The organism is Pseudonocardia sp. DxW, assembly GCF_058448985.1.
In genome coordinates this window covers 57,672-114,153 of the sequence record NZ_JBZFLK010000014.1, presented here as the reverse complement: position 1 = coordinate 114,153, position 56,482 = coordinate 57,672, and the positions used below count along the sequence as shown (strand labels likewise).

General features: G+C 75.2%; 54 protein-coding genes, 1 pseudogene and 1 riboswitch (2 of these 56 only partly in view). Of the genes and pseudogenes, 28 read left to right on the top strand and 27 right to left on the bottom strand.

All coding sequences use genetic code 11. From position 1 onward, the window contains the following. Positions 1-676, bottom strand: the 5' portion of a protein-coding gene (locus ACVJO7_RS21845; RefSeq protein WP_491674416.1) for an isocitrate lyase/PEP mutase family protein. 215 nt of this gene lie to the left of the window's left edge; 676 of the gene's 891 nt are visible here — the first part of the coding sequence; it begins with the start codon at positions 674-676; its stop codon lies off the left edge, out of view. A 125-nt stretch (positions 677-801) separates the two neighbouring features. Here ACVJO7_RS21845 and ACVJO7_RS21840 point away from each other — a divergent pair, with 125 nt between their 5' ends. Together ACVJO7_RS21840 and ACVJO7_RS21835 are read left to right on the top strand one after the other, a co-directional pair. Beyond that, positions 802-1,506 carry a GntR family transcriptional regulator gene (locus ACVJO7_RS21840; protein ID WP_344017712.1) on the top strand — a complete coding sequence of 235 codons (705 nt, stop codon included), beginning with the start codon at positions 802-804 and terminating at the stop codon, positions 1,504-1,506. Continuing rightward, positions 1,503-2,453 carry an acyl-CoA desaturase gene (locus tag ACVJO7_RS21835; RefSeq protein ID WP_491674415.1) on the top strand — a complete coding sequence of 317 codons (951 nt, stop codon included), beginning with the start codon at positions 1,503-1,505 and terminating at the stop codon, positions 2,451-2,453. Before ACVJO7_RS21840 ends, ACVJO7_RS21835 begins: the two co-directional genes overlap by 4 nt. A gap of 64 nt (positions 2,454-2,517) precedes the next feature. Here ACVJO7_RS21835 and ACVJO7_RS21830 read toward each other — a convergent pair whose 3' ends face one another. From ACVJO7_RS21830 to ACVJO7_RS21820, 3 genes are all read right to left on the bottom strand, one after another. Then, entirely contained in the window at positions 2,518-3,576 is a 1,059-nt protein-coding gene (locus tag ACVJO7_RS21830) for an ABC transporter ATP-binding protein (protein ID WP_491674414.1), read from the bottom strand. Beyond that, positions 3,573-5,225, bottom strand: a complete 1,653-nt coding sequence (locus ACVJO7_RS21825) for an ABC transporter permease (RefSeq protein ID WP_491674413.1) — start codon at positions 5,223-5,225, stop codon at positions 3,573-3,575. Before ACVJO7_RS21825 ends, ACVJO7_RS21830 begins: the two co-directional genes overlap by 4 nt. An 89-nt stretch (positions 5,226-5,314) precedes the next feature. Next, the gene (locus tag ACVJO7_RS21820; protein ID WP_491674412.1) at positions 5,315-6,349 is read right to left on the bottom strand and encodes an iron ABC transporter substrate-binding protein; all 1,035 of its coding nucleotides are present in this window, start codon (positions 6,347-6,349) and stop codon (positions 5,315-5,317) included. 134 nt (positions 6,350-6,483) lie between these two features. On the opposite strand from ACVJO7_RS21820, the gene ACVJO7_RS21815 reads away from it, so the two are divergent. From ACVJO7_RS21815 to ACVJO7_RS21800, 4 genes are all read left to right on the top strand, one after another. Then, the gene (locus tag ACVJO7_RS21815) at positions 6,484-7,116 is read left to right on the top strand and encodes a response regulator transcription factor (protein ID WP_491674411.1); all 633 of its coding nucleotides are present in this window, start codon (positions 6,484-6,486) and stop codon (positions 7,114-7,116) included. Next, on the top strand, positions 7,113-8,372 hold the full coding sequence (locus tag ACVJO7_RS21810; protein ID WP_491674410.1) for a sensor histidine kinase: 1,260 nt from the start codon (positions 7,113-7,115) through the stop codon (positions 8,370-8,372). The genes ACVJO7_RS21815 and ACVJO7_RS21810 overlap by 4 nt, the downstream gene beginning before the upstream one ends. A gap of 77 nt (positions 8,373-8,449) precedes the next feature. After that, on the top strand, positions 8,450-10,336 hold the full coding sequence (locus tag ACVJO7_RS21805) for an MFS transporter (RefSeq protein ID WP_491674409.1): 1,887 nt from the start codon (positions 8,450-8,452) through the stop codon (positions 10,334-10,336). Continuing rightward, positions 10,329-10,952 (top strand): TetR/AcrR family transcriptional regulator, encoded by a 624-nt coding sequence (locus ACVJO7_RS21800; protein ID WP_491674408.1) that lies wholly within the window; start codon positions 10,329-10,331, stop codon positions 10,950-10,952. Before ACVJO7_RS21805 ends, ACVJO7_RS21800 begins: the two co-directional genes overlap by 8 nt. A 65-nt stretch (positions 10,953-11,017) precedes the next feature. Here the strand turns inward: ACVJO7_RS21800 and ACVJO7_RS21795 are convergent, their stop codons facing one another. Together ACVJO7_RS21795 and ACVJO7_RS21790 are read right to left on the bottom strand one after the other, a co-directional pair. After that, complete coding sequence (locus ACVJO7_RS21795) at positions 11,018-13,045, bottom strand: serine/threonine-protein kinase (RefSeq protein WP_491674407.1); 2,028 nt, start codon at positions 13,043-13,045, stop codon at positions 11,018-11,020. Between the two features lie 138 nt (positions 13,046-13,183). Continuing rightward, a complete protein-coding gene (locus ACVJO7_RS21790) occupies positions 13,184-13,690 on the bottom strand; it encodes a MarR family winged helix-turn-helix transcriptional regulator (protein WP_344017722.1) in 507 nt (168 codons plus the stop codon). Positions 13,691-13,909: 219 nt separating this feature from the next. On the opposite strand from ACVJO7_RS21790, the gene ACVJO7_RS21785 reads away from it, so the two are divergent. Further along, the gene (locus ACVJO7_RS21785) at positions 13,910-14,740 is read left to right on the top strand and encodes a DUF427 domain-containing protein (RefSeq protein WP_491674406.1); all 831 of its coding nucleotides are present in this window, start codon (positions 13,910-13,912) and stop codon (positions 14,738-14,740) included. A 31-nt stretch (positions 14,741-14,771) separates the two neighbouring features. Here the strand turns inward: ACVJO7_RS21785 and ACVJO7_RS21780 are convergent, their stop codons facing one another. Further along, a complete protein-coding gene (locus tag ACVJO7_RS21780; RefSeq protein WP_491674405.1) occupies positions 14,772-15,242 on the bottom strand; it encodes a MarR family winged helix-turn-helix transcriptional regulator in 471 nt (156 codons plus the stop codon). A gap of 85 nt (positions 15,243-15,327) precedes the next feature. Between ACVJO7_RS21780 and ACVJO7_RS21775 the strand changes: the two genes are divergently transcribed. Continuing rightward, positions 15,328-16,413 carry a M20/M25/M40 family metallo-hydrolase gene (locus ACVJO7_RS21775; RefSeq protein WP_491674404.1) on the top strand — a complete coding sequence of 362 codons (1,086 nt, stop codon included), beginning with the start codon at positions 15,328-15,330 and terminating at the stop codon, positions 16,411-16,413. Here ACVJO7_RS21775 and coaA read toward each other — a convergent pair. Both coaA and ACVJO7_RS21765 read right to left on the bottom strand, forming a co-directional pair. Continuing rightward, the gene (gene coaA, locus ACVJO7_RS21770) at positions 16,385-17,314 is read right to left on the bottom strand and encodes a type I pantothenate kinase (RefSeq protein ID WP_344018001.1); all 930 of its coding nucleotides are present in this window, start codon (positions 17,312-17,314) and stop codon (positions 16,385-16,387) included. The two genes, ACVJO7_RS21775 and coaA, sit on opposite strands and share 29 nt — an antisense overlap. 53 nt (positions 17,315-17,367) lie before the next feature. Next, entirely contained in the window at positions 17,368-18,162 is a 795-nt protein-coding gene (locus ACVJO7_RS21765) for an SDR family oxidoreductase (RefSeq protein WP_344017726.1), read from the bottom strand. 134 nt (positions 18,163-18,296) lie between these two features. Here ACVJO7_RS21765 and ACVJO7_RS21760 point away from each other — a divergent pair, with 134 nt between their 5' ends. Genes ACVJO7_RS21760 through ACVJO7_RS21750 form a run of 3 tightly spaced genes read left to right on the top strand, consistent with a single transcriptional unit; the run spans position 18,297 to position 21,611 of the window. Beyond that, positions 18,297-19,613, top strand: a complete 1,317-nt coding sequence (locus ACVJO7_RS21760) for a hemolysin family protein (RefSeq protein WP_491674403.1) — start codon at positions 18,297-18,299, stop codon at positions 19,611-19,613. Further along, the gene (locus ACVJO7_RS21755; protein ID WP_491674402.1) at positions 19,610-20,674 is read left to right on the top strand and encodes a hemolysin family protein; all 1,065 of its coding nucleotides are present in this window, start codon (positions 19,610-19,612) and stop codon (positions 20,672-20,674) included. The genes ACVJO7_RS21760 and ACVJO7_RS21755 overlap by 4 nt, the downstream gene beginning before the upstream one ends. Before the next feature lie 55 nt (positions 20,675-20,729). After that, entirely contained in the window at positions 20,730-21,611 is an 882-nt protein-coding gene (locus ACVJO7_RS21750) for a 3-methyladenine DNA glycosylase (RefSeq protein ID WP_491674401.1), read from the top strand. Positions 21,612-21,632: 21 nt separating this feature from the next. Here the strand turns inward: ACVJO7_RS21750 and ACVJO7_RS21745 are convergent, their stop codons facing one another. After that, positions 21,633-21,821 carry a hypothetical protein gene (locus tag ACVJO7_RS21745; RefSeq protein WP_491674400.1) on the bottom strand — a complete coding sequence of 63 codons (189 nt, stop codon included), beginning with the start codon at positions 21,819-21,821 and terminating at the stop codon, positions 21,633-21,635. Positions 21,822-21,865: 44 nt separating this feature from the next. Between ACVJO7_RS21745 and ACVJO7_RS21740 the strand changes: the two genes are divergently transcribed. The 3 genes and pseudogenes from ACVJO7_RS21740 (at position 21,866) to ACVJO7_RS21730 (ending at position 22,578) form a co-directional block, all read left to right on the top strand. After that, positions 21,866-22,066, top strand: coding sequence for a hypothetical protein (locus ACVJO7_RS21740; protein WP_491674399.1), 201 nt, complete (start codon positions 21,866-21,868; stop codon positions 22,064-22,066). A 48-nt stretch (positions 22,067-22,114) separates the two neighbouring features. Then, positions 22,115-22,354 (top strand): annotated as a pseudogene (locus tag ACVJO7_RS21735) (MGH1-like glycoside hydrolase domain-containing protein); the annotation flags it as partial. Positions 22,355-22,362: 8 nt separating this feature from the next. Then, positions 22,363-22,578, top strand: a complete 216-nt coding sequence (locus ACVJO7_RS21730; RefSeq protein ID WP_491674398.1) for a hypothetical protein — start codon at positions 22,363-22,365, stop codon at positions 22,576-22,578. A 66-nt stretch (positions 22,579-22,644) separates the two neighbouring features. On the opposite strand, the gene ACVJO7_RS21725 is transcribed toward ACVJO7_RS21730, so the two are convergent. Together ACVJO7_RS21725 and ACVJO7_RS21720 are read right to left on the bottom strand one after the other, a co-directional pair. Beyond that, positions 22,645-22,842, bottom strand: coding sequence for a hypothetical protein (locus ACVJO7_RS21725; RefSeq protein WP_344017739.1), 198 nt, complete (start codon positions 22,840-22,842; stop codon positions 22,645-22,647). A 118-nt stretch (positions 22,843-22,960) separates the two neighbouring features. Then, positions 22,961-24,697 (bottom strand): P-loop domain-containing protein, encoded by a 1,737-nt coding sequence (locus tag ACVJO7_RS21720; RefSeq protein ID WP_491674397.1) that lies wholly within the window; start codon positions 24,695-24,697, stop codon positions 22,961-22,963. 228 nt (positions 24,698-24,925) lie between these two features. Here ACVJO7_RS21720 and ACVJO7_RS21715 point away from each other — a divergent pair, with 228 nt between their 5' ends. Both ACVJO7_RS21715 and ACVJO7_RS21710 read left to right on the top strand, forming a co-directional pair. After that, entirely contained in the window at positions 24,926-26,017 is a 1,092-nt protein-coding gene (locus ACVJO7_RS21715; protein ID WP_491674396.1) for a DUF368 domain-containing protein, read from the top strand. A 34-nt stretch (positions 26,018-26,051) separates the two neighbouring features. Further along, positions 26,052-26,492, top strand: a complete 441-nt coding sequence (locus tag ACVJO7_RS21710; protein ID WP_491674395.1) for a PPOX class F420-dependent oxidoreductase — start codon at positions 26,052-26,054, stop codon at positions 26,490-26,492. Positions 26,493-26,606: 114 nt separating this feature from the next. Here ACVJO7_RS21710 and ACVJO7_RS21705 read toward each other — a convergent pair whose 3' ends face one another. From ACVJO7_RS21705 to ACVJO7_RS21695, 3 genes are read right to left on the bottom strand one after another with little or no spacing between them, the layout of a single operon-like run. After that, positions 26,607-28,139, bottom strand: coding sequence for a CoA transferase (locus ACVJO7_RS21705; protein WP_491674394.1), 1,533 nt, complete (start codon positions 28,137-28,139; stop codon positions 26,607-26,609). Continuing rightward, the gene (locus ACVJO7_RS21700) at positions 28,136-28,852 is read right to left on the bottom strand and encodes an AtuA-related protein (protein WP_491674393.1); all 717 of its coding nucleotides are present in this window, start codon (positions 28,850-28,852) and stop codon (positions 28,136-28,138) included. Before ACVJO7_RS21700 ends, ACVJO7_RS21705 begins: the two co-directional genes overlap by 4 nt. Beyond that, positions 28,741-29,412 carry an acyclic terpene utilization AtuA family protein gene (locus tag ACVJO7_RS21695; RefSeq protein WP_491674392.1) on the bottom strand — a complete coding sequence of 224 codons (672 nt, stop codon included), beginning with the start codon at positions 29,410-29,412 and terminating at the stop codon, positions 28,741-28,743. The genes ACVJO7_RS21700 and ACVJO7_RS21695 overlap by 112 nt, the downstream gene beginning before the upstream one ends. A gap of 80 nt (positions 29,413-29,492) precedes the next feature. Between ACVJO7_RS21695 and ACVJO7_RS21690 the strand changes: the two genes are divergently transcribed. Then, positions 29,493-30,374, top strand: a complete 882-nt coding sequence (locus ACVJO7_RS21690) for a LysR family transcriptional regulator (RefSeq protein WP_491674391.1) — start codon at positions 29,493-29,495, stop codon at positions 30,372-30,374. A gap of 3 nt (positions 30,375-30,377) precedes the next feature. Here ACVJO7_RS21690 and ACVJO7_RS21685 read toward each other — a convergent pair whose 3' ends face one another. Both ACVJO7_RS21685 and ACVJO7_RS21680 read right to left on the bottom strand, forming a co-directional pair. Continuing rightward, the gene (locus ACVJO7_RS21685) at positions 30,378-31,817 is read right to left on the bottom strand and encodes an MFS transporter (protein ID WP_491674390.1); all 1,440 of its coding nucleotides are present in this window, start codon (positions 31,815-31,817) and stop codon (positions 30,378-30,380) included. Positions 31,818-31,955: 138 nt separating this feature from the next. Next, positions 31,956-32,612: a TetR/AcrR family transcriptional regulator gene (locus tag ACVJO7_RS21680; protein ID WP_491674389.1), complete on the bottom strand. Its 657-nt coding sequence runs from the start codon at positions 32,610-32,612 to the stop codon at positions 31,956-31,958. Positions 32,613-32,735: 123 nt separating this feature from the next. On the opposite strand from ACVJO7_RS21680, the gene ACVJO7_RS21675 reads away from it, so the two are divergent. Together ACVJO7_RS21675 and ACVJO7_RS21670 are read left to right on the top strand one after the other, a co-directional pair. Beyond that, on the top strand, positions 32,736-33,653 hold the full coding sequence (locus ACVJO7_RS21675; RefSeq protein ID WP_491674388.1) for a shikimate dehydrogenase: 918 nt from the start codon (positions 32,736-32,738) through the stop codon (positions 33,651-33,653). After that, the gene (locus ACVJO7_RS21670; protein ID WP_491674387.1) at positions 33,643-35,538 is read left to right on the top strand and encodes a sugar phosphate isomerase/epimerase and 4-hydroxyphenylpyruvate domain-containing protein; all 1,896 of its coding nucleotides are present in this window, start codon (positions 33,643-33,645) and stop codon (positions 35,536-35,538) included. The genes ACVJO7_RS21675 and ACVJO7_RS21670 overlap by 11 nt, the downstream gene beginning before the upstream one ends. Positions 35,539-35,628: 90 nt before the next feature. Here ACVJO7_RS21670 and gcvP read toward each other — a convergent pair whose 3' ends face one another. Then, a complete protein-coding gene (gene gcvP / locus ACVJO7_RS21665; protein ID WP_491674386.1) occupies positions 35,629-38,508 on the bottom strand; it encodes an aminomethyl-transferring glycine dehydrogenase in 2,880 nt (959 codons plus the stop codon). Positions 38,509-38,669: 161 nt separating this feature from the next. Next, positions 38,670-38,766, bottom strand: a riboswitch (glycine riboswitch). A gap of 82 nt (positions 38,767-38,848) precedes the next feature. Between gcvP and ACVJO7_RS21660 the strand changes: the two genes are divergently transcribed. Then, entirely contained in the window at positions 38,849-39,148 is a 300-nt protein-coding gene (locus ACVJO7_RS21660; protein ID WP_491674385.1) for a YiaA/YiaB family inner membrane protein, read from the top strand. A 9-nt stretch (positions 39,149-39,157) separates the two neighbouring features. On the opposite strand, the gene ACVJO7_RS21655 is transcribed toward ACVJO7_RS21660, so the two are convergent. From ACVJO7_RS21655 to clsA, 5 genes are all read right to left on the bottom strand, one after another. After that, positions 39,158-39,763, bottom strand: coding sequence for a MerR family transcriptional regulator (locus tag ACVJO7_RS21655; RefSeq protein ID WP_491674384.1), 606 nt, complete (start codon positions 39,761-39,763; stop codon positions 39,158-39,160). A gap of 211 nt (positions 39,764-39,974) precedes the next feature. Further along, a complete protein-coding gene (locus tag ACVJO7_RS21650) occupies positions 39,975-40,451 on the bottom strand; it encodes a bifunctional nuclease family protein (protein ID WP_010224693.1) in 477 nt (158 codons plus the stop codon). Between the two features lie 257 nt (positions 40,452-40,708). Continuing rightward, complete coding sequence (gene garA / locus ACVJO7_RS21645) at positions 40,709-41,161, bottom strand: glycogen accumulation regulator GarA (protein ID WP_085911046.1); 453 nt, start codon at positions 41,159-41,161, stop codon at positions 40,709-40,711. 220 nt (positions 41,162-41,381) lie between these two features. Next, on the bottom strand, positions 41,382-41,774 hold the full coding sequence (gcvH, locus tag ACVJO7_RS21640) for a glycine cleavage system protein GcvH (RefSeq protein ID WP_344017756.1): 393 nt from the start codon (positions 41,772-41,774) through the stop codon (positions 41,382-41,384). 9 nt (positions 41,775-41,783) lie between these two features. Next, positions 41,784-42,506, bottom strand: coding sequence for a cardiolipin synthase ClsA (gene clsA, locus ACVJO7_RS21635; RefSeq protein ID WP_425563564.1), 723 nt, complete (start codon positions 42,504-42,506; stop codon positions 41,784-41,786). A gap of 130 nt (positions 42,507-42,636) precedes the next feature. Here clsA and ACVJO7_RS21630 point away from each other — a divergent pair, with 130 nt between their 5' ends. From ACVJO7_RS21630 to ACVJO7_RS21615, 4 genes are all read left to right on the top strand, one after another. Further along, on the top strand, positions 42,637-43,149 hold the full coding sequence (locus ACVJO7_RS21630; RefSeq protein WP_344018003.1) for an OsmC family protein: 513 nt from the start codon (positions 42,637-42,639) through the stop codon (positions 43,147-43,149). Between the two features lie 252 nt (positions 43,150-43,401). Then, the gene (locus tag ACVJO7_RS21625) at positions 43,402-44,313 is read left to right on the top strand and encodes an MEDS domain-containing protein (RefSeq protein WP_491674383.1); all 912 of its coding nucleotides are present in this window, start codon (positions 43,402-43,404) and stop codon (positions 44,311-44,313) included. 21 nt (positions 44,314-44,334) lie between these two features. Continuing rightward, entirely contained in the window at positions 44,335-45,288 is a 954-nt protein-coding gene (locus ACVJO7_RS21620) for an ATP-binding protein (RefSeq protein ID WP_344017758.1), read from the top strand. A gap of 279 nt (positions 45,289-45,567) precedes the next feature. Then, a complete protein-coding gene (locus ACVJO7_RS21615) occupies positions 45,568-46,452 on the top strand; it encodes an AfsR/SARP family transcriptional regulator (protein ID WP_344017759.1) in 885 nt (294 codons plus the stop codon). 65 nt (positions 46,453-46,517) lie between these two features. Here the strand turns inward: ACVJO7_RS21615 and ACVJO7_RS21610 are convergent, their stop codons facing one another. Together ACVJO7_RS21610 and fgd are read right to left on the bottom strand one after the other, a co-directional pair. After that, positions 46,518-47,297: an enoyl-CoA hydratase/isomerase family protein gene (locus ACVJO7_RS21610; RefSeq protein ID WP_491674382.1), complete on the bottom strand. Its 780-nt coding sequence runs from the start codon at positions 47,295-47,297 to the stop codon at positions 46,518-46,520. Next, complete coding sequence (fgd, locus tag ACVJO7_RS21605) at positions 47,294-48,298, bottom strand: glucose-6-phosphate dehydrogenase (coenzyme-F420) (protein WP_491674381.1); 1,005 nt, start codon at positions 48,296-48,298, stop codon at positions 47,294-47,296. Before fgd ends, ACVJO7_RS21610 begins: the two co-directional genes overlap by 4 nt. A gap of 318 nt (positions 48,299-48,616) precedes the next feature. Here fgd and recQ point away from each other — a divergent pair, with 318 nt between their 5' ends. The 4 genes from recQ to ACVJO7_RS21585 all read left to right on the top strand — a co-directional run bounded on the left by recQ (position 48,617) and on the right by ACVJO7_RS21585 (position 53,605). Next, a complete protein-coding gene (gene recQ, locus ACVJO7_RS21600) occupies positions 48,617-50,452 on the top strand; it encodes a DNA helicase RecQ (protein ID WP_491674487.1) in 1,836 nt (611 codons plus the stop codon). Then, complete coding sequence (locus ACVJO7_RS21595; RefSeq protein ID WP_491674380.1) at positions 50,449-51,198, top strand: gamma-glutamyl-gamma-aminobutyrate hydrolase family protein; 750 nt, start codon at positions 50,449-50,451, stop codon at positions 51,196-51,198. Before recQ ends, ACVJO7_RS21595 begins: the two co-directional genes overlap by 4 nt. 10 nt (positions 51,199-51,208) lie before the next feature. After that, positions 51,209-51,784, top strand: coding sequence for a DinB family protein (locus ACVJO7_RS21590; protein ID WP_491674379.1), 576 nt, complete (start codon positions 51,209-51,211; stop codon positions 51,782-51,784). Between the two features lie 588 nt (positions 51,785-52,372). Continuing rightward, positions 52,373-53,605 (top strand): GGDEF domain-containing protein, encoded by a 1,233-nt coding sequence (locus tag ACVJO7_RS21585; protein ID WP_491674378.1) that lies wholly within the window; start codon positions 52,373-52,375, stop codon positions 53,603-53,605. Between the two features lie 13 nt (positions 53,606-53,618). Here the strand turns inward: ACVJO7_RS21585 and ACVJO7_RS21580 are convergent, their stop codons facing one another. Continuing rightward, positions 53,619-55,880, bottom strand: a complete 2,262-nt coding sequence (locus ACVJO7_RS21580) for a HelD family protein (RefSeq protein WP_491674486.1) — start codon at positions 55,878-55,880, stop codon at positions 53,619-53,621. A 261-nt stretch (positions 55,881-56,141) separates the two neighbouring features. Continuing rightward, a protein-coding gene (locus ACVJO7_RS21575) for a glycoside hydrolase family 65 protein (protein WP_491674377.1) crosses the window boundary here: on the bottom strand, positions 56,142-56,482 show its 3' end. It continues 2,035 nt past the right edge of the window; the window shows 341 of its 2,376 coding nt (coding positions 2,036-2,376); its start codon lies off the right edge, out of view; it ends in the stop codon at positions 56,142-56,144.

The window sequence follows — 56,482 nt, the reverse complement described above, 5'->3', positions numbered from 1 at the left end:
ACAGCGGCGGGGTGCGTCCGCCCTCCGCCCAGTTGAACACCAGCTTGTGCCCCTGCAGCGCGGTGGCGACCTGCTCGATGTGCGCCTCCGAGGTGGGCGCCTCGACGAAGAGGAGATCGGCGCCGGCGTCGGCGAAGCGCCTCGCCCGGTCGATCGCGGCGTCCAGGCCGTCCACCGCCGCGGCGTCGGTGCGGGCGATGACCAGCAGGTCCGGGTCGCTGCGGGCGTCGACCGCGGCCCTGATCTTCGCCGCCATCTCGCCGGCCGGGACGACCTGCTTGCCCGCCATGTGCCCGCACCGCTTGGGCATCACCTGGTCCTCCAGGTGCAGCGCGGCGACCCCGGCCCGCTCGTAGTCGCGCACGGTGCGGATCACGTTGACCGGGTTGCCGTAGCCGGTGTCGGCGTCCGCGATCAACGGCAGGTCGACGGCGTCGGCCAGCCGGGCGGCGTGCGCGGCCATCTCGGCCCCGCCGAGCAGGCCGACGTCGGGGCGGCCGAGCAGGCCGGCGGTCGAGCCGAAGCCGGTCATGTACGCCGCGTCGAACCCGGCCTGCTCGACCAGCCGGCCGGACAGCGCGTCGTAGGCACCGGGGGCGAGCACCGGCTCGCCGGAGTCGAGCAGGGCGCGCAGGCGGGCCCGCCGGTCGCCGGGCTTGCTGAGCAGATCCCCCACGGCAATCCTTCCCTCGTTGTGTACAACCGCCCCCAGCCTGCCTGGGGAAGGCGGGCGTGAACACCCCTTGGTCCCGCGTCGGTGACCTGACACACTCCGCGGTTGCATACAACGGGAGGTGCACGATGACCGAGGGCGCACCCCGCCGGGCGTCCGAGCGGGCCCAGGCGACGCTGCGCGAGGCGATCCTGTCCGGCGACCTGCCGGGTGGGGCGCATCTCGGCGAGGTCGAGCTCGCCGAGCGGCTCGGGCTGTCCCGCACCCCGGTGCGCGAGGCGCTGTCCCGGCTGGCCGCCGAGGGCCTGGTCGAGCTGCACGCACACCGCGGCGCCCGGGTCACCCGGTTCACCGAGGCCGACCTGGAGGACGTGTTCGACGTCCGCCGCGCCCTGGAGCCGCGCGCCACCGAGCGGGCCGCGGCCCGGGCGAGCGCCGCCGATCTCGACGAGCTCGACGCGCTCGCCCGGGACATGCTCGCGATCGGGTCCCCCGGCCCGGGCCGGGACCTCGACCGGCTGGTGGAGCGCAACCGGCTCTTCCACGCCCGGCTGCTGGAGATCGCCGGCGCACCCACGCTCACCGCCGCGCTGGCCGGCGTCGTGCACGCACCGGTCGTGCTGCGGACCTTCCACAGCTACGACGACGCGTCGCTGGCCCGCAGCCTCGCCCACCACGTGGAGATCGTCGCCGCGCTGCGGGCCGGTGACGGCGGCTGGGCGGCCGCGGTGATGGTGTGCCATCTCGCGAACGCCCGCGCCGTGATGACCGCGGCTCGGGGGGTTCTCCCCACTGCCCCGAGTGGTGTGAACCGGAACGATGACCGTTCGTGACCGAAACCCGGCCAGCGGCTCCCCGAGATCTCTCCGACCGGCTCCGCCATCCCGTCCCGCACCTGTTCGTCTACGCCTTCGCGATCGTCCCGGCGATCGCGCTCGTCGCCGCCGTACCGCTGTCCTGGGGCTGGGGCCTCACCTGGCTGGACGCCGGTCTCGCGATCGGGATGTACGTGGTGTCGATGCTCGGCGTGACCGTCGGGTTCCACCGGTACTTCACGCACGGCTCGTTCAAGGCGAACCGGGCGCTGCGGATCGCGCTGGCGGTGGCCGGCAGCCTGGCCGTGCAGGGCCCGGTGCGGCACTGGGTCGCCGACCACCGCAGGCACCACGCGCACGCCGACGCCGAGGGCGACCCGCACTCGCCGTGGCGTTACGGCACCTCACCGGCGGCGCTCGTCCGCGGGTTCTGGCACGCCCACATGGGCTGGATCTTCGATCGCTCGCTCACCGATCAGCGCCGGTTCACTCCAGATCTGCTCGACGACCCCGACATCGACCGGGTGCACCGCGCCTTCTCCGCGCTGACCGTCGCGTCGCTGCTGGTACCCGCGCTGATCGGCGGGATCGTGACGGCAAGCTGGTGGGGCGCGCTCACCGCGTTCTTCTGGGCCGGGCTGGTCCGGATCGCCGTGTCGCACCACGTGGCGTGGTCGACGAACTCGATCTGCCACCTGGTCGGCGAGCGGCCGTGGCGGGCCCGGGACCGGTCCACCAACGTCTGGTTCCTGGCGATCCCGAGCATGGGCGAGTCCTGGCACAACCTGCACCACGCCGACCCGACCTCGGCCCGGCACGGCGTCGGCCGGTGGGAGATCGACATCTCGGCGGGCGTCATCCGGCTCTTCGAGCTGCTCGGCTGGGCGCACGACGTGCGCTGGCCGACCGAGAAGCGACTGGCGAGGCTGGCCGCCGACCGCCCGGAGCAGGCGCCCGCGGCATGAACCGGACCGGTGCACCGGCCACCGGGGCACCGGATCGGCGCGCCCGAGGTCAGCGCGCCGGAGATCAGCGGACCGGCACCACGTGCACCGGCCCGTCGGTGTGCACCCGGCAGACGTCCCCGGCCCGCCAGCCCTCCCCCGCCGCGGCCCGCACCCGGACCGCCGGACCGCCCTCCGGACGCGCCGTCACCAGCAGCGCCTCGCCGAGGAACTCGACCTGCTCCACCGCGGCGAGCGCACCCGCCTTGCCGGGGCCGGTCTGGGCGGTGAGCCGCAGCTGCTCCGGCCGCAGCACGGCGAGCACCTCGCCGGCCGGGCAGCCGGGCCGCAGCGGCGCCGATCCGAGCGCGGTGCTGACCCGGTCGCCGGTGGCGGTCCCGGGCAGCAGCGCCGCGTCGCCGACGAAGCCCGCGACCCGGGCGGTCGCCGGGGTCGCGTAGAGCTCGCGCGGCGCGGCGGTCTGCTCGAGCCGCCCGTCGTGCAGGACGGCGACCCGGTCACTCACCGACAGCGCCTCCCGCCGGTCGTGGGTGATCAGGACGGCGGTGGAGCCGGCGATCCGCAGCGCGGCGACGGCGTCCCCGCGCACCTGCTCGCGCAGGCCGGCGTCCAGCGCCGAGAACGGCTCGTCGAGCAGCACCACCTCCGGCCGCGGCGCCAGCGCGCGGGCCAGCGCGACCCGGCGGCGCTCGCCGCCGGAGAGCTGGTGCGGCATCCGGTCCGCCTTGCCGGCGAGCCCCACCAGGTCCAGCAGCTCGGCGACCCGGTCCCGGGCGGCGGCGCGGGCGGCCCGGTCCGGACGCAGCCGGGCCAGCCCGGTGGGCACCAGCCCGAACCCGACGTTGCCCCGCACGTCGAGGTGCGCGAACAGCGCGCCCTCCTGCGGCACCAGCCCGACCCGGCGGCGCTCCGGCGACACGTCGGTGACGTCCGCGCCGCCGACCAGCACCCGTCCGGCGTCCGGCCGGTGCAGACCGGCGGCCACCCGTAGCAGGGTCGTCTTCCCGCTGCCGCTGGCCCCCAGCACCGACACCAGCTCGCCGGCCCGCACGTCGAGGTCGACGCCGTGCAGCACGGGATCACCCCCGTAGCCCGCGACGATCCCGCGCACCGTCAGAGTCATCGGTCCCCCGTCGTCCCCGGTCCCCGGTCGGCGCCGGCGTCGCCGTCCGCCGGGCGCCGGCGCCCGGGCCCGCCGGGCCGGTCCGGCCGCTCCGTGCCCGCCCGCACCAGCAGCGCCGCCGGCACGCAGGCCAGCAGCAACAGGGCCAGCGCGGCCGGGGCCGCGGCGCCGTAGGCGCCCAGCGACGTCTGCGCCCACAGCTGGGTGGCGAGCGTGTCCGTCCCGGTCGGGCGCAGCATCAGCGTCGCCGGGAGCTCCTTCATGGCGGTCACCATCACCAGCAGACCGCCGGCCGCCACCCCGGGCCAGGCCTGCCGGGCCGTCACCGCCCACCAGGTCGCCGGCCCGGACCGGCCGAGCGTCCTGGCCACCTCCTCGGCCTCCACCGGGACCCGTTCGACGGACGCCCGGGTCGCCCCCACCGCCTTCGGCAGGTAGAGCACCGCGTAGCCGAACACCAGCACCGCGGCGGTCTGGTAGAGCCCGGGCACCACGGCCAGCGAGAAGAACACCAGCGACAGCCCGACCACCACGCCGGGCAGCCCCTGGCCGAGATAGGCGGTCGACTCGACGCCGGCCACCAGCCGGCCCCGGTACCGGGCGGCCAGCATGCCGACCGGCAGCGCCATCAGCACCGCGAGCAACGCCGCCGCGCCGGCCAGCAGCAGCGTCGACCAGGCCGCCGACGCCAGCCGGGCCCAGTCCACCGACACCCCGCCCGCGGCGACGATCCGGCCGACGAGCACCACCGGTGGCCCGAGCAGGGTGACCGCCGCGACCGTGCCGAGCCCGGTGACGGCCAGTGCGGTGCCGCCCCGGCCGAGCCGGGCGGGCGGGATCCGGTGCACCGCGGTCGTCGCACCGGCCCGGGTCCAGCGGCGCCGGGCGGTCCGCTCGGCCACCACCAGCAGCAGGGTCAGCGCGGCCAGCACCAGCGCCGTCACCGCGGCCCCGGTGCGGTCGATCGTGCCCTCGTAGGCGGCCTGCACCGCCCAGGTGAACGACTCGTAGCGCAGCAGCGCGGGCGCGCCGAAGTCGGACAGCGTGTACAGCGCCGCGAGCAGGGTCCCGGCGAGTGCGGCGGGCAGCGCCTGCGGCAGCGTCACCCGGCAGAACGCGGCGACCGGGCCGCGGCCCAGGGTGCGGGCGGCGTCCTCCGGGCCGGTGTCGGCGGCGCGCAGCGCGGCCGCCGCGGGCAGCGTCACGTACGGCGTGCAGGCCAGCACCAGTACCGCGACCAGCGGGACCAGGCCCCGCGACTCCGGCCGGACGGCGAGCACCGCGAACGCGAGCAGGTAGGACGGCACCGCCAGCGGCAGCGCGGCCAGCACCCACCACAGGCCCGGCCGGGGCAGCCGGACCCGGGCCAGCAGCGTCGCCGTCACCAGCCCCAGTACCAGGCAGCCGGCGGACACCAGCGCCACCAGCAGCGCCGAGTTGACCGCGAGGGTGACGGTCCGGGACCGGGCGAGCAGCGCCAGCACCCGGTCCGGGTCGGCCTCCGCGACCCGGACCAGCAGCCAGACCAGCGGTAACGCCGCCAGTCCCGCCACCACCAGTGCCGCGGCGACCAGCAGCCGGGGCGGCCGGGAACGCGCGGACGGGCCCGCCGGAACGGAGGGTTCCGGCGGGCCCGCGGGCCGGGGCACCGGCCGTCCCGGAGTCCCGGAACGGCCGGCGCCCGCGGTGCCGGCACTGCCTGCAGTGCCGTGAATGCCTTCAGTGCGGTGGAGCACGGTCAGAGCAGACCGACCTCGGTGAGCAGCTGGGTGGTCGCGTCGAGGTCCTTCAGGTCGGCCAGGTCGACGTCCGGCGCACCCAGCTCGGCGAGCGCGGGCATGTCCGCCGGTCCGGCGACACCCTCGATCAGCGGGTACTCACCGGTCTCGGTCGCGAAGTACTCCTGGGCCGGCTGCGAGACCAGGAACGCCACGAGCTCCTGGGCCTCGGTCGACTCGGCCGCACCGGCGAGGATCGCGGCGCCGGTCACGTTGACCAGTGCGCTCGCGGTACCCGGCGCACCGAACTTCAGCGCCGTGTTCGCCGGCGGGGTCTCGGCCGCCGCCACGTAGTAGTGGTTGATCAGGCCCACGTCCACCGCTCCGCTGTCCACGGCCTCCAGGATGGCAGTGTTCCGCGGGAAGATCTGCGGGTCGTTGTCCCGGATGTCGGTCAGCCACTGACGGGTGGCGTCCTCGCCGTCGATCAGCCGCATGGCGGTGACGAATGCCTGGAACGACGCGTTGGTCGGCGCGATCCCGACCCGGCCGCTCCACTCCGGCCCGGTGAGCTCCTTGACGTCGGCCGGGACCTCGGCCTCGGGGACCCGGGTGTTGTACGCGATCACCCGCGCCCGGCCGGTCAGGCCGACCCAGGAACCGTCGGTCGAGGTGTACTCGGCCGGGACGGCACCGGTCACGTCGTCGGGCAGCGGGGCGAACGCGCCGCCCTCGGCGAGCGCACCGAGCGCGCCGGACTCCTGGGAGAGGAAGACCTGCGCCGGGGTGTTCGCGCCCTCCTCGCCGAGCTGCGCGGCCATCTCGGTGGTCGAGCCGTACCGGGTGTCGACGGTGATGCCGGACTGCTCCTGGAACTGCTGGATCAGCGGTCCGATGAGCTCCTCGTCGCGCCCGGAGTAGAGCGTCAGGCTGCGCGGACCGTCCTCCTCCGGTGCCGGCTCGGCGGGGGTGGTGCCGCCGCCACAGGCGGCGACCAGCAGGGAGACGGTGAGGAACGCGCCGGCAAGCACGCCGCGTCTCGTCGATCGGGTCACGTGAGGGTCCTCCGAAGTTCGGTCGTACCAGCCCGGAAAGCCGGGAGTGTCCGATCACTCCCGTTCAGGGCGAGGGCAGGCTAACCTCTGGCCAGGTTCCCCGGGTCTCCCGAGAATTGAGGGGGTGCTCAGGCATGGTGCGGGTACTCCTGGTGGACGACCACCGTTCGTTCACCGATCTGCTGGCGCTGGGCCTGTCCGCCGAGCCCGACCTGTCCGTCGCCGGTGTGGCGCACTCGGTCGCCGACGCCCGCCCGCTGCTCGCGGGCGGCGCGGTCGACGTCGTGCTGCTCGACGTCCGGCTGCCCGGTGGCGGCCTCACCCTGCTCCCCGACGTGCACGAGGCGGGTGCCAGGGCACTGGTGCTGACCGCGCATCCGCGGGCCGCGCCCGCCCGGGAGGCGGAGGTCGCCGGGGCCGCCGGGTTCCTCGGCAAGGACACCCCGCTCGCCGGGATCCTCGCCGCGGTGCGCACGGTCGCGGCCGGCGGCGCCGCACCGGCCGCGCCCGCCGCGGACGCGCCGCACCTCACCCCGCGCGAGGCGGACGTGCTGGCCGGGCTCGCGCACGGCCGGGACGTCACCCGGATCGCCGGCCAGCTCGGGCTCTCGCTGCACACGGTGCGCGACCACGTCCGCGCCCTGCTCGGCAAGCTCGGCGCCCGGTCCCAGCTGGAGGCCGTGGTGGAGGCCGAGCGGGTGGGCCTGGTCGCGTTCGACCCGGAGGGCGAACCGGCGGCCCCGGCCCGGCCGCCCGGGCTGCCGTGACCGTCGTCCGCCGGACCCTGCTCCGGCACGCGCTCGCCACGCTGGCCGCGATCCTGCTGGTCTGCGCGCTGGTCGTGGCCGGCGTGTGGTGGCTCGCGCACGACGAGGCGGAACGGCGGGCCGAGCAGGTCTCGCACCGGGTCGCGGCGGCCGTCGTCGTGCCGCTGGCGGACCGCGACCTGGCCGCCGCCGGGCCGGAGGCGCGCAAGCGGCTGCTGGAGGACGTCGCCCCGTTCCGCACCGTCGGGATGGTAAGCCGGGTCAAGGTGTGGCTGGTCGAGGGGCCGTCGGCGCGGGTGGTGTTCTCCGACGAGCCGAAGGTCGAGGGCCTGACCCGGCGGTTCGATCCCGATCTCGCCGCCCGGCTGGACGGCGGCGCGGCCGTCGTGCTCGCCGTCCCGGCCGACGACGAGCACCGCTACGAGCAGGGCCCGAGCCAGCGCGAGGTGTTCCTCGGCTTCACCGACGCGGCCGGCCGGCCGGCCCGGCTGGAGGTCTACGTCCCGGTCGACGTCACCGGGGCCACCATCCGGGCGCTCGGCCTGCTGGTGCCGCCGGTGATCGCCGGCCTGCTGGCGGTGGCGCTGGCGGTGCTGCCGATGTCGGTCGCGCTGGCCCGCCGCCGGGACCGGGAGCGGGCCGAGCGCCGGGACGCGGCGCTCTACGGGCTGGCCGCGGGCGAGCTGGCCCGCCGCGACCTGGCCCGCCGGCTGCACGACGACGTCCTGCCCGGTCTCGCCTCGGCCGGGATGATGCTGGATCTCGCCCCGGCCCGCCCGGAGCTGCTGTCCCGGGCGCGGGAGAGCGTCGGCGACGGGATGACCCGGATCCGCTCGGTGCTCGACGAGCTGCTGCCCGACGAGATCGACGCGGCCGGGCTGCCCGCCGCGCTGCGGGCGCTCGCGGCGGCCGGTGAGCCGGTCGCCGCGGTCGAGACCGGCGCCACCGACGGGCTGGGCGACCGGACCGCGGTGCTGCTGCACCGGATGGCGGGCGAGCTGCTGCGCAACGCGCGGACGCACGCCGCGGCGGACCGGATCACCGTGCAGCTGGCCGTGTCGGGCGGGCCGGGCGGGCGGGCCCGGCTCACCGTGTCCGACGACGGCACCGGATTCGATCCCGACGCGCATCCCGCACCGGGCCACGTCGGCCTCCCGCTGGTCCGCCGGGCGGCCGAGGACGCGGGCGGCCGGGTCACCGTGCGCAGCTCGCCCGGGGCGGGCAGCACGGTCGTGGTGGAGCTGCCCGCGCCCTGAGCACCGGTGCCCGGTGTGCGCGGAAGCACGGTCGGCAAACTTGCACTCACTGCACGATTCTCGCGTAGAATCGTTGTGTGACGTCAACTACCCGCTCCCCGGAGGAGGCGGCCACCCACCGCCGGACCGTGGTGCTCCCGCTGACCGGCCTGCTCATGGCCCTGTTCGTCGGCGTGCTGTCCAGCACGATCGTCTCGAACGCGCTCCCCCGGATCCTCGGCGATCTCGGTGGCACCCAGGCCGAGTACACCTGGGTGGTCTCGGCGGCCCTGCTGGCAATGACGGCGTCCACCCCGATCTGGGGCAAGCTGGCCGACCTCTACTCCAAGAAGCTGCTGGTCCAGGCGGCGATCGGGATCTTCCTGATCGGCTCGCTGCTGTGCGGGCTGGCGGTCTCGACGTCCCAGCTGATCGGCTTCCGGGTGCTGCAGGGGCTCGGGATGGGCGGCCTGCAGGCGCTGACCCAGGTGGTCATCGCGGCGATCATCACCCCGCGCGAGCGCGGCCGGTACATGGGCTACCTCTCGGCCATCATGTCGCTGGCGGTCGTCGGCGGCCCGCTGCTGGGCGGGGTCATCGTCGACTCGCCGCTGGGCTGGCGCTGGTGCTTCTTCGTCGGCGTCCCGCTCGCCGCGATCGCGATGGTCGTGCTGCAGCGCACGCTGAACGTCCCCACCGAGAAGCGCGACGACGTCTCCATCGACTACCTCGGCGCGCTGCTCATCGCCGCAGGCGTCTCCGCGCTGCTGCTGTGGATGTCGCTGGCCGGCAAGCAGTTCGCCTGGACCTCGCCGATCTCGATCGGGCTGATCGCGGGCGGGATCGTGCTGCTGGCGCTGACCGTCGTCGTCGAGCGGCGGGCGAAGGAGCCGGTGGTGCCGCCGTTCCTGTTCCGGGAGCGCACCGTGGTCCTGGCGACCGTCGCGAGCCTGTTCGTCGGCGTCGCGATGTTCGGCTCCACGATCTTCCTGTCCCAGTACTTCCAGCTGGCGCGCGGCGCGACCGCCACCGAGGCCGGGTTCCTGACCCTGCCGATGATCGGCGGCATGTTCCTCGCCTCGACCGTCGCCGGGCAGCTGATCACCCGCTACGGCGCCTGGAAGCGCTACCTGGTCGGCGGCGGCGTGCTGCTGACGGCGGGCCTGGCGCTCGGCGGCGCGGTGATCTCCTCGACGGTGCCGTACTGGCAGGTGGCGCTCACGATGGCGCTGGTCGGCCTCGGCGTCGGCGCCACCCAGCAGAACCTCGTCCTCGCGGTGCAGAACACGGTGGCGCTGCGGCACATGGGCTCGGCCAGCTCCACGGTGACCTTCTTCCGGTCGCTCGGCGGCTCGGCAGGCGTCGCCGGGCTGGGCGCGCTGCTGGCGTCGGTGGTCGGCAGCCGGACCGCCGCCGGCCTGGCCGACGCCGGTCTCGCCGACGGGGCCGGGCCGGTGAGCGGCGGGCAGGTCCCGAACCTGGCCGAGCTGCCGGAGCCGGTGCGCGCGATCGTGATGGAGTCCTACGGCCACGCCACCGCGATGATCTTCCTGGTGGCCGCGCCGCTGGCCTTCCTGGCGCTGCTGGCGATCCTCGCCCTGCGCGAGGTCCCGCTGCGCGACACCCTCGACCTGCCCGCCGAGCCGACCCACGGCGACGCGCCGGGCCCGGTGCTGCACGGCGTGGTCCGCGCCGACGGCGCCCCGGCCGGCGGCGCCGTGCTGACCGTGCTCGACCGGAACGGCGCCGAGCTCGGCAGCACCCGCGCCGACGCCGACGGCCGCTACCGGCTCTGCGTGGCCACCGGCACGGTGTCCACCGTCTACCGGTGGGAGGGCAGGCCGGCCGCGCACCGGGTGACGGTGCCGCAGGAGGGACTGCGCCTCGACGTCGACATCGAGCCCGGCGACGGCCGGGAACGGCCGGAGATCGTGTCCGTGATCGATCCGCCGGCCCGGGAGAACGTGGGGGCCGACCGTGGCTGACGCCGTCCCCGGCCGCCGGGAGCGCAAGAAGGCCGCCACCCGGACGGCGATCGCGTCGGCGGCGCTGCGCCTGTGCAGCGAACGCGGCCTGGAGCACGTCACGGTCGAGCAGATCGCCGACGCCGCCGACGTCGCCCCGCGCACCTTCTTCAACTACTTCACCTCGAAGGAGGAGGCGGTCGTCGCGGGCAACGCCGCCTCGACCGACGTGCTGGTCGAGGCGTTCACCGCCCGCCCGGCCGACGAGCCGGTCCCCGAGTCGCTGCGGCACGCCCTGCGCGCCGTCGTCGCCGATCCGGAGCACCGGCAGCGGGTGCTGCGGATGCGGGTGCTGCGCGGGCACCCCACGCTGCTGGCCCACCAGCTCGCCGCGTACGTGGCCCAGGAGCAGGCGCTGGCCGAGGCCGTCGTCGCCCGCACCGGGGCCGATCCGGCCCGTGACCTGTACCCGGTGCTGGTCGCCGCGGCGGCGGTGACCGGGCTGCGGGTGGCCGTGCAGCACTGGCTCGGCGACCACGGCGCCGACCCGCGGGACCCGGACCTCCCCGAGCTCGTCGACGAGGTCATGTCGCACTTCGACGCCGGGCTGCGCGCCGTGACCGGGGCACCGGCCTGATCCGGCCGGCCACGGCGGTCCTGCCGGCCCGGGCGCGGGCCGGCACCGGCTGAGCGGGACCGCCCTCAGCGCCGGTCGAACACCGCGGTGACCGGCCCGTCCGAGCGGTACCCCTGCCGCTGCAGCCACCCGTCCAGCTTCGACCGGACCGTGCTCAGCTCCGGCCGCCGGTGCGGCTCGGTCCGCAGCGCCTGCTTGAGCAGCGACAGGTGGGCGGTGCGGCTGGGCAGGTGGGTCAGCTTGGCGCCGGCGGCGGCCGCCCGGAGTCCGGCGACGGCGTCGCCGGACTCGCCGCGCGGCGGCTGCCCGCTCAGCGCGAACGACACCGCGGCCGCCAGCTGCCAGCCGTCCGACGACGGCGACGCCGGCTTCCCGGCGGCCGTCTCCGGGGCGAGGTAGTCGGGCGTGCCGAGCACGTACCCGGTCTGGGTCAGCGTCGAGTCGCCCTGCTTGCGGGCGATCCCGAAGTCGATCAGGTGCGGGTGCCCCTGCGGGTCGACGACGATGTTGCCGGGCTTGATGTCGCGGTGCAGCACCCCGGAGCGGTGCGCGGTGTCCAGCGCCCCCGCGATGCCGGTCCAGATGCGGGCGGCGGAGATGTCGTCGAGCGTGCCGCGCTCGCCGACCAGCTGGCCCAGCGACATCCCGTCCACGTACTGCATCACGATCACCAGCCCGTCCATCCCGCGCAGGCCGGGATCCGACGACGCGTGCAGCAGGTCGTAGATCTCGACGCAGCAGGGATGGCGCATCGACCCGAGGGCGGCCGCCTCGCGGCGGATCCGTTCCTCGGTCTCCGGATCGGCGGCGTGCGCCGACTTGACGGCCACGGTGTGCCCGAGCTTGGCGTCGTGGGCCAGCCAGACGCCGCCGAAGCCGCCCGCGCCGAGCCGCTTGAGCAGCCGGAACCGCGGCGCACGGGGCGGTCCGCCGGGGACCGGCGCGACCAGCGTCGGCCGGCGGGGCGGGCCGGGCGGCGGCGGGTAGGGGCCGCCGGAGCGCGGACCGCGCAGCGGGCCGGCCGCGGGATGCCCGGCGGGGCCGGACGGGGGGTGCGCCGCCGGTGCGGACGGCGGACGGCCGGCCGGGGGCGAGCCGGGGGCGAGCGCGCCGGGGACCCGGCCGGACGGTGGACGCGCGCCGGTGGACGGCGCCCCGAAGCCGACGTAGGGCGCGGCCTGCTCCACCGACGGGGCGCCGGAGCGCGCCGGCACCTCGGCCGGGGCCTGCGGCTCCCGGCGGGAGAACCGCTCGGCCAACCGCTCCGCGACGCTCGGCGTGGCGCTGACCTGCGGAGCCGCCGACGATCCGGGGCCCCGCCCGGCCCGCGACGAGCCGGTCGGCACGGGCCGCGGCTCCGGCGGCGCGTCCCGGGCGTCCCGGATCCGGTCGATCCGGGCCCGGGACGGGGGCGGGAACATCGGGACGACCAGCACGCCGAGCAGGCTGCCGCCGAGGATGCCGACCCACAGGTGCTCGGCGGTCCCGGCCGGGACGGCCGCGGTCAGCACGATCAGCGAGAACAGCGGCAGCCAGAAGAACTTGGCGGGCCAGCGCGGCCCGCGGCGCAGCGCGGTGCGGGCCTGGACGGCGACCAGCATGACCGCCAGCAGCGGCACGATCCCGAGCAGCACGACGGCCGCCACCGAGGTGACGACGTCCCCGCCACCGATCGCACCGGCGACGCTGCCCCGGCCCAGGTAGCTGCTCTGGGTGCCGACGATCTCGCAGGTCGTCACCCGGATCGAGTCGGTCGCCGAGGCGGACAGCCCGGGCACCACCGGGTCACCCGCGGTGGCCCGGGCGAACACCCCGCCGGCCCCGACGAACACGGCGAGCGGGAGCAGGCCGGCCGCCAGCACGCCGATCCCGCCGATCAGCACCGACTCGGCGACGCCGTACCCGGACGACGAGCCGGAGCCGATCCGGCGGCGGATCAGCGCGACGACCGCGGCCCCCGCGGTGGGCAGCAGACCGGCCAGCACGCCGAGGGCGGTGACCGACCACGCCCAGTCGCCGGGACAGACGTCCGGGATGCCGAGATCCCGGATACCGTTCAGCACCCCGGCGACGAGCGCCACCAGCGCGTCCACGCCCGCACCTACCCCTCGTCACCGGTTCCGCCGACTCCGGACGGCGGACCGGCCGGACCCCCCACTATGGCATCACACGGGTGGCGGACGGTCCGCGCACCGCGCGCAGCAGTACGACCGGTGGGAACGGCGGGCGGATCAGCGCAGGAACAGGTCGAGATCGGTGTTGAAGCGGTCGAGCAGCCCGGCCAGCGACTCCCGGTCGGAGTCCGGCCAGTGCGCGATCACGTCGCGCAGCGGTGCCAGGCGCGCGGCCCGGACCTGCTCGCGGGCGGCCATCCCGGCCGGGGTGAGCTCGACGCTGACCGAGCGCGGGTCGCGCTCGTGCGGGGAGACCTCGACCAGGCCGGCCCGGGAGAGCCGGGAGACCTGGCGGCTGGCGGTCGGCTTGCTGACGCCGAGCTTGCCGGTCAGGGCGGTGAGGGAGAGCGCGCCCTCGTCGTCGAGCAGCATCAGGACCGGGTAGGTGTAGCGGTCCACGGCCTCGTTGGAGCCGTAACCGTGTGCCCACACCGACTCCATGGTGCGCCGCACGAGCAGGGTGATCTGCTTCTCCAGCGACTGCAGCGAGTCCTCGGATCGGTTGGAGCGCTCGACGGCGTCGAGGTCGTCGCGCTCGGCCGTGGCGACACTGCCAACGGTCATGTCGTCGTCAATCGGGCCAATCGGACGTTCCGTCATGTTTCGAATGCTACACACGTTGCGGATCGCAATGTTCGGGTTCGCAATCATGTAAGAGGATCGAAAGGTTCCTTGCATGCGTTGGCCTGTTCGGGCTAATCGCGATACCTGCTCGGTTTTCTCGCGTGGCCCCGGCAGCGGACCTCTGGTTCGGTGAGGGGACCCCCGACGAGAGGACCGCCGATGGGCCTCACCCGATCCGACGGACCACTGTCGCCGCACGCGCCGGCGACGGTCAACTACGCCCTCGACGGTCCGGCGCACAAGCTGCTGTTGCACCCGTTCCCGCGGCGGGTCCGGGCCGAGCTGGCCGGCCGGACCGTGCTCGACACCCGGCGCGGGTTCCTGCTGCACGAGTCGAACCTGCTGCCGGTGCTCTACGTCCCCGAGGCGGACCTGGACGCGTCGACGCTGGTGACGAGCGCGCACACGACGCACTGCCCGTTCAAGGGCGACGCCGCCTACCGCTCACTGCGGGTGGGCGACCGGACCGTCCCCGACGCCGTCTGGCACTACCCGGAGCCGGTGCCTGCCGCGGACTGGCTGCGCGGGCTGGCCGCCCTCTACTGGAGCGCCGCCGACGCCTGGTACGACGAGGACGAGCAGGTCTTCGCCCACCTCACCGACCCCTACACCCGGGTCGACGTCCGGCCGACCGGGCGGCACGTCGTGGTCGCGCACGTCGCGGCCGACGGCCTCCGCACCGTGCTCGCCGAGTCGCACCGCCCGCTGGTGCTCTCCGAGACGGGCCTGCCCAACCGCTGGTACCTGCCACCGTCGGACATCACGGTGGACCTCTCCCCCGCCGACACCCGGACCCGGTGCCCGTACAAGGGCGAGGCCGCCTACGAGCACGCGGAGCTGCCGTCCGGCGTTCGGCTGGCGGACGCGTTCTGGCACTACCCGGACCCGCTGCCGGAGTCCGCCCGGATCGCCGGACTGCGCTGCACCACCGGCGGCCGCCGGGACGACGGCTCGGAGATCACCGTGACGGTCGACGGCGAGCCGGCCTGATCCGGTGCCGCCGGGCGGCGGACCCGGTGGGTCAGTCCTCGTCCGGCACGAGCAGCGCCTCCAGCGCGGGCAGCGCCGCGACCAGCGCCGCGCGCTGCGCGGAGTCGAGCCGGTCCAGCCGCCGCGCGATCAGCGCGGTGCGGTGGCTGCGGATCTCCTGCAGGCAGGCCCGGCCGGTGCCGGCGATGCTGATCAGCACGCCCCGCGCGTCGCCCGGGTCGGCGGCCCGCTCCACCATGCCCTGCTCGTCGAGCGCGGACAGCACCCGGGACATGGTCGGCGCCGTGACGCCCTCGCGCCGGGCCAGCTCGGAGAGCCGCAGCGGCCCGTGCTGCTCGACGGTGACCAGGGTGGACAGCTGCAGGGGCGGCAGCGTCTCGCTGCCGTCGATCCTGATCCGCCGGTTGAGCCGCCCGACCACCAGCCGCAACCGGGCGGCGAGCTCGTCGTCCCGGGTCTCCACGCCGCCGGTCACGGTCCCGCCGCCGGAGTCAGCTCCCATCCGGACATCCTGCCAGCCGGACACGGAGCGACGGCACCGGCCTCGCCACGTGTCACAGCCGGTGAACGGAACGAGAGGAGAGAGCGTGCACGATCCCGTCGATCTCGCCGGACGGCTGGTCGCCCTGGACACCCGCGGCGGAGGTGAGCGGGTCGCCGCCGACCTGCTCGCCGATCTCCTCGCCGACGGCGGCTTCGCGGTGCGGGTGACCGAGCCCGAGCCGGGCCGGGCGAACCTGGTGGCCCGCCGCGGCGCCGGCCCGCCGACCACGCTGACCGGGCACCTGGACACCGTCCCGGCCGATCCCGCCGGCTGGTCGTTCGATCCGCACGCCGGCGACGTCGTCGACGGGCGGCTGCGCGGGCGCGGGTCCACCGACATGAAGGGCGGCGTCGCCGCGATCACCGTCGCCGCGCTGCGCAGCGGGCCGGACGTCGGGCTGCAGCTGGTGTTCACCTTCGGCGAGGAGACCGGTGGCGACGGCGCGCGCACCCTCACCGATCTCGAGCCGTCGCCGCTGCTGCTGGTCGCCGAACCGACGTCGAACCGGGTGCTGCACGGCCACAAGGGCGTGCTGTGGCTGCGGCTGACCGCCGCCGGGGTCTCCGCGCACGGCTCGCGCCCCGAGCTGGGCCGCAACGCGCTCGTCACGCTGGCCCGCGCCGCGACCCGGCTGCACGACCACGACGGCTGGCCGGTCAGCCCCACGCACGGCCCGGCCACCTGCAACCCGGGCGTGCTGCGGTCGGGCACCCAGCCGAACCTGGTGCCCGATCACGCCGAGCTGGAGCTGGACCTGCGGCTGGTCCCCGGGTTCGACGCCGGCGCCGCCCGCGCCGTCGTCGCCGGGCTCGCCGGGGACACCGGGCACCTCCGGACCTACACGATGATCGACCTGCCGGCGATCGGCACCGACCCGGCCGATCCGCGCGCCGCGCCGGCCGCCCGGGAGCTGGGCCACAGCGGCGGCGCCGCGGAGTTCGCGACCTACTTCACCGACGCCTCGGTGCTGGCGTCGCGGCTCGGCACCGGCGGCCGGGACTGCGCGGTGCTGGTCTGCGGGCCCGGCGACCCGGAGCTGGCGCACGTCACCGACGAGACCTGCTCGGCCGCGAACATCGCCGCCTGCACCGACGCGCTGGTCAGAGCTTGCGCAGCCGCACCCGGGTGACGTTGTGGTCGGGCCCCTTGGTCAGCACCAGGCTGGCCCTCGACCGGGTCGGCAGGATGTTCTGCTCCAGGTTCGGCGCGTTGATCGACGCCCAGATCGTCTCCGCGCGGGCCACCGCGGCGTCGTGGTCCAGCTCGGCGTAGCGCCGGAAGTAGGACTGCGGATCCCGGAACGCGGTCCCCCGCAGCCGCAGGAACCGCTCCACGTACCAGCGCCGGACGTCCGCGGTGGCGGCGTCGACGTAGACCGAGAAGTCGATGAAGTCCGACACCGTCAGCGCACCGGCCACCGCGGGCTGCAGCACGTTCAGCCCCTCGATGATCAGGATGTCCGGGCTGCGGACGACCAGCCGGGCGTCCGGCACGATGTCGTAGACCAGGTGCGAGTACACCGGCGCCGTCACCTCGGGCCGGCCGCCCTTGATCTCCGAGACGAACCGCAGCAGCTTGCGGCGGTCGTAGGACTCCGGGAAGCCCTTGCGCTCCATCAGGCCGCGCCGCTCCAGCTCGGCGTTCGGGTACAGGAAGCCGTCGGTGGTGACCAGCTCGACGTTCGGGTGCTCCGGCGAGCGGGCCAGCAGCAGCTGCAGCAGCCGCGCGGTGGTCGACTTGCCGACCGAGACCGAGCCGGCGATGCCGATCACGAACGGCGTGCGGGCGCTGGCCGCGCCGAGGAACCGGCGGTAGGCGCGGTAGAGCCGGCCGCCCTCCTCGACGTGCAGGTTCAGCAGCCGCGACAGCGGCAGGTAGACCTCGCGGACCTCGTCGAGATCGACGAAGTCGCCGAAGCTGCGCAGCCGGTCGAGCTCCTCGGCGGACAGCGGGACCCGGGTCGACGACGCCAGCTGCGACCACGAGCGCCGGTCGAAGTCGACGAACGGCGACGCGCTGCCCTTCGCCAGGCCGGACGGTTTTCGCCCCCGGTACTGCGGGGCCGGGTCGGACGCCGCCGCCGTCACTGGGTCACCGAGGTCAGGGCGTACTCGACGACCTGCGCCGGGCTGGACAGGATGTGCACCACCGCGTCGGCGACGACGGCCGGGTCCAGCCCGACCGCGGCCAGCCGCTCGGCGTAGCGGTCCCGCAGCGGCCCGTCCGGCCAGTCGTCGACGATCCCGGTGCGCACGAACCCGGGCGAGACCGTGGTGACCCGCACGCCGCGCGGGGCCAGCTCCATCCGCAGGCCCTCGGACACCGCGTGCACCGCGTGCTTGGACGCCGCGTAGACGGCGCCCGCGGCGGTCGGCACCCGGCGCCCGGACATCGACGAGATCGACACCACCGCCGGATCGGTGCCCGCCACCAGGTACGGCGCGGCGGACCGGGTGAGCACCAGCAGCGCCACCACGTTCAGGTCGAACATCCGCCGCCAGTCCTGCGGGGACGCCATCGGCTGCTCCCCCGCAGCCGGGGCGACCTCGCCGGCGTGGAACACCCCGGCCGCGTTCACCAGCGCGTCCAGCCCGCCCAGCGCGGCGGCCGCCGTGCCGACCGCGGCCGGCACGGCGTCGTCGTCGGTGAGATCGACCGGCACCGCGACCGCACCGGGCAGCTCGTCGGCCAGCGCGCCGAGCCGGTCGGCCCGGCGGGCCAGCAGCCCGACCCGGGCACCCCGGGCGGCGAGCGCCCGCGCGGTCGCCTCGCCGATCCCGGCCGACGCGCCGCTGACCAGCACGCGGCGACCGGCCAGGGGCGACCCGCCGGGATCGGGTCCCGGTGTCGCGGACGGGGGCGTCGTCGCCGTGGTCATGGCTGACCAACCTAGCCCCCGATCGGTTCCCGTACGGCGTGACATCACTCGCAGCTCCCGCCGCGCGCCGCCCGCGGCCGCTCCGTATCGTCGTGCACCGTTGCAGCCCGCACCCGCCGTCCGGAGTGTCCCCGGTGACCGTCCTGCTCTCGTTGCTCGGCCTGCTCGCCGTGCCGGTGCTCACGCTGGGGACCGCGGTGTCGGTCGCGTCCGAGTTCTCGCTGACCGCGCTGGAGCGCAGCCGGATCGAGTCCGCCGTCGCCCGGCTCGGCGACCGCCGCACCCGGGCCGTCCGGCGCGCCCACGCGACCCTGTCCTTCCAGCTCTCCGGCTGCCAGCTCGGCATCACCGCGACCACCCTGGCCACCGGCTACATCGCCGAGCCGGTGATCGCCGGCCTGATCCGCCCGGTGCTGGAGGCGATCGGGCTGCCCGGCGGCTGGGCGTCCGGCTCGGCGACCGCGCTGTCGCTGGTGGTGGCCACCGTGCTGTCGATGGTGTTCGGCGAGCTGGTCCCCAAGAACCTGGCGATCGCGCACCCGCTGGAGGTCGCCCGGGCGGTGGTCTGGCTGCAGGCCGGGTTCGCGTCGGTGTTCCGGCCGCTGATCACCGGGCTCAACACGGCGGCGAACGCGATCGTGCAGCGGCTCGGCGTGGAACCCGCCGAGGAGCTGCGCTCGGCCCGCTCCCCCGACGAGCTGAGCTCGCTGGTCCGGGCGAGTGCCGCCAGCGGCAGCCTCGATCCGGCCACCGCCGCGCTGCTGGACCGGTCGCTGCGGTTCACCGACCGCACCGCGGGCGACCTGATGACGCCGCGGCCCCGGGTGGAGACGATCGACGCCGACGGCACGGTGTCCGACCTGGTCGCGCTGGCCCGGCGCTCCGGTTTCTCCCGGTTCCCGGTGGTCGACGGCGACCCGGACGTCCCGCTCGGCCTGGTGCACGTCAAGCAGGCGTTCTCGGTGCCGGCCGCCGAGCGGGCGTCCACCCGGGCGCGCGAGCTGGCCCGGCCGGTGGAGACGGTGCCGTCGTCGCTGGACGGGGACCTGCTGATGACCCGGTTGCGCGCGGCCGGCCTGCAGACCGCGGTGGTCGTCGACGAGTACGGCGGCACCGCCGGGCTGGTCACCATGGAGGACCTGGTGGAGGAGATCGTCGGTGACGTCCGCGACGAGCACGACCGCGCCGAGCAGGTCCGGGTCCGCAGGCTCGGCGACGGCTGGGTGCTGTCCGGGCTCATGCGGCCCGACGAGGTGCTCGCCGCGACCGGCTTCCGGATGCCGGCGGGCGGCTACGAGACCCTGGCCGGGCTGGTGCTCGCCGAGCTCGGCCGGATCCCGGACGCCGGCGACGACCTGGTGCGCGACGGCTGGCGGCTGACCGTGCTGCGCCGCACCCGGAACCGGGTCGCCGAAATCCGCCTCGTCCGCGAGCCGGTGCAGCCGTCGTGAGCACCGGGGACCTGCTGGCGCTGCTCGCGGCGATCGCGCTGCTCGGGGCGAACGCGTTCTTCGTCGCCGCCGAGTTCGCCCTGATCTCCGCCCGGAAGGACCGGCTGGAGGCGATGGCCGAGGCCGGCTCGGCGGGCGCCCGCACGGTGCTCGACTCCGCGCACGACCTGTCCCGGATGCTGGCCGCGTCCCAGCTGGGCATCACGATCGCGTCGCTGCTGCTCGGGCGGCTCGGGGAACCGGCGGTGGCGCACCTGATCGACGGCCCGCTGGCCGCGCTCGGGGTGCCCGCCGCGCTCGCGTACCCGATCGCGTTCGGGATCTCGCTGCTGCTCGTGGTGGTCGCGCACATGCTGCTCGGCGAGATGGTGCCCAAGAACATCGCCATCGCCGGGCCGGAGCGGGCGGCGATCGTGCTGGTCCCGGCGTTCCTGGTGTGGACGGCGCTGGCGCGGCCGTTCGTCGAGCTGCTCAACCGGATCGCGAACGGGACGCTGCGGCTGGCCGGGGTGACCCCGAAGGACGAGCTGGAGACCGCGTTCACCTCCGGCGAGCTGTCCGAGATGATCGACGACGCACGCCGTGAGGGCCTGCTCGACGACGACGAGTCCGCCCGGATCGGCCGCACGCTCGCCTCCGCCGAGTCGACCGTCGCCGACGTCGACGGGCTGGTCGTCGGCCTGGACGACCTGGTCTGCCTGGACGGCTCGCCCACCGTCGGGGCGCTCACCGCGGCCGTCGGCCGCACCGGGTTCTCCCGGTTCCCGGTCCGCAACGCGCACGGCAGGCTGACCGGCTACCTGCACGTCAAGGACGTGCTGGATCTCGCCGACGCGGACGCCGCCACCATCCCGCCGCAGCGGGTGCGCGCGCTGCCGCCGGTGCCGGTCGGGGCCCGGCTGGACGAGGCACTCACGATCATGCGCGAGGCCAGGGCGCACCTGGCGCGGGCCGTCGACGACCGGGACCGCACGGTCGGCGTGGTCACCCTGGAGGACGTCACCGAGGCGTTCGTCGGGACCGTCCGGGACGCCACGCACGCCCCGGACGCCCCGCCCTGAACACCGCCCCGCCCTGAACACCGGCCGGACCATCGGGGCCCGTACCGTCGGCACCGTGGCCGAGCCGACCGAGGTGCTGGACGGGCCCGGATGGCGGGCCCGCGCCGAGGCGCACCGGCGGCGGGTCGCCGCCTGGACCGGACAGCACCGGGAGCGCCGCCGGCGCGGCGAGCCGCATCCGGTGTGGGACTTCCTGTTCACCTACTACTCGCACCGGCCGGCGCAGCTTGAGCGCTGGGACCCGGGCCCCGGAGTGCTGCTCACCGGGGACGGCGCGGACGGCTTCCTGGACCGGCCCGGCTACCGGCGCACCGACGGCGGGGTGCTGCTCGATCCGGCCGCGCTGCCGCCGCGGCTGCGCGGCACCGCCGCGTTCGTGCACCGGCTGCTCACCGCTACCCGGTCCCGGGAACCGCGGCTGGCCTGTTTCGGCCTGCACGAGTGGGCGATGGTCTACCGCACCGAGCGGCCGCGGCACGGGTCGGTGCCGCTGCGGCTGGGCGCGGCCGGCACCGACGCCGTCGTGGAGTCGCAGCGGATCAGCTGCTCGCACTTCGACGCCCACCGGTTCTTCACCGAGGCCGCCGCCCCGCGCAACACGCTGACCCCGACCCGGGAGACCCAGGCCGAGCTGGAGCAGCCGGGCTGCCTGCACGCCACGATGGACCTCTACAAGTGGGCCTACAAGCTGGCCCCGGCGGTCCCGTCGGAGCTGGTCGCGGACTGCTTCGAGCTGGCCGCGGACGTCCGCGAGCTGGACATGCGGGCCAGCCCCTACGATCTGGCCGCGCACGGGTTCACCCCGGTGCGGATCGAGACCGCCGAGGGCCGGGCCGGGTACGCCAGGGCGCAGGCCGGGTTCGCCGAGCGGGCCGCGCCGCTGCGGGACCGGCTGATCGACCTGGCGGCGGCCCTGCCGGAGCCGGCCGGCCGCTGAGTCCCCCGGGACCGGTCCGGCTCAGCCGGCGACCAGCCGGTCGACCGCCTCAGGCGCGAACACCGTGCGGGCGACCAGCCGGGCCAGCCCGAGCGGGATGGCCCGCGGGCCCAGCGTGCTCGCGTCCACGACCGGCCGGGCGCGCTCGCTGACCGCGTCCTGAAGAAGATCGTCCAGGACCTCGGCGTCACCACCGTGTACGTCACCCACGACCAGGGCGAGGCGCTGTCGCTGGGCGACCGGGTGTGGCCGTCATGCGTTCCGGCCGGATCGTGCAGCTCGGCGATCCGCTGGCCGTCTACGACACCCCGTCCGAGAAGTTTGTCGGCGGCTTCCTCGGCTCCCCGCCGATGAACTTCCTGGCCGCGACGCTCACCCCGGACGGCGACCGGATCGACGTGGCCGGGACGGACCTGCCCGCCCCCGCCCATCTGGTGGAGAACCGACCCTCGTGAGCACCACCGCCGGGAGAACGGCGGCGCGGACGCCGCCGAGGCGAACGGCTGGTCGCCGGCTCGCTGGACGGCTGGCTCGCCTGGCACCGGTGGCTGGCCTCCGCGCGGGACCCGGACGGCGCCGGGCTGGTGGAGATCCACCACAGCTGGGAGTCCGGGTTCGACAACTCGCCGTGCTGGGACGGCCACTACGCCCGGATCACGCCCGGCCCGCTGCCGCCCTACCGGCGCCGCGACGTGCTGCACGTCGGTTCGGCCGGGGAGCGCCCCACCGACACCGAGTACGACCGCTACCTGTGGCCGGTCGAGCAGATGCGCTCGGTCGGCTACGACGACGCCGCGACCGGCTCGACGTCGACTTCCGGGTGCGCGACGCGTCCTTGTCCGCGGTGCTCGCCGCCGCGGCCGGGACACCGGCCGGCACCTGCGACGAGTTCGGCAGGCCGGACGACACGCCGCCGAGCAGCGCCGCATCGCCGCCGCCCGGTTCCGAGCGGGCCCTTCACCGGTGAGGCGCTGGGCAGCCACGCCCGTGGACGGCGGCCGCCGCCCTGGAGTGGCTGGCCTGACCGGCCCGGTCAGGCGGACACCACCTGGTCCAGCACGCCGTCGCGGGCCGAGGCCACCAGGTCCGAGAACTGGTCGACGCTCATCTGGATCCGCTGCCCGAAGTCGTCGGTGATCACGATCCGCTTCTCCGGGGCGGCGGCCTCGTCGACGTAGAGCTCGGGGCAGCCGCAGTTGCAGCTGCCGCAGAAGGTGGCGATGTGACGCATGCGGGTGCTCCCCTCTCGGACGGCGCGCGGACGGACATCCGCGCCGTCGGGAGGGGTCGGCCGTGCGGTCCGCCCGGTTCCCGGTGTCACCCGATGGAATCAGCCGGTCACCCGTTGGTCAGGATCGCGGAGCGTTCTGACGACGGTGGCCGGTCACCCGGGCGGAGCGCAACCGGTTCAGGGCCGCCGCGACCTCGTGCCGGCGGGGCACCGCGAAGTCGGCGAGCGTGCCGTGCGCGATCGCGGCGGTACCGTCGCGCCGCAGGTCGTCGTCGAGCCGGTCGAGTGCCTCGGCGAGGGTGACGCCGTCCAGCGTCAGGTGCGCCAGGGCCAGCCCGATGCCGGTGGTCTGCGACGGGTCGGCCAGCTGGGACACCGCGGACAGGTCGATGTCCTCGGCGCCGAAGGTGAGCCGGCCGCGGCCGCGGGCGGTGATCTTGCGGCGCCCGCGGACCTGCGGATCGACGCTCGCCGGATCGAACACCCGGTGCCCGAACGCGGGGAAGCCGGCGTCGTCGGCGCCCGGCGCCACTCCGGCGATCTCCCGGGCCCGCCCGGTGACCTCGGTGACCCGGTAGTCCTGCAGCAGGATCACCGTGTCGGCCCGGTCCAGGTAGTCCCCGGAGCCGCCCATCACCAGCACCGTGGACACGCCGTGCTCGCGGTGCAGTGGGCGGACCCGGTCGACGAACGGCACCAGCGGCTCGGCCGAGATCAGCTCGCGCATCCGGGCGTCCCGGATCATCACGTTGGTCGCCGAGGTGTCCTCGTCGACGAGCAGCGTGTCGGCGCCGGACTCGAGTGCCTCCATCGTCGACGCGGCCTGCGAGGTCGAGCCGGACGCCGACGGCGTCGAGAAGTCGTCGGTCGGCCGGCCGGACGGCAGGTCGGAGACGAACGCGCGGACGTCCACCCGCTGCACCGACCGCTCGTCCTCGGCACGGACCGAGACGGTGTCCGGCCGGGTCACGACGAGCTCCCGGCCGTCGCCGGGGATGTGGTCGTACACCCCGGTCTCCAGCGCCCGCAGCAGGGTGGACTTACCGTGGTAGCCGCCGCCGACGATCAGCGTGACGCCCTCGGGGAAGCCCATCCCGCGCACCGGGCCGCGGTTCGGGGTGTGCAGGGTGACCCGCAGCGACTCCGGTGCCTCGAACGGGACGGCGTCGCGCAGCGGGCGGTCGTCGATGCCGGAGGCGCGGGGCAGCACGGCGCCGTCGGCGACGAACCCGGTCAGGCCCTCGGCGCGCAGCGCGTCCCGCAGCGCGCCGGCGTCCTCGACCGTCTCGACGAACTCCACCGCCCGGTCGCGGTCAGCGTTCGTCCAGGTCAGCGCGCTGTGCACCGCAGCGGGGAGGTCGTCGGTCAGGGTCCGTGCGGCGGCGTGCCCGGCGATCCGGCGGCCGTGCCCCGGCAGCGGCATCCCTAGCTCGACGACGACGTCGCCGGACTCCCGGTCGATCCCGATCGCGCTGCGCTCCAGCACCTCCTGGCCGCCGGCGTCCACCGTCAGCGGGGTGTCGCGCAGGGCGGCGCGCAGCGCACGGAGCAGGAACCCGCCGAGCGCCCTGGCCCGCACCGGGGTCCGGTACAGCTCCGCGGGCAGCTCCGCGGTCGCCGCGGGCACGGTGATCCGCAGCCGGGACGGCGGCGCGAACGGATCAGCCTGGACCTTGCGGACCGCCAGCTCGACGCCGTCGAACGACCAGCGCCCGGTGAGACCCCTGTAGGCGCCGTAGCCCGAGCCATCCAGGCCGTGCAGCCGGGCGGCGAGCTCCCGGCCGTCGCCCTGCAGACCGGACGGCGGCGGGCCGGCCGTGCGACGATCGGGGCGGGTGCGGTGCGTGCGGGTCATGCGGTCCTCTCCGGACGGGTCTGCGGTCCCACCGTAGGTACCCGGCCGTGCCGGTTCACACCCGTTCCGGTCCGCAGCCTGGCCGGTCCGCAGCCTGGCCGGCCGCCCGGTCCCGGCCTCCCGCATGCCCGCCCCGCGTACCGTTCCGTTCTGCAATCACGCTGTTCAGGCGGGTCCTGCTCACCCGAGTGGTTCGTCCCCGAACGCCGGTCGGTAGCCTGACCCGTCGTGTTGTCGCGTAAGTCCGGAGTCCACCTCGCGCGTGGCGCGGCGATCGGTGTCGTCGAGACGATCCCCGGCGTCAGTGGCGGGACGATGGCCCTCGTCGTCGGGATCTATGAGCGGCTGATCGCCCAGGCCGGCCACCTGGTCGGCGCGGTCCGCGGCCTGCTCCCCGGCCAGGCCGGCGGCGACGTCCGGCCGCGCGAGCAGCTCCGCCGGCTGGACTGGGGCCTGCTGGTGCCGGTCGCGGTCGGGATGATCCTGGCCGTCGTGCTGGCGTCCCGGGTGCTGCCCGACCTGATCGAGGCGCATCCGGTCGGCTCCCGGGCGGTGTTCTTCGGGATGGTCGCCGCCTCGGTCGCGGTACCGCTGCGGATCACCGGGATGCTGCGCGGCTGGCGCGAGTGGTCGATCGTGGTCGTCGCCTTCGCGGTGACGTACCTGGTGAGCAGCCTGCCGCCGGCCGCGGGCGACGGGCGGCCGCCGTACGTCCTGATCGGGCTCGCCGCCGCCATCGCCATCAGCGCGCTGGTACTGCCCGGCTTCTCCGGCTCGTTCCTGCTGCTGGTCTTCGGACTCTACGAGCCCACCCTGCGCGCGGTCGCCGAGTTCGACATTGCCTACATCGCGGTCTTCGCGCTCGGCGCGATCGTCGGGCTGGGCACCTTCGTCTCGCTGCTGCAGTGGCTGCTGGAGCACCACCGCCGCACCCTCATGGTGATCATCGTGGGCGTGCTGCTGGGTGCACTGCGGGCGCTGTGGCCCTGGCAGGACGACGCACGCGGCGTCCTGGCCCCGGACCCGGGCTGGATCGCGATGCTGGTCCCGGCGCTGCTCGGCACCGCGCTCGTGATCGGCATCATGGTGCTGGAGCGCCGGGTCGAGCCGCGCACCGAGCCCGCCCCGGTGACCGACTCGGGGCCCGCCCCGGTGTCGTCTTCGGGGCCCGCCCCGGTGTCCGCCGAGGAGGAGACCCGGTTCCTGCGCCCGGTCCGCCCCGCCGAGGGATCCGGCACACCCGGCGGCGGCGGCCCGGACGCCGACGTCACCCGCCCGCTCCCCCGGATCGACCGCCGGGACGGCCCCGGAAACCCTTGACCTGAAGCCGGGTTCACCTCCGAGGATCGCTCGCATGAGCATCTTCAGCGACAGCGAGCTCGGATACCTGCGCGGGACCGGGCGGCTCGCCCGGCTCGCCACCATCGGCCCGGACGGCGGCCCGCAGATCCGCCCGGTCGGCTACCTGGTGAACCCGGACGGCACGATCGACGTCGGTGGCATCGACAACCCGGCCACCCAGAAGTGGCGCAACGTGCGGCGCGACCCGCGGGTCGCGCTCGTCGTCGACGACACCGGGGACGGCCCCGGCTGGTCGCCGCGCTGGGTCGAGGTGCGCGGCACCGCCGAGCTGCTGCCCGGCGAGGTACCCGGCGGGCCGTTCCGCGGCGGGGCGCCCGGCGTGATCCGGATCCGGCCGCACCGGGTGCTGGCGCAGGTCGACGGCACCTCGCACAACCGCACCGTGCAGGGCGAGCACCGCGACCCCGCGGCACCGGCGACACCGGCACCGTGACCCCGGCACCGGCACCGGCCCCCGCCCCGGCTCCAGCTCCAGCTCCCTCCCGGGCCCGGGTGAGCCGACCGGCGCTCGCCGCACCGCGCGGTGCCGGGAGGCCCGGGTACCCGCTCAGGCCGGGCGCGGCAGCCACTCCGGGCGGGACGAGCCGCGCGGCACGAGCACCGTCCGGTACTCGCCGGGCGTCGCCGTCATCGTCACCTGGTCGGTGACGCCCTGGTAGTGACCGAGCGGGGTGGACGCGGTGAAGGTCTCCGGATCGGGGTAGGCGTGCTCCGTCCCGGTCCCGGCGACCTCCCGCGCGTAGCCGAGATCGAACACGCCGAGCTCCAGCATCCACAGCGCGGCCCGCACCAGCGACACCTCGACCGCCCACGAGCCGCCCTCGGTCGCACGCCTGCGCAGCGCCGCGCAGATCCCGGTCGCGGTCAGCCAGGACACGATGTAGTCGTTGACGACCAGGATCGGGGACAGTCGCGGCCGCCCGCCGCCGCCCTCCAGCGTCATCATCCCGACCAGGGTCCCGGCGGACTGGTCGAAGCCGATCCGGTCCGCCCACGGACCGTGCGGGCCGTGCAGGGTGGTGGTGGCGTGCACGATCCCCGGCCGCACGGCCGCGGCCTCGGCGGCGGACAGGCCGATCGAGTCCAGGTAGCCGGGCCGCCGGTTGGCGTGGAACACGTCGGCGCCGGCGAGCAGCCCGCGCAGCAGCGCCCGGCCGTCCGCCGAGCGCGGGTCCACCGTGCAGGAGCGGACGCCGACGTTCGCGCTGACGTAGGTGGTGTCGTGCTCGAACTCGTCGGGCCGCCACACGTTCAGCACGTCGGCGCCGTGCAGGGCGAGCGACCGGCCGGTGCCCGCCCCGGCGATCACGTGCCCCATGCCGAGCGCGCGCAGCCCGTCCAGCGGCAGGTCGGCGCGGCCGCGGACCGGGAACGGCTCGGGCGGGGCGTCCCCGATCCGGCGCAGCGTGATCGGCGGGGTGTCCGCGATCGCGGCGTGCTGGGCGGTGCCGAGCCATTCCTGCGGGGTCCGGGCCATCGGCAGCACGATCCCGGCCGCCGCCGCGGCCTCCTCCAGCTCCGCGGCGTCCCACCGGCGGATCGCGTCGGCGACGCCCGCCTCGGGCGCCCCGAGGAACGTCTCGGCGGCGTGGCGCAGCTTCGGGTACGGGTTGAGCGGCATCACCCAGCGGCCGTCCCGGGTCTCGTGGAAGGAGAACCCGAGCGCCTGCGAGGTGATCGCCGGGCTGGCCGCCGGGTAGCCGTTGAGCAGCTCCCAGCGCCGGTCGTAGAACGGGCAGAGCCGGTGCGGTGCACGCCGGACGTCCACGGTGACGTCCTGGCCGTCGCCGCCGCGGTCCCGGTGGATCGCGGCGACGCCGACCGACCTGGCGGCGAGCGCGACGGCCGCTCCCCCGCCGAGCCGCAGCGCGCTGGGCACCACCGGATCGGCGCCGACGAAGCCGATCCGGCCGCCGGTGTCGGCGGCGGACAGCCCGGTCCCGGCGAGCAGGCCGTCCAGGGCGGCGGCCGGGTCGAACGCGTCGCCGGTGGCCGGGTGCTCGACGGCCGCGCGGACCCGGGCGGTGAGGTCGTCGGCCGGCCCGGTCCCGGCAGCACCGTCCACAACCGGCCCGGTCACCGGGGACCCGGCACGTGCTTGGCCCGCAGGTACTCCCCCACGGACTTGCCGATCTGGTCGACCCGCAGGTTCGCCGAGCCGCCCGACCCGAGCAGCCCGGTCAGCACCAGGTGCACCGCGCCCAGGTGCGGGAACTCGTGCCGGACGATCGCCCCGCCCGCCTCGGGCAGCAGCGCCGCCGCCCGTCCGGCGCTCAGCGTGGCGCGCAGCCAGTCCCAGTGCTCCGGGTCCTTCACCCAGATCCCGACGTTGGCGTTGCCGCCCTTGTCCCCGGCCCGGGCGTGCACGTACCGGCCGAGCTCGACCGGTGCGCCGTCGGGTGCCGGCAGCTGCGGATCGGGATGCACCGGCTGGGCGAGCTCCTCCGGCGCGGCGGTCGCCGACGGGCGCGGCGGGTCGATCCGGCTGCCGTCGTCGAGCACGACGTGTTCGTCGAGCAGCGTCGCGTCCAGCAGCGCCGGCCAGTACTCGATCCGCGGCCACGGCTCGGTGGCCCGGGGCGCGTGCCCGTCGTGGTGGAAACCGGGGAAGCCCTGCAGGTACAGCGATCCGACGGCGGGGGCGAAGCGGCGCAGCGGTTCCGGGTCGCGGGCGGTGGCGATCACCCGGATCGGCACGGTCGCGGCCCACTGGTCGGCCGGATCGACGGCGGCGACGCCGAGCGGGGTGACGTCGAGCTGGTCGACGTGCCGTCCGGGGTCCAGCCGTGCCACCAGGCGGCCGGGCCCGCGGTCAGCGAGGCGTCGGTGACCCGGCCGGTCACCACGATGTCGGCGCCCGCCGCGAGCGCGGCGGCGATGCCGAAGCCGCCGAGGTAGGCGTTCGCGGCGATCGGTTCGACGCCCCAGTCCTTGAGCGGGGCGCCGGTGTCCAGGTGCTCCAGGCCGTGCCCGTCGGCGTGGAAGTCGGCGAGCCGGTCCAGCACCCCGTCCCCCGCGACGTGTGCGACCCGCAGTGCGACGCGGGCGTCGGCGATCCGGTGGCGCAGCTGCGCGGCCATCCCGGCCGGGTCGAAGCCGCCGGCGTTGGTGACCACCCGCATGCCGCGCCGGGCGATCTCGGGCAGGTGCGGGGTGAGCTGGTCGAGGGCGTAGCCGACGTAGCCCGGCTTGCCGCGCCGGGCCCCGGCGGCCAGCGCCGCGAGGGTGATCTCGGCCAGGTAGTCGCCCATCAGCACGTCCACCGGATCGCCCGTCATCGCCTCGTCGACGGCGGTGAACCGGTCGCCCAGGTAGCCGGAGACGTTCGCGATCCGCAGCGATCGTGTGCCCATGCCGGTCACGCTAGAGCCGCAGACCGCCTCCGACCAGGACCGATGTACACAGCATGGCGTGACCTCTAGGGTCATGCGACGTGGAGCTGTTCCACCTGCGCTACTTCATCGCCGTCGCCGACGAGCTGAACCTGACCCGGGCCGCGGCGCGGCTGCACCTGGCCGCGTCGCCGCTGTCGCGGCGGATCCGGGATCTCGAACGCGAGCTCGGCACACCGCTGTTCGTCCGGTCCCCGCGCGGGATGGCGCTCACCGGGGCCGGCCGGGCGCTGCTGCCCCGGGCCCGGGAGATCGTGCACCGGGTGGACGCGCTGCCCGGCGAGCTGGCCGCCGCCGGCGGGCACCCGGTCGCCGCGGTCGGGCTGGCGCCGCACGTCACCGCCGCCGTGCGGGACGGCTTCCTGGAGCGGTTGCGGGCGGCGCATCCGGAGCTGGCCGTGCGGATCCGGCCCGGCTCCAGCGCCGAGCTCGCCGCCGCGGTGGCCCGCGGCGATCTCGACCTGGCCTTCGTGCACGGCCGGGCCGAGGACCCACGGCTGCGCGAGCGGCGGGTCGACTCCCGGCCGGCCGGCGTCGCCGTCGGGCACGGTCTCGGGTTCGACGACCGCACCGAGGTCCGGCTCGACGAGCTGGCCGGGCTGCCCGACGCGTCCATCCGGTACGACGCGGCCCCGGCCGTCTACCGGGCGACCGGCGAGCTGCTGGCCGGGCACGGCGTGCACCGGCGGATCGAGCTCGACACGCACAGCCCCGGCGACCTCGCCCACGTGGTGGCGGCCGGGCAGGAGTTCACCCTGGTCGGGCTGGGACCGGGGGCGACGCACAAGGCGTTCGTCGGGGAGCCGGTGCACGTGCTGCCGGTGACCGGCGCCGACGTCCGGCTCACCACCGAGGCGGTGTGGCGGGCCGACCGGGAGGACGACGGCGTGGTGCGCCTGCTCGTCGCCGCCGCCTCCCGGTGAGGCTCACACCCGGGCCGGCTCCCGGGTGCGGTCCTGCACGGTCTCGATCTCGGCCATCGACAGGTGCGCGGTCTCCCGGGCGCTGTACACCGAGGCCGCCGCGACCACGCAGATCACCGCACCGAACACGGCCACCGGGTACCAGCCCGCTGCGGAGTCGCCGGCCAGCGCGGTCGCGATGGTCGGGGCGAAGCCGCCGAGCGCGAAGCCGAGCTGGGTGCCGACGGCCATCCCGGTGAGCCGCACCCGGGCCGGGAACATCTCGCCGTAGAGCGAGGGCCAGACCCCGTTCGCGGCGCTGTACACCACGCCGGAGAGCAGGATGCCGGTCGCGAAGATCATCACCCAGTCACCGGTGGACACCGCCCACAGGTACGCGGCCAGCATGACCGCGCTGCCCAGCGCGCCGCCGATGAACACCGGCCGCCGCCCGATCCGGTCCGCCAGGGTCGCGAACAGCGGGATCGCGCCGAGGGCGACCACGTTGGCGGACACCACCACCCACAGCATCGTCGACCGCTCCAGGCCGACCGTGTTGACGGCGAACGAGAGTGCGAAGACGGTCATCAGGGTGCTGACCGAGGCGACGGTCGCCGCCAGGGTGACCCGCAGCAGGTTCGGCCAGTGCCCGCGCACCAGTGCGGCGATCGGCAGCTGCTCCTTCTTCGACGGCGCCGGGGCACCGTCCGCGGCCGTCCGGCGGTCGTCGGCGAGCTCGTTCTCGAACACCGGGGTCTCGTGCAGGGTGCGCCGGATCAGCACGCCGGCGATCAGCACCAGCACGCTCGCCCAGAACGGCACCCGCCAGCCCCAGCTGAGCAGCGCCTCCTCCGGCAGCAGCGCCACCGGCAGGAACACCGCAGTCGCCAGGATCTGCCCGGCCTGGGTGCCGGAGAGGGTGAAGCTGGTGAAGAACGCCCGCCGGTGCTGCGGCGAGTGCTCCAGCGTCATCGAGTTGGCACCGGCCTGCTCACCGCCCGCCGACAGGCCCTGCAGCAGCCGGCAGGTCACGAGCAGCGCCGGCGCCAGCGCGCCCACCTGCTCGTAGCTCGGCAGGAAGCCGATCGCCAGCGTCGCGCCGCCCATCAGCAGCAGCGTCGCGACCAGGACCTTCTTGCGGCCCATCCGGTCCCCGATGTGCCCGAACAGCACCGCGCCGAGCGGGCGGGCGACGTAGCCGAAGCCGAACGTCGCCAGCGCCAGCAGGGTGCCGGCGACCGGGCTGGTGTCGGGGAAGAAGACCCGGTTGAACACCAGGGCCGCGGCCGTGCCGTAGATGAAGAAGTCGTAGTACTCCAGCGCGCTGCCCACCCACGCGGCGAGCGCGGCCCGTTTCGGCTGCGCGGTCGGCGGGAGCTCGTCGGTGGCGGCGCCTTCGTGCGGCGCGCCGCCGGACGGGGAGCCGGGGCCCTCCGGGCCGGCCGATGACGGGATGGGACTCACCGGGTCCTCCAGGCGTGTGCGTCGTTGCAGGCACGGGCGGGCCGCGACCGGGCACGCTCTTATGTACCAAACAGTTACGTACCGAATAGTGAGTTGAGCCCCGGGCCGTGTCAAGCCCCGGATGCCGGCCGCTCCGGCTCAGTCCCGGCCGACGTGCGCGGTCAGGTACTCCACGACCAGGTCGCCGACCATCCGCCGGTAGTGCTCGCGCCGGGCGGGTTCGAGCAGGTCACGGCCGAAGATCGCGGACACGGTGTGCCGGTTCGCCACCCGGAACACGCAGAACGAGCTGATCACCACGTGCACGTCGAGCGCGTCCACGTCGGCGCGGAACAGCCCGGACACGCGGCCGCGGGCCAGGATGCCGTCGAGCACGTCGACCGCGGGCCCGGCGAGCCCGGGCAGCATCGGCGAGGCCCGCAGGTGCTCGGCGTGGTGGATGTTCTCGATGGCGACCAGCCGGATGAAGTCCGGATGCGCCTCGTGGTGGTCGAAGGTGAGTTCGGCGAGCGCCCGCACGGCGCGCACCGGGCTGAGCCCGGCGATGTCGAGATCGCGCTCGAGCGCCCGGATCCCGGCGTACGCCCGCTCCAGGACGGCCAGGTAGAGGCCCTGTTTCGAGTTGAAGTAGTAGTACAGCATCCGCTTGGTGGTGCGGGTGCGCGCGGCGATCTCGTCCACCCGGGCGCCGGCCAGGCCGCGCTCGGCGAACTCGGCGGTCGCCACGTCCAGGATCTCGGCGCGGGTCCGCTCCGCGTCGCGCTGACGTCCGGTCTCCTCCGGGACTGCCGCCACGCCGGTCCCCCTCCTCGCTGGTGCCGCCGGGCCGGACGCTACCGGCGGGCCCGGCCGGGGCTGGCGCGGCCCGATCGCCGTCCGGTACAACTAACTAACCGGTACATAGTTCGAGGAGGGGCAGTGCGCCAGACCGCCACCACGGCCGGGACCGTCCGGACCGGACTGATCGGAGCCGGGATCGGACCGTCGCTGTCCCCCGCGCTGCACGAGCGGGAGGCCGCGGCGCTCGGCCTGCCGCTGCGCTACCTGCGCTGGGACCTCGACGAGCTGTCCGCCGGCCCGGACGACGTCGGCGAGCTGCTCGCCCGGGCCCGCGCCGAGGGCTACCGCGGGCTCAACATGACCCACCCGTGCAAGCAGCTGGTGATCCGGCACCTGGACGCGCTGTCCCCCGACGCGGCGGCGATCGGCGCCGTCAACACCGTCACGATCGCCGAGGACGGCACGCTCACCGGCCACAACACCGACTGGACCGGGTTCCGGGACGGTCTGCACGAGGGGCTGCCCGGCGCCGGCACCGGCCGGGTGGTGCTGCTCGGGGCGGGCGGCGCCGGTGCCGCCGCCGGGTACGCGCTGGCCCGGGACGGGATCAATGTCCTCGACGTCGTCGACGTCGACGCCGGCCGCGCCGCGGCGCTGGCCGCCGCGCTCACCCCGCACCTGGCCCCCGGCGCGGTCGCCCGCGGGCACGCCCGCGCCGGGTTGGACGACCTGCTCGACGGCCCGCACGGCCGCGCCGACGGGCTGGTGCACGCCACCCCGATCGGGATGGCCGCCCATCCCGGCCTGCCCGTCGATCCGGCGCTGCTGGGCGGGCTGCCCTGGGTCGCCGAGATCGTCTACCGGCCGCTGGACACCGCGCTGCTGCGGGCGGCCCGGGCCGCGGGCTGCCGGACCGTCGACGGCGGCCGGATGGCGGTGCACCAGGCGGCCGAGGCGTTCCGGCTGTTCACCGGCCACGTCCCGGACCCGGCGCGGATGCTGGCCCACCTGGCCGAGCTGGTCGCCACCGAGCGGGCCGACGACCGTGTCGCCTGAGCACCCGGCCCCCGGGCGGCCGCGGCTCTCGATCGCCACCGTCTGCCTGTCCGGCACGCTGGACGACAAGCTGGACGCCGCGGCGGCCGCCGGCTTCGACGGTGTCGAGATCTTCGCCCCGGATCTCATCGCCGATCCCGCGCCGCCCGCCGGGATCGGCGCCCGCTGCCGCGACCTCGGCCTCACCGTGGACCTCTACCAGCCGTTGCGCGACATCGACTCCACCGATCCCGACCGGTTCGCCGCCAATCTCCGGCGGGCCGAGGCGACGTTCGACGTGATGGCCGGGCTCGGCGCCGGCACCGTGCTGGTGTGCTCCTCGGTCGCGCCGGACGCCGTCGCCGATCCGGACCGGCTCGCCGGCCAGCTGCACACCCTCGCCGGTCGTGCCGAGGACCGCGGCGTCCGGATCGCCTACGAGGCGCTCGCCTGGGGCCGGCACGTGCACACCTGGGACGCGTCCTGGCGGGCCGTGCGGGCCGGTGACCATCCGGCGCTCGGGCTGTGCCTGGACTCGTTCCACGTGCTCGCCCGGGGCTCGGATCCGGCGCCGATCGCGGACGTCCCCGGCGACAAGCTGTTCTTCCTGCAGCTGGCCGACGCCCGCGAGGTTACGATGGACGTGCTCAGCTGGAGCCGGCACCATCGCCTGTTCCCCGGCCAGGGCGGGTTCGACCTGCCCGCGTTCGTCGGGCCGGTGCTGGCCGCCGGGTACGCCGGGCCGCTGTCGCTGGAGGTGTTCAACGACGTCTTCCGGCAGGCCGATCCGCTGCGCACCGCCGTCGACGCGCGCCGCTCCCTGCTGGCGCTCGCCGAGGCCACCGCGGACCGGGGCGCCGGGACCGATCCGGTCGCGGCCGGGCCGCCCGCGCTCGGCGGGATCGCGTTCGCCGAGCTGCGGGCCGGTCCCGAGCTGGGCCGGGTGCTGCGGGCGCTCGGGTTCAGCCGGACCGGCGTGCACCGCACGAAGCCGGTGGAACGCTACGAGCAGGGCGGGGCACGCATCCTGGTCGACACAGCCGCGAGCGGCCCGACCGACACAGCCGCGAGCGGCCCGACCGACACGGCCGGCTCCGGCAGCGCGGTGGTCGCGCTCGGGATCGAGTCGGCCGATCCGGCGGCGTCGGCCCGCCGGGCGGGCGCGCTGTGCGCCCCGCGGATGCCCCGCAGCACCGGCCCGGGCGAGGCCGATCTCGCCGAGGTGGGCGCCCCGGACGGCACCTCGCTGCTGTTCTGCCGCACCGGCCCGCACGGCTCCGGCTGGTCGGGCGACTTCGTCGCCACCGCCGAGCCGCGCGTCCCGGGCACCGGGATCACCGGGATCGACCACGTGGGTCTCACCCAGCCCTACGACGTCTTCGACGAGGCGGTGCTGTTCCACCGCACCGTGCTCGGCCTGGACCCGGTCGCCGACGGCGAGTTCGCCGCCCCGTTCGGCCTGGTCCGCAGCCGCGCGCTGGCCGACGCCGGGCGCACCGTCCGGCTGGCGCTGACCGTGTCGCTGCTGCGCCGCGGCGAGTGGGGTCCCGGGGTCGCCGATCCGCAGTACGTCGCGCTGGGCACCGACGACCTGCTCGCGACGGCGGCCGCCGCCCGGGCCGCGGGCGTCCCGCTGCTGCCGGTACCGGGCAACTACCACGACGACCTGGCGGCCCGCCTGGACCTGCCGGACGAGCGGATCGCCGTCTATCGCGAGCTGGGGGTGCTGCACGAGCGGGACGCCGACGGCGACCTGCTCCAGGTGTGCACCGAGCTGCTCGGCGGGCGGCTGTTCCTCGTGCTGGTGCAGCGCACCGGCCGGCACGACGGCCACGGCTGGAGCGACGCGCCGGTCCGGATGGCGGCGCACCGCCGGTCCCGCCTCACCCGCGCCGGTGCCGGCTGAGGCACCCGGCTGCGCGGGAGCCGGCACCGGCCCGGCTACCGCGCGTCCCGCCCGCTCGTCGAGGGGCGGGCGGGACGCCCGGGGGTGCCGTCAGGCGAACGCCTCCGGCGGCGGGCAGGAGCAGACCAGGTTGCGGTCGCCGTGCGCACCGTCGATCCGGCGCACCGGCGGCCAGACCTTGCGGTCGTGCACGCCCGGCGCCGCACCGGTCGGGTAGGCGGCGAGCTCCCGCGGGTAGGGGTGGTCCCACTTGTCGTCGGCCAGGCAGGCTGCGGTGTGCGGGGCGCCCCGCAGCGGGTTGTCGTCGGCCGGCCACTCCCCCGCGGCGACCCGGTCGATCTCGCCGCGGATCGAGATCATCGCGGCGATGAACCGCTCGATCTCGGCCAGGTCCTCGGACTCGGTCGGCTCGACCATCAGGGTCCCGGCCACCGGGAACGACATGGTCGGGGCGTGGATGCCGTGGTCGATCAGCCGCTTCGCGACGTCGTCCACCGTGACGCCGGTCTCCTTGGTGATCGCGCGCAGGTCCAGGATGCACTCGTGCGCGACCGAGCCGTCGGTCCCGGAGTACAGCACCGGGTAGTGCTCTCCCAGCCGGCGGGCGACGTAGTTCGCGGCGGCGACGGCGGTGAGCGTGGCCCGCCGCATCCCGTCGAGCCCCATCATCCGCAGGTAGGCCCAGGAGATCGGCAGCACACCCGGGGAGCCGTGCGGCGCCGCGGACACCGGGCCGACCTCGCCGCGACCGGGCAGGAACGGGGCGAGGTGCTCGGCCACCGCGACCGGGCCGACCCCCGGCCCGCCGCCGCCGTGCGGGATGCAGAACGTCTTGTGCAGGTTCAGGTGCGACACGTCGCCGCCGAAGGCGCCCGGCCGGGCCACCCCGACCAGCGCGTTGAGGTTGGCGCCGTCGACATAGACCTGGCCACCCGCATCGTGCACCGCGCCGCACACGTCGCGCACCTGCGCCTCGTACACCCCGTGCGTGGACGGGTAGGTGATCATCAGCGCGGACAGCCGGGACCCGTGCTCGTCGATCTTGGCCCGGAGGTCGTCGAGATCGACGTTGCCCTGGGCGTCGGTGCCGACGACCACCACCCGCATCCCGGCCATGATCGCCGACGCGGCGTTGGTGCCGTGCGCGGACGCCGGGATCAGGCAGACGTCGCGCTCGGCCTCGCCGCGGCTGCGGTGGTAGGCCGCGATAGCCAGCAATCCGGCGAACTCGCCCTGGCTGCCCGCGTTCGGCTGCAGCGACACCGCGGCGTAGCCGGTCAGGTCGGCCAGCCAGGTCTCCAGCTGGGTGATCAGCTCCCGGGAACCGGCGGTGTCCGACTCCGGCGCGAACGGGTGCAGGTCGCTGAACTGCGGCCAGGTCACCGCCTCCATCTCGGCGGCAGCGTTGAGCTTCATCGTGCAGGAGCCCAGCGGGATCATCGTGCGGTCCAGCGCGAGATCGGCGTCGGCGAGCCGGCGCAGCCAGCGCATCAGCGCGGTCTCCGACCGGTGCTCGTGGAACGTCGGGTGGGTCAGGTAGCCGCTGGTCCGGGCCAGCGCGCCGGGCAGCGCGTCGGCGGTGCCGGAGTCCAGCGCCGCGGCGTCCTGCGGGCCGGCCCCGAAGGCCTCCCAGACCGCGCGCAGGTGCGCCACGGTGGTGATCTCCGAGGTGGAGATGCCGACCTCGTCGCCGGAGACCCGGCGCAGCGCGATCCCGGCGTCGTGCGCGGCGGCGACGACGGCGTCCGCCCGGCCGGGCACCCGGGCCAGCACGGTGTCGAAGAACGCGTCGTGCACGATCTCGACGCCGCCGGAGCGCAGCCCGGCGGCCAGCACCGCCGCCATCCGGTGGGTCCGCTGGGCGATGGCGCGCAGCCCCTCCGGGCCATGATGCACCGCGTAGCAGGCCGCCATCACGGCCAGCAGCACCTGCGCGGTGCAGATGTTGGAGGTCGCCTTCTCCCGGCGGATGTGCTGCTCCCGGGTCTGCAGGGCGAGCCGCAGCGCGTAGTTGCCGTCCGCGTCCCGGGAGACCCCGACCAGCCGGCCCGGGAGCTGGCGGGCGTGCCGCTGCCCGACCGACAGGTAGGCGGCGTGCGGGCCGCCGAAGCCGAGCGGGACACCGAACCGCTGGGTGGAGCCGATCGCCGCGTCCGCGCCCAACTCGCCGGGCGGGGTGAGCAGGGTCAGCGCCAGCAGGTCCGCGGCGACCGCGACCAGTGCGCCCCGCTCGTGCGCCTGCTCGATCAGCGCCGACGGGTCGGCCAGCCGCCCGGACGCGCCCGGGTAGCTGAGCAGCACGCCGAACATCTCGCCGTCCGGCAGGGTGCCGCCGGACAGGTCGGCGACCTCCAGCTCGATGCCGAGCGGCTCGGCCCGGGTGCGGAGCACGTCCAGGGTCTGCGGCAGCGTGTCGGCGTCGACCACGAACCGGGCCGACTTCGCGCGCCCGGCCCGGCGCAGCAGCGTCATCGCCTCGGCGGCGGCGGTCGCCTCGTCCAGCAGTGACGCACCGGCGACCGGCAGCCCGGTCAGGTCCGACACCATCGTCTGGAACGCGAGCAGCGCCTCCAGCCTGCCCTGGCTGATCTCCGGCTGGTACGGCGTGTACGCGGTGTACCAGGCCGGGTTCTCCAGCACGTTGCGCCGGATCGCCGACGGCGTCCGGGTGCCGTGGTAGCCGAGCCCGATCATCGGGACGTTCACCGTGTTGCGGTCGGCCAGCGCCCGAAGCTCGGCGAGCATCTCGGCCTCACCGACCGGCGCCGGCAGCGAACCGCCGACCGGCTCGGGATCGCGGATCGCGGCGGGCAGCGCCCGGTCGGCCAGCGCCTCGAGCGAGTCGACGCCCAGCGCGTCGAGCATCCTGGCGAGCTCGCCGGGCCGGGGCCCGACGTGCCGGTCGGCGAACGGCAGTCCACGCTCGAGCTCGGCGAGGGTGGGACGGTGCTGCTGCGGGGTCGGGCTCACGGCGCCTCCGAAGGTGACGGCTCGGGCGGGGCAGGGCTGTCTCGCCCCTCCCCCTCTGTCCGTACCCGCGATCCGGGCGCCTGAGAGATTCACCCGAGGCTTCGGGCTTTCCCCGTCGGCGGACGGGCCCCCCGTGGTGGCCCGTCGCTTTCCAGAGGCGTCTCTACCGTGCGGTCCTGGTGCCTGAGAGGTTCCGGGAAGGGATTTGCTCCTTCGGCGCCCGGCTGTACTGCACCGGGTCTCTCCCGCTCGGTGTCAACGACTACCGGGCCGAGGATAACCGCTCCGGTCAGTATTTCCACGGCACCGGCGCCGGACCCGTCCCGCCAGGCTTGCGGGCATGTCGAACAGCAGTGCTCCGAACCCCGTCCCCGCCACCACCGCCGCCTTCCACCTGCAGGCGGTCCTGTCCTTCGGCATCTCGCTGGCCGCGGTCGTCGTCGGGACCTTCTACCTGCCCGTCGACGGCTGGGTGAAGGCGTTCCTGGCCATCGCCGTGCTGTACGCCATCACCTCGGCGTTCACCCTCGCCAAGTGCGTCCGCGACAAGCAGGAGAGCCTGACCGTCGTCAACCGGGTCGACCAGGCCCGGCTGGAGAAGCTGATCGCCGAGCACGACCCGTTCCGCTCGGTCGCGTGAGCCGGCCGCTCAGGAGATCGCGCGCCGGGACCGGCGCCGGGCCAGCTCGTCCTCCGGCGACTCGTCGACGGTGCCGCCGTCGGCGCGTTCCACCGGGAAGTCCTTGATCACACCGCTGATCTCGCGCATCGCGCCCGAGACGGCGATCCCGAACACTCCCTGGCCGCCCTGCAGCAGGTCGACGACCTCCTCCGGGGAGGTGCACTCGTAGACGGTGGTGCCGTCGGAGAACAGGGTGATCCCGGCGAGATCCCTTATCCCGCGCCGGCGCAGGTGCTCGACCGCGATCCGGATGTTCTGCAGCGAGACCCCGGCGTCGAGCAGCCGCTTCACGATCTTCAGGACCAGTACGTCCTTGAACGAGTACAGCCGCTGGCTGCCCGATCCGGCGGCACCGCGGATCGACGGCACGACGAGCCCGGTCCGGGCCCAGTAGTCGAGCTGCCGGTAGGTGATGCCGACGACCTGGCACGCGGTCGGGCCGCGGAAGCCGACGAGGCGATCGGACACCCCGTCCAGCCCCTCACCGACGAGCGGGTCCGGGAACAGCTCTGTCTGCCCCGGCCCCTCGGGTGGTGGCGTCTGCACCGCGTGGTCTCCCTCGGTCGGCCGCACCGTGACCGTCCTCGCCGTCCCATCACTCTCGGTGAAGGCGAGTTGCACGGATGTCATCAACGCTGATGACGGTATGCCCGGCGGCCGGAGTGGTCAACGCGGCTCGCCGACACGGCCGTACCGCACAACGCCAGGTGACGCAGCACGGGCGGCCCGGTCACGCCGAGCGGCACCCGGTGTCGCCGAACGGTCCGGAACACCCGTTCGGGTGTCAGCCGGGCTGGGCGCCGCGGAAGTCCTCCGGTGACACCGAGTCGAGGAACTCGCGGAACTTCTCGACCTCGTCCTCCTGCTCGTCGGGGATGACGAGCCCGGCCTCGGCCAGCACGCTCTCGTCGGCGTGCACCGGGACACCGGTCCGCAGCGCCAGCGCGATCGAGTCGCTCGGCCGGGCGGACACCGTCACGCCGCCGTCGAAGATCAGCTCGGCGTAGAAGGTACCCTCCTGCAGGTCGGTCACCCGGACCTGTTCCAGCCGCCGGCCCAGTGCCCCGATGACGTCCTTGAGCAGATCGTGGGTCAACGGCCGTGCCGGCTTGACCCCCTGCTGCTCGAGGGCGATGGCCGTCGCCTCGACCGATCCGATCCAGATCGGGAGGTAGCGATCACCGTTGGTCTCCCGCAGCAACAGGATCGGCTGGTTCGCCGGGAGTTCGACCCGGACGCCCACGACGCGCATCTCGCTCATCAGCCCGCCTCCCCGGCCCTGTCGGGCCTGTCGGCCGCCCGGGGTGGACCCGCCACCCCGGCCGCCCTGATCGCCTTGCTCGCCCTGGTCCGTGCCCTGGGAGCTGTGGTCGCTCGTACCCCCGCCACCGACACGTTCCGACGCTACACGGGCGGGGCCCCCGATGCGCGCCTCCGGACGGGGTGTGACAGCGTCCTTTCGACGATCGTCACACGCCCGCCTTCGCACGGCGTGTCGGCTGGACCGCCGCCGGCGGATCAGCCCCGGGGGTCGCCCTCGCGAGGACCGGTCAGGAAGACCAGGCGGAACTTGCCGATCTGGACCTCGTCACCGTTGGCGAGCACGGCCGTGTCGACCGGCTCGCGGTTCACGTAGGTGCCGTTCAGGCTGCCGACGTCCACCACGACGAACTCGCCGGCGTCCCGGCGGAACTCGGCGTGCCGGCGGGAGACGGTGACATCGTCCAGGAAGATGTCGCTGTCGGGGTGCCGGCCCGCACTGGTGGTCGGCACGTCGAGCAGGAAGCGCGAACCGGCGTTCGGGCCGCGCCGGACCACCAGCAGGGCCGACCCGGCGGGTAGCCCGTCGACGCCGGAGACGGCGGGCTCGGCGCTCGGCTGCTCCACGTCGGCGAGGAAGTCCGCCCGGAAGACCGATGTGGTCTCCGGTGCGCGCTCCGGCGGCACGTCGCGCGGGTCGTTCGTGGTCACCTCGGGGTCTCCTCCTCCGGAAGCGGGGGTCCCGGACACGGTCCGGGTGATGCAGGCGGGCCGGCCGCACTGGTGCGGTGCTGCGCTGAGGCGGATGTCGCCTCGACCGGCTGCGGTGTCGACGTGTCAGGGGGACCGAACCTACCCGCCCCGGTGTCGCCGCGATACGCCAGGCCGCGGCGTCCGGGCGACCCGTGCGACGGGCGGTCGCCGGGGGTGGTCAGGAACCGTCGGCGAGCTGACGGTAGGCGTCGGCGTCGAGCGGGCCGGCCGGCGTGGCGCCGTCCGCGATCCGCACGTCGACGATCCAGCCGTCCCCGTACGGAGCCGAGTTGATCAGCTCCGGACCGGCGTCCAGCGCCTCGTTGACGGCGACCACCTCGCCCGCCACCGGTGCGTAGATGTCCGACACCGACTTGGTCGACTCGACCTCGCCCATCGTGTCGCCCGCGGACAGCACGTCGCCGACGGTCGGCAGCTGGACGAACACCACATCCCCCAGCTGCGACTGGGCGTGGTCGGTGATGCCGATCCGGACCACCCCGTTCCCGGTGTCGCGCACCCACTCGTGGGCCTCGGTGTAGGTCAGGTCCGAGGGAATCTCCGAACTCACGCGACGAGCCTAGCCCCCGCCATCCGGGTGACCGAACCGGGGCGCCGGGGGCGGGAACGGGCGCCGCATCGCCAGCCCGAACTGCACCAGGTAGAGCAGGCCGGACCACATGTAGAGGGCGACGCCCCAGATCGCGAACGCGTGCGCGATCACCCGGACGGCGGTCTCCGCGGCGGACGGCCCGTCCCCGAGAAGGAGCAGCGGGAAGGCGTAGAGCAGCACGAAGGTCGCGGCCTTGCCGAGGTAGACGACCTCGAACGGGCCGTACCCCCGGCGGCGCAGCACGAACACGCACACGGCCAGCACGACGTCCCTGGCGAGCAGCGCACCCACCGCCCACCAGGGCACGATGTCGCGGATCGCCAGGCCGACCAGCGCGGCCAGGATGTAGAGCCGGTCGACGGCCGGATCGAGCATCGCCCCGAACCGGCTGTACTGGTCCAGCACCCGGGCCAGCTTCCCGTCCAGCCAGTCGGTGAAGCCGCCGATCGCCAGCACCGCGACGGCCCAGCCGTCGGCCTCCGGGCCGAGCATCAGCCACAGGAACAGCGGCACCCCGGCCAGGCGCAGCATGCTCAGCGCGTTCGGCACCGTCCAGAGCCGGTCGTCACCGGTGGGCGGACCGGCGACGTCGTGCACCGTGTCCCGCACGGTGTCGCGCACCGTGTCCCGGGCCTCACGGGCGCCGCGCCGGACCGCCGCGGCCCTGCCCGTATCGGATTCCCCGCCCACCCGGGCAGCCTAGACGGCTCCCGCACTGTGCAGCCCGGCCCCGCGGGGTGAGGATGGCGCGGTGACCGACACTCATTCCGACACCCATTCCGGCGCCGACTCCGTGCCCGGCCCGCAGGCGGCCGCAGGCGTGACGCTCAAGGACATCCAGGCCCCGCTCAAGCAGCAGTACCGCGACGACCCGGGATCCGCGGTCGTCACGCTGTCCGCCGACGGCGAGCTCGGCGCCGGGGTGGCCTGCAAGGTGAGCACCGGCCAGGCGCTCGCCGAGGCCGGGCTGCACCCGGCGACCGGTGGCGACGGCACCCAGCTGTGCTCCGGGGACATGCTGCTGGAGGCGCTGGTCGCCTGCGCCGGGGTGACGCTGCGGGCGGTGGCGACCGCGCTGGAGCTCGACGTGCAGGGCGGCCTGCGGGCCGAGGGGGACCTCGACTTCCGGGGCACCCTCGGCGTCGCCAAGGACGCCCCGGTCGGCTTCCGGGACATCCGGCTGTTCCTCGACGTCGACGTCCGCTCCGGGGACGCCCCGGCCGACCCGGACACGGTCGCCACCCTGGTGCGGCTGACCGAGCGGTACTGCGTGGTCCTGCAGACGATCAAGGGCAGCGCGAGCACGTCGGTCGAGGTCCGGCCGGCCGGCTGAGCCCGCCGGTCGAGCCTGTCCTGCTCCGTCCGGGGGTCGGCGCACTGCGCCGAACGGCATGTGCTGCGCGCCATCACCTGCGGACCACCGCCGGTGGCGGGCCGCTCGTCGCGCGTCACCGTCGGTTCGGCGCCCGGCACGCTCCGGGGTCTCCGGGGCCCGGAGCCGGTCTCCGTACGGTGACGGCGTCCTGGTAGGCGTGACAGGGCGTGCCCACCGACAGCCCGGTGACCGCGCCCCGGTAGGTGACACGTGATCAAGCTGGCGGACGACGTCTCGTCCGGCGATCACGTCTGCGCGGTCCCGGAGAGCGTCGAGCACCTCGGGGAGATCACCTCCGGGTTCGTCGCGCACGGGCTGGCCCGCGGCGAGAAGGTCCTCTTCTTCGACGACGACGGCGCCGCGGACGGGCTGCTGCGCCGGATGACCGAGGACGGTCACGAGACCGGCGAGCCACTGCGCGTCGGGCAGCTGGAGATCCTGCCGGAGGAGGACACCCGGCGGACCTTCCGCACCCCGCTGCCGGACATCCACGCCGGGATCACCGGCGAGGTGACCCGCGCGCTGGACGCGGGCTGGACCGCCGCCCGGATCACCGGCCAGATGCACGGGGCGCTGGACCCGGGTGCGTCCGGCACCCTGCCCGAGTACGACGGGCTGCTCGCCCGGCTGATCCGGGAGAACCGGGACAGCCTCGCCGCGCTCTGCACGTTCGACCACGTGCACTTCCCGGACGAGTCGATCGACATCATGCGCGCGCTGCACCGCGACCACCTCGCGGTGACCGGCGCCTACGACGACGGGCTGCTGCGCATCGTCCGGCTCGGGATCGGGCACGCCCGACTGGCCGGCGAGATCGACCACAGCAACCGGCCGAAGATCACCTCGCTGCTGCACCAGGCGCTGGACGGCACCCTGCGCTCGGCCGACGCCCCCACCGACATCGGGCTCGACATGGCCTCGGTCCGGTTCATCGACGTCGCCTCGGCGGTGGCGCTGGTGCACGCCGCGGAGGGCTTCCCGTCCACCCACCGGCTGGTGCTGCACCGGGTGCGGCCCCGGGTGCAGCGGATCCTCGACCGCTGCGGCGCCGCGTTCTCCCCCCAGCTGGCCTTCGACGACGCGCCGCCCCCGGTCGGGCCGCCCGGCGCGCCGGGACGGTGACGGTCCGATGAAGGTCGCGAGATGAAGGTCAACGCGGTCCCCCGGCCGCCCGGCTTCGCGCACGCGCTGGTGCACGCCGACGACACCGCGGAGCTGGTCCGCCGGGTCGCGCCGGTGGCCGCCGCCGCGGACCGGGACACCGGCGCCCAGATCGCGCTCGCGGTCTCCGCGGAGGCCGAGCAGGCGCTGCGCGCGGAGCTGGCCGACTGCTCCGGCGGGATCGGCAGGCTCACCACGCTGACCCGCTCGGCCCGCGAGTCCGGCCAGACGGTCGCCGCGTGGCGGGCCAGGGAGCTGCGCGCGCTGTCGTCGTCGGGCAGGCCGGTGTTCGTCGTGGCGCAGCACGACCCGGATCTCGACGGGATCGACGGCGGATTCTGGATCGAGCTGGAGGCCGCGCTCAACATCTCGCTGGACGGCCTGCCGGTCACCCAGCTGTGCGTCTACCCGCGGATCCCGCTGCACGGTGCGGTGGGCGACGCGGCGCTGGCCAACCATCCGCTGCAGCTGCGCGGCGAGCAGCTCACCGCGAACCCGGCGTCCCGGCCGCCGGCCGAGGTGCTCGCGGCGCTCCCGTTCGCCCCGCCGCACCTGCTCGGCCCGCCGGACGTCCAGCTGCAGTACAACACCTTCGAGCTGTCCCGGGTGCGGGACGCGGTGGAGGAGGCCGCCCGCGCATGCCGGTTCGATCCGGTGCGCAGCGAGGACATGGTGCAGGCGGTGAACGAGGTGGCGACCAACGCCGTCGAGCACGGCTCGCCGGAGGCCGCGCTGTCGGTCTGGTCCCGCCCGGGCGAGCTGGTGTGCGAGGTGCACGACACCGGCTCGATCCCGCTGGCCCTGATCGGGCTGGCGCCGCCGCACCCGTCGCGCCCGCGCGGGCGCGGCACCTGGATCGCCCGCCAGCTGTGCGACAGCCTGCACGTGTGGCGGGCCCCCGACGGCACCCATGTCCGGCTGCTCGTCCGGGCCTGAGCCCCGTTCGGCGGTGCGCGCACCCCGCCGCCGGAGTGAATCCTCACCCGGATCTCACGTCCGGGGCCCGGCTCCGCTATCCTCGGCGACCGAGGACATCGCACGGAGACGCCGCCCGCCGTCCGTGCGGTGCGGTCTCGTCGTGCCCTCTCCGCGCCCCGGTCGTCCGCCCGGGTGGCGCGCCGCGGCCCGGCGCAGGGCCGCCTGCGGGCCGCACGTCACGAACGATCCGGGGAAAACCGCATGTCCGACGATCACTGTCGATCCAGTGAGTGCGCTGTGACACCAGCACTCGCCGAGTCCGCAGAACGCGCACCGTCCACCGCCGACACCGGGAGCACCGCACCGCAGGTACGGGTCCTGGGTGCCTTCGGCCTGCGCGTCGGCGACCATCCGGTCCCGCTGCCGGTCGACTCGCGCCGCCTCATCGCCTACCTGGCCGTGCACCCGCGCCCGCAGCCGACCGCCGCGCTGGCCGCCGACCTGTGGGCCGGCGTCGGCCCGGGCCCCGCGGCCCGGCTGCTCGACGAGGCCGTGACCGGTGTGGACCTGCCCGAGCTGCTGGCCGCCGACGACCGCGGCCGGCTGCACCTCGCCGACGACGTGCGGGTCGACCTGGCCGAGGCGCTGCTGCTGGTCCGCGGACTGTCCTCGCCGGAGCTGCTGCGCACCGTGCGCGAGATCGGCTGCCCGCAGACCGGTCTGCTCGAGGCCGACATCCTGCCGTCCTGGACGGCGCCGTGGATCGCCGTCGAGCGGGAGCGGTTCCGCCAGCTGCGGCTCTCCGCGCTGGAGGGGCTCTCCGGCACCCTCACCGCGGCCGACCGGCACGACGACGCCGTCGCCGTCGCCCGGCGCGCGGTCGCCACCGCGCCCAGCCGCGAGCGTTCCCGCCGGGCCCTGGTCGAGGCGCTGCTGGCCGGCGGCCACGTCGCCGACGCGCTCGCCGAGTACGAGGAGTTCCAGCGGCTGCTGCGCAACAGCGTCGGCGCCACCCCGGACTCCGAGCTGGACCGGCTGCTCGCCCCGCTCGACTCCGGCTGGCCGCTCGGTCCCGGCCTGCACCGCCCGGTGCAGCGCTGGGGCGTCGGGATGCCCGGCGCCACCCGGCCGGCGCAGCGCGGCCGCCGGCTCGCCGCCGGCAGCCCGGCCAGCGGACGCTGACCGGGCCGGGCACAGCTCCCGGGCCGGCGGGCCCGCGCCCGCCGGCCCAGCCCGGCCCGTGATCCTCAGTGGAACCGGGGCCGCCGCTTCTCGGTGAACGCGGCGAGCCCCTCGGTCCCCTCCGGCCCGGCCGCGCAGGTCGCGATCGCGTCCGCCTCCGCCGCCAGCTGGTCGTCCAGGGTCGATGCCCAGGTCCGGTCCAGCAGCCCGCGGATCCGGCCGAGCGCCGACGTCGGGCCCTGCGCCAGCCGGTGCGCCAGCGCGGCTGCCTCGTCGGCCACCGCGTCGTCGTCGACGACCGAGGCGAGGATCCCGAGCTCGGCCAGCGCGTCGGCGTCCAGCACCTCGTCGGTGAGTAGGATCCGGCGGGCCCGCGCCGCGCCGACCAGCCGCGGCAGGGTCCAGGTCATCCCGCCGTCCGGGGAGAACCCGATCGCCGGGTAGGCCGGGCGCAGCCGGGTGGACCGGCCGCCGACCGCCAGGTCGCAGGCCAGCACGATGCTCATCCCGGCGCCCGCCGCCCAGCCGGGCACCGCGGCGACCGTCGGGACCGGCGAGCCGGCCAGCGGGCGCAGCATCGCGTGGAAGGTGTCGGCCAGGCCGTGCACGTAGCCGTACCGGTCCTCGGCGCCGGCGAACGCGCGCACGTCGCCGCCGGTGCAGAAGTTCTCGCCGTCGCCGTGCAGCAGCACCGCACCGACGCCGTCCGGATCGGCCGGGTCCGCCTGGGCGAGCTTCTCCAGGGCCCCGGCGACCTCCTGCATCGCGGGGCCGTCCAGGGTGCCGTGCCGGCCGGCCGAGATCCGGCAGCGCAGCACCCGGCCGTCGCGTTCCAGAGCGCTCACCCCAGCGCCCGCAGCTTCGGCAGCACGTCCTCGGAGAACTGGGTGAGGAAGCGGCGCTGGTCGTCGCCCGGCCCGTGCACGACGAGGTGGTTGAGTCCGGCGTCGACGTAGGGGCGGATCTGCTCGACCGCCTCGTCCGGGTCGGAGGCGACGATCCAGCGCTGGGTGATCTGCTCGATCGGCAGCTCGTCGGCGAGCCGCTCCATCTCCTGCGAGGAACCGACCGAGTGCTTCTGCTCGGCGGTCAGCGACAGCGGCGCCCAGAACCGGCAGTTCTCCCGCGCGGCCTCCGGGTCCCGGTCGTAGCTGATCTTGATCTCGATCATCTTGTCGATGGTCGCGGCGTCCCGCTCCTCCTTGGCGGCGCCCTCCTCGACGCCCGGGACGAGCTTCTCGGTGTAGAGGTCCATGCCCTTGCCGGAGGTGCAGATGAAGCCGTCGCCGTGCCGGCCGGCGTAGCGCGCGACCATCGGGCCGCCGGCCGCGACGTAGATCGGCACCGGCTGCTCGGGGCGGTCGTAGATCGTCGCGTCGACCAGCGTGTAGTAGTCGCCCTCGAAGGACACGGTGTCCTCGGTCCACAGCGCCCGCATCGCCCGGACCGCCTCGCGCAGCCGGGCGAAGCGCTCCTTGAACTCCGGCCACTCGCGGCCGGAGACGGCGATCTCGTTCAGCGCCTCGCCGGTGCCGACGCCCGCGACGATCCGGCCGCCGGTGAGCAGCGACATCGTCGCGAAGGTCTGGGCGAGCACCGCCGGGTTGTAGCGGAAGGTGGGGGTCAGCACCGAGGTGCCGATCTGGACCCGCTCGGTGCGCTCCCCCACCGCGGCCATCCACGGCAGCGCCGCCGGGGCGTGCCCGCCGGTGTGCCGCCAGGGCAGGAAGTGGTCCGACGCCCAGACGCTGTCCAGCCTGACCTGCTCGGCCAGCACCGCATACTCGACGAGGTCGCGCGGGCCGAACTGCTCGGCCGACGCCTTGTACCCGATCTTGAGATCCACAGGTTGTTCCTTACCGCGTGCAGGGCGCGCACCGGGGTCGGCGCGCCGTGTCCTACCCGAGTACCTACACCCCCGGCGCGCCGCGCGCAGCACCGATCCGGTCACCCGCACCCGCCGGCCCGCCACCGGAGGTGCCGGATCCCCGGAGCCGGGCGGGCCCGGCCGATCCCGGCCCCTACGATCGGGTGCGTGTTCGACCCTGCCGCACCGGACGAGGTCCCGCTCCCACCCGAGCCGGACGACGACCACGGCTGGGAACCGCCGCCGGACGACCGCGACGGTCCCCCCGACGACCCCGGCGGGCCCGTCCCGGCGCCGGTGCGCAGCTCCGACCCGCACGAGGTGCTGCGGCGGGTCTTCGGCTACGACGCGTTCCGCGGCGACCAGGAGGAGATCGTCACCCACGTGGCAGGCGGCGGCGACGCGCTGGTGCTCATGCCGACCGGGGGCGGGAAGTCGCTCTGCTACCAGGTCCCGGCGCTGGTCCGGCCCGGCACCGGCGTCGTCGTGTCGCCGCTGATCGCGCTCATGCAGGACCAGGTCGACGCGCTGCAGGCGCTCGGCGTGCGGGCCGGGTTCCTCAACTCCACCCAGGACGCCGACGAGCGCAGGCTCACCGAGCAGGAGTTCCTGGCCGGCGAGCTGGACCTGCTCTACCTGGCCCCGGAGCGGCTGCGGGTGGAGTCCACCGTCCGGCTGCTGGAGCGCGGCCGGATCGCGCTGTTCGCGATCGACGAGGCGCACTGCGTCGCGCAGTGGGGGCACGACTTCCGGCCCGACTACCTGCTGCTCTCCGAGCTGCACGGGCGCTGGCCGGACGTCCCGCGGATCGCGCTCACCGCGACCGCCACCGAGGCCACCCGCACCGAGATCGCGCAGCGGCTGCAGCTCACCGACGCCCGGCACTTCGTCGCCAGCTTCGACCGGCCCAACATCCAGTACCGGATCGCCCCGAAGAACGAGCCGCGCCGCCAGCTGCTCGACCTGCTGCGCTCCGAGCACGCCGGGGACTCCGGCATCGTCTACTGCCTGTCCCGCAAGTCGGTGGAGCAGACCGCCGAGTTCCTGTCCGGGCAGGGCATCCGGGCGCTGCCCTACCACGCGGGCCTGGACGCGTCGGTGCGCCGGACCAACCAATCCCGGTTCCTGCGCGAGGACGGCCTGGTCATGGTCGCGACGATCGCGTTCGGGATGGGCATCGACAAGCCGGACGTCCGGTTCGTCGCGCACCTCGACCTGCCGAAGTCGGTCGAGGGCTACTACCAGGAGACCGGCCGGGCCGGCCGGGACGGCGAGCCGTCGACGGCCTGGCTCGCCTACGGGCTCGCCGACGTCGTCCAGCAGCGGAAGATGATCGACGACTCGGAGGGCGACGCGGCGCACAAGCGCCGCCTGGGCATGCACCTGGACGCCATGCTCGCGCTCTGCGAGACCACCGAGTGCCGGCGGGTGCAGCTGCTGCGCTACTTCGGCCAGGACCTCGGCACCGGCGCCACCGCCTGCGGCAACTGCGACACCTGCCTGACCCCGGTGACGTCCTGGGACGGGACGGTCGCCGCGCAGAAGGTGCTGTCCGCGGTCTGGCGGCTGCGCAACGAGCGCAGGCAGAGCTTCGGCGCGGTGCACCTGATCGACATCCTGCTCGGCAAGCGGACGCCGAAGGTCGAGCAGTTCTCGCACGACCAGCTGTCGGTGTTCGGGATCGGCACCGAGCTGTCCGAGGTGCAGTGGCGCGGCGTGATCCGCCAGCTGGTGGCGCGCCGGCTGCTGGCCGTCGGCGGGCTGCACTCCACGCTGGTGTTCACCGACGACTCCCCCGCCGTGATGCGCGGCGAGACGCCACTGATGCTGCGCGCCGAGCCGGAGCGCACGGCCCGCCCGCGCACCCGGTCCGGATCGGGCTCCCGACCCGCCGTCGAGCTGTCCGCCGAGGCGGCGCCGGTGTTCGAGCGGCTGCGCAGCTGGCGGGCCGCCGCGGCGAAGGAACAGGGGGTGCCCGCGTACGTGATCTTCCACGACGCGACGCTGCGGGAGATCGCCTCCCGCACCCCGGCCGACCGGGCGGCGCTGGGCACGATCGCCGGGATCGGCGAGGGCAAGCTGGCCCGCTACGGCGACCAGGTGCTCGACGTCCTGCGCGGTGCCGACGCATGAGGCCACTGATCGGGATCACCGCCTACACCGAGCGGGCGAGCTACTGGGTCGTCGAGGACGAGGAGACCGTGCTGGTGCCGCGCGGGTACCTGGACGTGGTCTCCGCGGCCGGCGGCACACCGGTGCTGCTGCCGCCGACCGCGGACGCCGCGGACGCCGCCGCGGCCTGCGACGGCGTGCTGCTGAGCGGCGGGCCGGACATCGGCGCCGCGCACCACGGCTCGGTCCGCGGCCCGCACGACGACGAGCCGCGGACCGAGCGGGACGCCGCCGACCTGGCCGCGGTGCACCGCGCGCTGGAGCTCGGCATCCCGGTGCTCGGCGTGTGCCGCGGGCACCAGCTGCTCAACGTCGCGCTCGGCGGGACGCTGCACCAGCACCTGCCGGACGCGGTCGGCGACGCCGTCGCCGCCGCGCACTCGGCCGGGCCGGGCGTCTACGCGCCGGTGCAGCTCGTCGCCGAGCCCGGCTCCCGGATCGCGGCGGCACTCGGCACCGGTCCGGTCACCGTCCGCTGCCACCATCACCAGTCGGTCGACCGGCCCGGCAGCGGGCTGCGGGTGACCGCCCGGTCCGGCCCGGTGGTCGAGGCGATCGAGCCGGCCCCCGGCGGTCCGTGGGTGCTCGGCGTGCAGTCGCACCCCGAGCGCAGCCCGGACGACCTGCGGCTGGCGCGCGCCCTGGTCGCCGCGGCCCGGGCCCGGGCCGCGGCGACCAGGGCGGCGGCTGACCTCGTTCGGTCCTAGCCTGCCCGCCATGAACCGGACGATCGACTGGAACACCGAGCTCGGCGAGCAGCTGACGTTCCACTGGGAACAGCTGCTCCGCCCCCGGCTCGCCGGGCTCACCGACGACGAGTACCTCTGGGAGCCCGTGCCCGGCATGTGGAGCGTGCGCCCCCGGGGCTCCTCGGTGACCCCGCCGGGGGCCGGCTCCGGCGACCGGGTGATCGACTTCGCCTACCCGGTGCCGGAACCGCCCCCGGTCACGACGATCGCCTGGCGGCTGGTGCACGTCATCGTCGGTGTGCTCGGCATGCGGGTGCACGCGCACTTCGACGGCCCACCGGTCGACTACGACTCGCACACCTGCGCCGGGACCGCCGATCTGGCCCTCGGCCAGCTCGACGACGCCTACCGCCGCTGGACGGCCGGTGTCGCGGCGCTGGGCACCGCGGGCCTGGCCCGGCCGTGCGGGCCCGCCGAGGGCCCCTACGCCGACGCGCCGATGGCCACGCTGGTCCTGCACATCCACCGCGAGGTCATCCACCACGGCGCCGAGATCGCCCTGCTGCGGGACCTGTACGCGGCCGCGCCGCCGGTACGTGGCTGACCCCGGCCGCCGGGCGCCACGCACCGCGTGCATTGTCACCAGTTCCAGTTACGCATGTCGCGCTCCTTTCCCGAATGTGTTCCGACGTTCTCCGCACACGGTCACCAGTTCCAGTTGCGCATGTACCCGGTCCCCTTTCGGTGCGTGCCTGCATCCACCCGTTCCCGGGCATTCGTCACCAGTTCCAGTTGCGCATTCCGAGTCACCTCCCCGCGAACGGACCGGGAGCCCCACCCGGTGTCCCGGCGGCCCGGGAACACCGCCGGCCGTCACTGTCCGCAGCGTCGACACTCGTCTGGGTGAGGTCCGCGAACAAGGGTAAACACGACTTCGCCATGTCAGGCACACTGTTGATCTTCAGCGGCCGGTTCACCGCGCCGGCCGGACCCACCCGTGGGCCGAGTCCGGCCCCGCTGACCAGCGCCGAGTCCGGGGCCCCGGCCGCTATGCTCGACAAGAGAAACGATCAGAGGTTCGGCACCGTTGTCTGGAGATCCGTCGGCATCCGGCGCCCGGGTACCGGGTTCCGGCGACGCGCCGCGCCGCCCGTCGTTCCGGGGGCTGCCACTGCGTGTACGCGGGCTGCTCGTGGCGGTCGAGCTCACCGCCGTACTGCTGCTGGCGGGCGAGATCGCGCTGCGCGGCCCGGAACTGCTCGAACCGCGATCGTGGATCGTCGTGGCGGCACTTCTCGTGGCGGCCGCGCTGCACGCGGAGCTCTCGCTCGGCGCGGAACGGATGCGCCGCCGGATAGCGGACACCCGCTACATCGACCTGAGCTCGGTGTGGACCTTCGCCGCCGCGCTGGTGCTGCCCGCCGCGCTGGCCGCGGCCACCGTCGTGGCCCTCTACACGCACCTGTACTTCCGGGTGTTCCGCCCGGCCGGGACACCCCCGCACCGGCAGCTGTACTCGACGTCGACCGTCGTGCTCGCGGTGTACCTGGTCGCGATGCTGCGCGGGCTGACCGGGGTGGGCGACGACTACGCCTCGGTCGCCGGCGCCGCCACCCTGGCCGGCTGCCTGCTGGCCTACACGCTGACGAACACCCTGCTGGTGGTCGCGGTGATCCGGCTGTCGCAGCCGCGGTCGTCGTTCCTGGCGATCCTGGCCGGCGGCGAGATCGCGCTCGAGCTGGCGACGCTCAGCCTGGGTGCGCTGGTCGCCGTGGTGGTGCTGCCGGACCACTGGCCGCTGGTCGTCCTGCTGGTGCCGTTGCTGCTGCTGCTCGAACAGACGACGCTGGTCCGCCAGCTGGAGGACAAGGCGAACACCGACCCGAAGACCGGCCTGCTCAACGCCGACGCCTGGCGGGCCCGGGCCACCCGGCTGCTCGCCGGCGCCCGCCGGGACCGGGTCGCCGCCGGGGTGCTGATCCTCGATCTCGACCACTTCAAGGACGTCAACGACCGGCACGGCCACCTGGTCGGGGACGCCGTGCTGGCCTCGATGGCCGAGGTGCTGACCGGTGAGGTCCGCGGCGCCGACGTGGTCGGCCGGTTCGGCGGCGAGGAGTTCGTGGTCGCGATGGGCACGATGAAGCAGGACCCGGCGGCCGGCGCGACCGCGGTGCACGAGATGTGCGAGCGCATCCGGCGCCGGGTGGAGTCGCTCAGCGTGGACGTACCCTCGCCGACCGGCGACGTGCGGATCGACCGGCTCAGCGTGTCGGTCGGGGCCGCCGTCGCGCCCGGTGCGGGCAGCGAGCTCGATCGGCTGCTCGCCGCCGCGGACGAGGCGCTCTACACCGCGAAACGGGCCGGCCGGAACCGGGTCCGGGTGCGCGCGAACGGCGCCGGGCAGGCCGGCCCGGCGCGCTGAGCGGGGCGCGCGGCTACCGCTCCCGGCTGATCCGCTTGAGCACCGGCGGGAGCTCGCCGGAGTGCAGCACGCCGAGCCGCTGGGTGGCCCGGGTGATCGCCACGTAGAGGTCGCTGAGGCCGCGCGGCGACTCGGTGAGCATCTCCTGCGGCTCGACGACGAGCACGGCGTCGAACTCCAGGCCCTTCGATCCGGTCACCGCGAGCACGACGACCGCGGTGTCCAGCTCGTCCGGGTCGGTCGCGGCGTCGATGATCCCGGCGGCGACCAGCGCGTCCCGGGTCTGCTGCAGTCGCGCGGCCGGGACGAGCACCGCCGTCCGGCCCTCGCCGACCGCGTCCCGCGCGGCGACGACCCGGTCGGCCAGCACCCGGTCACGCTCGGCACCGGCGACCGGCAGCGGCGCCGCCCACGGCGGCACCCCGGTCGAGCGGACCGACGACGGCGGCTGCAGCGACGGGTCGATCTCGGCGAGCACGTCGTCGGCGACGTCGGCGATCTCGGCGGGCGTCCGGTAGTTGACGGTCAGCTGTTCCAGCCGCCAGCGCCGGGCCACGAACGGCGACAGCACCTCGTTCCACGATCCGGCGCCGCCCCGGTCGCCGGTCTGCGCGATGTCCCCGACCAGGGTCATCGACCGGGCGGGCGCCCGGCGCATGACCATCCGCCAGGCCATCGCGGACAGCTCCTGCGCCTCGTCGACGATCACGTGCCCGTAGGTCCACTCGCGGTCCGCGGCGGCCCGCTCGGCGGTGGAGTCGTAGCGGGCGACCTGCATCCGCTCGGCGAGCCGGTCGGCGTCGATGATGTCGGTGGCGCGCAGCAGCTCCGGATCGAGGTCCTCCTCGAGATCGAGCACGTCCAGCACGCCCTGCGCGTACTCGACCTCCTCGCGCAGCGCGGCGGCCTCGGCCGCGGCCTGCGCGGCGCCGTCGTCGCCGAGCAGCTCGGCGGCCTCGTCGAGCAGCGCCACGTCCGCCGCCGACCAGCGCTGCTCGTAGGGCACGTCGGGACCGGGCGCGTCACGCTCCAGCAGCACCCGCTCGTCGGCCGGGATCCGCCGGGCCACCGAGTTCAGCCGCCTGCGGTCGGCGAACAGGTCGGTGAGCAGCTGCTCGGGCGACAGCGTCGGCCACAGCTGCTCCAGCTCCTGCTGCAGCGCCGGCGACTCGGTGAGCTCGTCGCGGATGTCGTCGACGTCGAGCCGGTCCAGCAGCTCTGCGCCGACCCGCCGGGCGACCTGCTGGGCGAGCAGCCGCAGCAGCTCCTTGCGGAACGTCCGGCGGGCCTCGTTGTGCGGCTTGCGGGAGCGCCGCGCGCGGGTCCTGGCCTGGGTGACGGTGTCCCGGTCCAGCACCACCCGCTGCTGCTCGACGACCAGCTCGATCGGCTTGCGCGGCACCTGCTGGCGGTCCCGCACGGCGGCCGCGACGACGGCCGCCATGTCCGCGCGGCCCTTGAGCTCCGCGGTCGCCGGGTCCTCCGCGCGCCGCGCGTCCAGGCCGGGATAGAGCTGGGCGACGGTGCCCAGCACCACCGAGGTCTCCCCCAGCGACGGCAGCACCTGCCCGATGTAGCGCAGGAACGTCGGGTTCGGCCCGACGACGAGCACGCCGCGCCGGGCGAGCCGGTCGCGGTGGGTGTAGAGCAGGTAGGCGGCACGGTGCAGGGCGACCGCCGTCTTGCCGGTGCCCGGCCCGCCCTGCACGACCAGCACCCCGGACGGCTTGGACCGGATGATCCGGTCCTGCTCGCCCTGGATGGTGGCGACGATGTCGCCCATCCGGCCGGTGCGCGCCTCGGACACCGCGGCCAGCAGCGCCGCCTCGCTGGTCAGCCCGGCCCCGGCGCGGGCCCGCTCGTCGTCGTCCATCTCGGCGAGGTTGAGCGGCTCGTCGTCGATCGCGACGACCTGGCGGAGCCGGGTCCGCAGGTGCCTGCGCCGGCGCATGCCCTCCGGGTTCGCCGCCGTCGCGGTGTAGAACGGCCGGGCCGCCGGCGCCCGCCAGTCCATCAGCAGCGGCTCGTACTCGTTCTGCTCGTCGAGCAGGCCGATCCGGCCGACGTAGCGGATCTCGCCGTCGTCGGAGTCCAGCCGGCCGAACGCGAGGCCGTGCTCGGCGGCCCGCAGCGCGGCCAGCCGGTCGGCCAGCAGCGCCGCGGCCGCGTCCCGCTGGGTCAGCGCCTGCGGGGTGCCGACGGTCTCCTCGCGCAGCGTGTCGGCGAGCCGCCGCGCGGTGTCCCGGCGGCGGTCCTCGAGCTGCTCGTAGAGCATGCCGACGTAGGTCTGCTCGTGGAGCAGCTCCGGATCGGTTCCGGCATCGGCCCCCTGGTCGGCGGGAGGACCGACGGACGGGTCGGGCGTGGGTTCGGGCACGGCGCGGGGATCCTCCACCGAGGGGACGAGCACGGTCGCGACGCCTGCCGGTGCGGGCTCCTCCGTGGACCCTGCACCCGTCGGGCGGCGCGACGTATCAACGTACCAGCGGTGCACGACCGGCCGCCGCGCGCTCGTCGCGGCGAGCCGGGCCCGGCCTCAGCCGCGCTGGCGCGGCGCCCGTCCGGCCGGCTGCTCCACCGGCTCCACCCACTCGGTGGTCGGAGTCGGGGCGGTCACCGGGCCCTCGCCGTCCAGCGCGATCGGCTCGTCGTGGTGCCGCAGCCGCATCGGCGCGCCGTCGAGCAGCTGGTACTCGACCTCGTCCGGGGTGATCGTGACCCGGAGCCTGCGGCCCTGCCACTTCAGCCCGAACGAGATCCGGGACAGCGACGGCGGGAGCACCGGCGCGAACGACAGTCCGTCGGCCTCGCAGCGCATCCCGCCGAAGCCCAGCACCACCGCCGACCAGGTGCCCGCCATGGAGGCGATGTGCATGC

Excerpts from the sequence above, each read along its gene's own strand:
- ACVJO7_RS21840 (WP_344017712.1), top strand. The coding sequence starts at position 802 with ATGACCGAGGGCGCACCCCGCCGGGCGTCCGAGCGGGCCCAGGCGACG.
- ACVJO7_RS21830 (WP_491674414.1), bottom strand. The coding sequence starts at position 3,576 with ATGACTCTGACGGTGCGCGGGATCGTCGCGGGCTACGGGGGTGATCCC.
- ACVJO7_RS21815 (WP_491674411.1), top strand. The coding sequence starts at position 6,484 with ATGGTGCGGGTACTCCTGGTGGACGACCACCGTTCGTTCACCGATCTG.
- ACVJO7_RS21790 (WP_344017722.1), bottom strand. The coding sequence starts at position 13,690 with ATGACCGTTGGCAGTGTCGCCACGGCCGAGCGCGACGACCTCGACGCC.
- ACVJO7_RS21785 (WP_491674406.1), top strand. The coding sequence starts at position 13,910 with ATGGGCCTCACCCGATCCGACGGACCACTGTCGCCGCACGCGCCGGCG.
- ACVJO7_RS21780 (WP_491674405.1), bottom strand. The coding sequence starts at position 15,242 with ATGGGAGCTGACTCCGGCGGCGGGACCGTGACCGGCGGCGTGGAGACC.
- ACVJO7_RS21765 (WP_344017726.1), bottom strand. The coding sequence starts at position 18,162 with ATGACCACGGCGACGACGCCCCCGTCCGCGACACCGGGACCCGATCCC.
- ACVJO7_RS21740 (WP_491674399.1), top strand. The coding sequence starts at position 21,866 with ATGCGTTCCGGCCGGATCGTGCAGCTCGGCGATCCGCTGGCCGTCTAC.
- ACVJO7_RS21725 (WP_344017739.1), bottom strand. The coding sequence starts at position 22,842 with ATGCGTCACATCGCCACCTTCTGCGGCAGCTGCAACTGCGGCTGCCCC.
- ACVJO7_RS21720 (WP_491674397.1), bottom strand. The coding sequence starts at position 24,697 with ATGACCCGCACGCACCGCACCCGCCCCGATCGTCGCACGGCCGGCCCG.
- ACVJO7_RS21710 (WP_491674395.1), top strand. The coding sequence starts at position 26,052 with ATGAGCATCTTCAGCGACAGCGAGCTCGGATACCTGCGCGGGACCGGG.
- ACVJO7_RS21695 (WP_491674392.1), bottom strand. The coding sequence starts at position 29,412 with ATGGGCACACGATCGCTGCGGATCGCGAACGTCTCCGGCTACCTGGGC.
- ACVJO7_RS21660 (WP_491674385.1), top strand. The coding sequence starts at position 38,849 with ATGTCGAACAGCAGTGCTCCGAACCCCGTCCCCGCCACCACCGCCGCC.
- ACVJO7_RS21650 (WP_010224693.1), bottom strand. The coding sequence starts at position 40,451 with ATGAGCGAGATGCGCGTCGTGGGCGTCCGGGTCGAACTCCCGGCGAAC.
- ACVJO7_RS21620 (WP_344017758.1), top strand. The coding sequence starts at position 44,335 with ATGAAGGTCAACGCGGTCCCCCGGCCGCCCGGCTTCGCGCACGCGCTG.
- ACVJO7_RS21595 (WP_491674380.1), top strand. The coding sequence starts at position 50,449 with ATGAGGCCACTGATCGGGATCACCGCCTACACCGAGCGGGCGAGCTAC.
- ACVJO7_RS21590 (WP_491674379.1), top strand. The coding sequence starts at position 51,209 with ATGAACCGGACGATCGACTGGAACACCGAGCTCGGCGAGCAGCTGACG.
- ACVJO7_RS21580 (WP_491674486.1), bottom strand. The coding sequence starts at position 55,880 with ATGCTCTACGAGCAGCTCGAGGACCGCCGCCGGGACACCGCGCGGCGG.